Origin of the sequence: Streptomyces sp. SM11, from assembly GCF_002910905.1 — a bacterium.
GTDB lineage: Bacteria > Actinomycetota > Actinomycetes > Streptomycetales > Streptomycetaceae > Streptomyces.
The window spans coordinates 12,972-69,982 of the sequence record NZ_NEUE01000298.1; the positions used below are offsets into that span (position 1 = coordinate 12,972).

General features: G+C 70.9%; 46 protein-coding genes and 12 pseudogenes (1 of these 58 only partly in view). 37 read left to right on the forward strand and 21 right to left on the reverse strand.

What is annotated here, in order from left to right:
- Positions 1-24: 24 nt before the first annotated feature.
- Entirely contained in the window at positions 25-1,032 is a 1,008-nt protein-coding gene (locus B9S58_RS33200; RefSeq protein WP_103535609.1) for an iron-siderophore ABC transporter substrate-binding protein, read from the reverse strand.
- Positions 1,033-1,179: 147 nt separating this feature from the next.
- Here B9S58_RS33200 and B9S58_RS33205 point away from each other — a divergent pair, with 147 nt between their 5' ends.
- Positions 1,180-1,971: an ABC transporter ATP-binding protein gene (locus B9S58_RS33205; protein WP_103535610.1), complete on the forward strand. Its 792-nt coding sequence runs from the start codon at positions 1,180-1,182 to the stop codon at positions 1,969-1,971.
- Between the two features lie 99 nt (positions 1,972-2,070).
- On the opposite strand, the gene meaB is transcribed toward B9S58_RS33205, so the two are convergent.
- From meaB to B9S58_RS33220, 3 genes are read right to left on the reverse strand one after another with little or no spacing between them, the layout of a single operon-like run.
- A complete protein-coding gene (gene meaB, locus B9S58_RS33210) occupies positions 2,071-3,075 on the reverse strand; it encodes a methylmalonyl Co-A mutase-associated GTPase MeaB (protein WP_103535611.1) in 1,005 nt (334 codons plus the stop codon).
- Positions 3,076-3,086: 11 nt separating this feature from the next.
- Positions 3,087-5,312 (reverse strand): methylmalonyl-CoA mutase, encoded by a 2,226-nt coding sequence (gene scpA, locus B9S58_RS33215; protein ID WP_103535612.1) that lies wholly within the window; start codon positions 5,310-5,312, stop codon positions 3,087-3,089.
- Positions 5,312-7,183, reverse strand: a complete 1,872-nt coding sequence (locus tag B9S58_RS33220; RefSeq protein WP_103535613.1) for a methylmalonyl-CoA mutase subunit beta — start codon at positions 7,181-7,183, stop codon at positions 5,312-5,314. The genes scpA and B9S58_RS33220 overlap by 1 nt, the downstream gene beginning before the upstream one ends.
- A gap of 267 nt (positions 7,184-7,450) precedes the next feature.
- On the opposite strand from B9S58_RS33220, the gene B9S58_RS33225 reads away from it, so the two are divergent.
- Together B9S58_RS33225 and B9S58_RS33230 are read left to right on the forward strand one after the other, a co-directional pair.
- On the forward strand, positions 7,451-8,005 hold the full coding sequence (locus B9S58_RS33225; protein WP_103535614.1) for an SHOCT domain-containing protein: 555 nt from the start codon (positions 7,451-7,453) through the stop codon (positions 8,003-8,005).
- A gap of 112 nt (positions 8,006-8,117) precedes the next feature.
- Positions 8,118-8,915, forward strand: coding sequence for a tyrosine-protein phosphatase (locus tag B9S58_RS33230; RefSeq protein WP_103535615.1), 798 nt, complete (start codon positions 8,118-8,120; stop codon positions 8,913-8,915).
- Here B9S58_RS33230 and B9S58_RS33235 read toward each other — a convergent pair.
- Complete coding sequence (locus tag B9S58_RS33235) at positions 8,840-9,484, reverse strand: hypothetical protein (protein WP_181009542.1); 645 nt, start codon at positions 9,482-9,484, stop codon at positions 8,840-8,842. The two genes, B9S58_RS33230 and B9S58_RS33235, sit on opposite strands and share 76 nt — an antisense overlap.
- A 219-nt stretch (positions 9,485-9,703) precedes the next feature.
- Here B9S58_RS33235 and B9S58_RS33240 point away from each other — a divergent pair, with 219 nt between their 5' ends.
- Together B9S58_RS33240 and B9S58_RS33245 are read left to right on the forward strand one after the other, a co-directional pair.
- Positions 9,704-10,108 (forward strand): DUF1992 domain-containing protein, encoded by a 405-nt coding sequence (locus tag B9S58_RS33240; RefSeq protein WP_103535616.1) that lies wholly within the window; start codon positions 9,704-9,706, stop codon positions 10,106-10,108.
- Positions 10,109-10,136: 28 nt separating this feature from the next.
- Positions 10,137-10,634: a GNAT family N-acetyltransferase gene (locus B9S58_RS33245; RefSeq protein WP_103535617.1), complete on the forward strand. Its 498-nt coding sequence runs from the start codon at positions 10,137-10,139 to the stop codon at positions 10,632-10,634.
- An 84-nt stretch (positions 10,635-10,718) separates the two neighbouring features.
- On the opposite strand, the gene B9S58_RS33250 is transcribed toward B9S58_RS33245, so the two are convergent.
- Positions 10,719-11,099, reverse strand: coding sequence for a VOC family protein (locus B9S58_RS33250; RefSeq protein WP_103535618.1), 381 nt, complete (start codon positions 11,097-11,099; stop codon positions 10,719-10,721).
- A 207-nt stretch (positions 11,100-11,306) separates the two neighbouring features.
- Between B9S58_RS33250 and B9S58_RS33255 the strand changes: the two genes are divergently transcribed.
- Positions 11,307-11,849: a DUF6328 family protein gene (locus B9S58_RS33255; RefSeq protein WP_103535619.1), complete on the forward strand. Its 543-nt coding sequence runs from the start codon at positions 11,307-11,309 to the stop codon at positions 11,847-11,849.
- Positions 11,850-11,855: 6 nt separating this feature from the next.
- On the opposite strand, the gene B9S58_RS33260 is transcribed toward B9S58_RS33255, so the two are convergent.
- Both B9S58_RS33260 and B9S58_RS33270 read right to left on the reverse strand, forming a co-directional pair.
- Complete coding sequence (locus tag B9S58_RS33260; RefSeq protein ID WP_103535620.1) at positions 11,856-12,668, reverse strand: VOC family protein; 813 nt, start codon at positions 12,666-12,668, stop codon at positions 11,856-11,858.
- A gap of 407 nt (positions 12,669-13,075) precedes the next feature.
- Positions 13,076-13,417, reverse strand: coding sequence for a DUF6479 family protein (locus B9S58_RS33270; protein ID WP_103535622.1), 342 nt, complete (start codon positions 13,415-13,417; stop codon positions 13,076-13,078).
- A 52-nt stretch (positions 13,418-13,469) separates the two neighbouring features.
- Between B9S58_RS33270 and B9S58_RS37650 the strand changes: the two are divergent.
- The 9 genes and pseudogenes from B9S58_RS37650 to B9S58_RS33315 all read left to right on the forward strand — a co-directional run.
- Positions 13,470-14,214 (forward strand): annotated as a pseudogene (locus tag B9S58_RS37650) (LLM class flavin-dependent oxidoreductase); the annotation flags it as partial.
- 96 nt (positions 14,215-14,310) lie between these two features.
- Positions 14,311-14,700, forward strand: a complete 390-nt coding sequence (locus B9S58_RS33280) for a hypothetical protein (RefSeq protein WP_103535624.1) — start codon at positions 14,311-14,313, stop codon at positions 14,698-14,700.
- Between the two features lie 61 nt (positions 14,701-14,761).
- Complete coding sequence (locus B9S58_RS33285) at positions 14,762-15,313, forward strand: (2Fe-2S)-binding protein (RefSeq protein WP_103535625.1); 552 nt, start codon at positions 14,762-14,764, stop codon at positions 15,311-15,313.
- Complete coding sequence (locus B9S58_RS33290) at positions 15,310-16,311, forward strand: xanthine dehydrogenase family protein subunit M (protein WP_103535626.1); 1,002 nt, start codon at positions 15,310-15,312, stop codon at positions 16,309-16,311. The genes B9S58_RS33285 and B9S58_RS33290 overlap by 4 nt, the downstream gene beginning before the upstream one ends.
- Before the next feature lie 66 nt (positions 16,312-16,377).
- A complete protein-coding gene (locus B9S58_RS33295) occupies positions 16,378-18,477 on the forward strand; it encodes a xanthine dehydrogenase family protein molybdopterin-binding subunit (protein ID WP_103535627.1) in 2,100 nt (699 codons plus the stop codon).
- Between the two features lie 181 nt (positions 18,478-18,658).
- Positions 18,659-19,117: an ATP-binding protein gene (locus B9S58_RS33300; RefSeq protein ID WP_103535628.1), complete on the forward strand. Its 459-nt coding sequence runs from the start codon at positions 18,659-18,661 to the stop codon at positions 19,115-19,117.
- A gap of 160 nt (positions 19,118-19,277) precedes the next feature.
- Positions 19,278-20,690, forward strand: coding sequence for an NADP-dependent succinic semialdehyde dehydrogenase (locus B9S58_RS33305; protein ID WP_103535629.1), 1,413 nt, complete (start codon positions 19,278-19,280; stop codon positions 20,688-20,690).
- Positions 20,617-21,122 (forward strand): annotated as a pseudogene (locus B9S58_RS33310) (phosphoketolase); the annotation flags it as partial. The gene B9S58_RS33305 and the pseudogene B9S58_RS33310, both read left to right, overlap by 74 nt.
- Positions 21,123-21,252: 130 nt before the next feature.
- Positions 21,253-22,212: a D-2-hydroxyacid dehydrogenase family protein gene (locus B9S58_RS33315; protein ID WP_103535630.1), complete on the forward strand. Its 960-nt coding sequence runs from the start codon at positions 21,253-21,255 to the stop codon at positions 22,210-22,212.
- Positions 22,213-22,268: 56 nt separating this feature from the next.
- On the opposite strand, the gene B9S58_RS33320 is transcribed toward B9S58_RS33315, so the two are convergent.
- Positions 22,269-23,384, reverse strand: a complete 1,116-nt coding sequence (locus tag B9S58_RS33320; protein WP_103535631.1) for a chemotaxis protein — start codon at positions 23,382-23,384, stop codon at positions 22,269-22,271.
- A 119-nt stretch (positions 23,385-23,503) separates the two neighbouring features.
- Here B9S58_RS33320 and B9S58_RS33325 point away from each other — a divergent pair, with 119 nt between their 5' ends.
- From B9S58_RS33325 to glsA, 3 genes are read left to right on the forward strand one after another with little or no spacing between them, the layout of a single operon-like run.
- The gene (locus tag B9S58_RS33325) at positions 23,504-23,998 is read left to right on the forward strand and encodes a DUF1269 domain-containing protein (protein ID WP_103535632.1); all 495 of its coding nucleotides are present in this window, start codon (positions 23,504-23,506) and stop codon (positions 23,996-23,998) included.
- 58 nt (positions 23,999-24,056) lie between these two features.
- Positions 24,057-24,620 (forward strand): hypothetical protein, encoded by a 564-nt coding sequence (locus B9S58_RS33330; RefSeq protein ID WP_103535714.1) that lies wholly within the window; start codon positions 24,057-24,059, stop codon positions 24,618-24,620.
- 13 nt (positions 24,621-24,633) lie between these two features.
- On the forward strand, positions 24,634-25,983 hold the full coding sequence (glsA, locus tag B9S58_RS33335) for a glutaminase A (RefSeq protein WP_103535633.1): 1,350 nt from the start codon (positions 24,634-24,636) through the stop codon (positions 25,981-25,983).
- Between the two features lie 24 nt (positions 25,984-26,007).
- Here glsA and B9S58_RS33340 read toward each other — a convergent pair whose 3' ends face one another.
- Positions 26,008-26,820, reverse strand: coding sequence for an endonuclease I family protein (locus tag B9S58_RS33340; RefSeq protein WP_103535634.1), 813 nt, complete (start codon positions 26,818-26,820; stop codon positions 26,008-26,010).
- A gap of 265 nt (positions 26,821-27,085) precedes the next feature.
- Positions 27,086-27,303, reverse strand: a pseudogene (locus B9S58_RS39725) (GH25 family lysozyme); the annotation flags it as partial.
- A 158-nt stretch (positions 27,304-27,461) separates the two neighbouring features.
- Here B9S58_RS39725 and B9S58_RS33350 point away from each other — a divergent pair.
- From B9S58_RS33350 to B9S58_RS39735, 4 genes and pseudogenes are all read left to right on the forward strand, one after another.
- Positions 27,462-27,674, forward strand: coding sequence for a hypothetical protein (locus B9S58_RS33350; RefSeq protein ID WP_103535635.1), 213 nt, complete (start codon positions 27,462-27,464; stop codon positions 27,672-27,674).
- 126 nt (positions 27,675-27,800) lie between these two features.
- Entirely contained in the window at positions 27,801-28,955 is a 1,155-nt protein-coding gene (locus B9S58_RS33355) for a methyltransferase (protein ID WP_103535636.1), read from the forward strand.
- Positions 28,956-29,133: 178 nt separating this feature from the next.
- Positions 29,134-30,312, forward strand: coding sequence for an acyl-CoA dehydrogenase family protein (locus tag B9S58_RS33360; RefSeq protein ID WP_103535637.1), 1,179 nt, complete (start codon positions 29,134-29,136; stop codon positions 30,310-30,312).
- Positions 30,313-30,808: 496 nt separating this feature from the next.
- Positions 30,809-31,012: pseudogene (locus B9S58_RS39735) on the forward strand (rhodanese-like domain-containing protein); the annotation flags it as partial.
- Positions 31,013-31,218: 206 nt separating this feature from the next.
- On the opposite strand, the pseudogene B9S58_RS40355 reads toward B9S58_RS39735, so the two are convergent.
- Positions 31,219-31,665: pseudogene (locus B9S58_RS40355) on the reverse strand (universal stress protein); the annotation flags it as partial.
- 237 nt (positions 31,666-31,902) lie between these two features.
- Here B9S58_RS40355 and B9S58_RS33370 point away from each other — a divergent pair.
- Both B9S58_RS33370 and B9S58_RS33375 read left to right on the forward strand, forming a co-directional pair.
- Positions 31,903-32,599 (forward strand): annotated as a pseudogene (locus B9S58_RS33370) (universal stress protein).
- 106 nt (positions 32,600-32,705) lie between these two features.
- Positions 32,706-33,383, forward strand: a complete 678-nt coding sequence (locus tag B9S58_RS33375) for a pyridoxamine 5'-phosphate oxidase family protein (RefSeq protein ID WP_103535639.1) — start codon at positions 32,706-32,708, stop codon at positions 33,381-33,383.
- 90 nt (positions 33,384-33,473) lie between these two features.
- Here B9S58_RS33375 and B9S58_RS33380 read toward each other — a convergent pair whose 3' ends face one another.
- Entirely contained in the window at positions 33,474-34,352 is an 879-nt protein-coding gene (locus B9S58_RS33380) for a universal stress protein (protein WP_103535640.1), read from the reverse strand.
- 178 nt (positions 34,353-34,530) lie between these two features.
- Here B9S58_RS33380 and B9S58_RS33385 point away from each other — a divergent pair, with 178 nt between their 5' ends.
- The 5 genes and pseudogenes from B9S58_RS33385 (at position 34,531) to B9S58_RS33400 (ending at position 37,800) form a co-directional block, all read left to right on the forward strand.
- On the forward strand, positions 34,531-34,719 hold the full coding sequence (locus tag B9S58_RS33385; RefSeq protein WP_374935729.1) for a universal stress protein: 189 nt from the start codon (positions 34,531-34,533) through the stop codon (positions 34,717-34,719).
- A gap of 271 nt (positions 34,720-34,990) precedes the next feature.
- Positions 34,991-36,005: pseudogene (locus B9S58_RS39740) on the forward strand (PEP/pyruvate-binding domain-containing protein).
- A 117-nt stretch (positions 36,006-36,122) separates the two neighbouring features.
- A complete protein-coding gene (locus tag B9S58_RS39745; protein ID WP_374935730.1) occupies positions 36,123-36,740 on the forward strand; it encodes a putative PEP-binding protein in 618 nt (205 codons plus the stop codon).
- Positions 36,741-36,760: 20 nt separating this feature from the next.
- A complete protein-coding gene (locus tag B9S58_RS33395; RefSeq protein WP_308457941.1) occupies positions 36,761-37,249 on the forward strand; it encodes a flavodoxin domain-containing protein in 489 nt (162 codons plus the stop codon).
- Between the two features lie 158 nt (positions 37,250-37,407).
- A complete protein-coding gene (locus tag B9S58_RS33400) occupies positions 37,408-37,800 on the forward strand; it encodes a cation-transporting P-type ATPase (RefSeq protein WP_258045184.1) in 393 nt (130 codons plus the stop codon).
- On the opposite strand, the pseudogene B9S58_RS33405 reads toward B9S58_RS33400, so the two are convergent.
- The 3 genes and pseudogenes from B9S58_RS33405 to B9S58_RS33415 all read right to left on the reverse strand — a co-directional run.
- Positions 37,745-38,134, reverse strand: a pseudogene (locus B9S58_RS33405) (nicotinate phosphoribosyltransferase); the annotation flags it as partial. The gene B9S58_RS33400 and the pseudogene B9S58_RS33405 sit on opposite strands and share 56 nt — an antisense overlap.
- Positions 38,135-38,175: 41 nt before the next feature.
- Positions 38,176-38,825, reverse strand: a pseudogene (locus tag B9S58_RS33410) (CBS domain-containing protein).
- Positions 38,826-38,898: 73 nt separating this feature from the next.
- Entirely contained in the window at positions 38,899-40,326 is a 1,428-nt protein-coding gene (locus tag B9S58_RS33415) for an MBL fold metallo-hydrolase RNA specificity domain-containing protein (RefSeq protein ID WP_103535642.1), read from the reverse strand.
- Positions 40,327-40,502: 176 nt separating this feature from the next.
- Here B9S58_RS33415 and B9S58_RS33420 point away from each other — a divergent pair.
- From B9S58_RS33420 to B9S58_RS33430, 3 genes and pseudogenes are all read left to right on the forward strand, one after another.
- Positions 40,503-41,547, forward strand: a pseudogene (locus B9S58_RS33420) (alcohol dehydrogenase catalytic domain-containing protein).
- Complete coding sequence (locus tag B9S58_RS33425; protein WP_103535643.1) at positions 41,534-42,367, forward strand: HAD family phosphatase; 834 nt, start codon at positions 41,534-41,536, stop codon at positions 42,365-42,367. Before B9S58_RS33420 ends, B9S58_RS33425 begins: the two are co-directional and overlap by 14 nt.
- Positions 42,364-44,775, forward strand: a complete 2,412-nt coding sequence (locus tag B9S58_RS33430; protein ID WP_103535644.1) for a glycoside hydrolase family 65 protein — start codon at positions 42,364-42,366, stop codon at positions 44,773-44,775. The genes B9S58_RS33425 and B9S58_RS33430 overlap by 4 nt, the downstream gene beginning before the upstream one ends.
- Before the next feature lie 38 nt (positions 44,776-44,813).
- On the opposite strand, the gene B9S58_RS33435 is transcribed toward B9S58_RS33430, so the two are convergent.
- Positions 44,814-45,806 (reverse strand): Acg family FMN-binding oxidoreductase, encoded by a 993-nt coding sequence (locus B9S58_RS33435; RefSeq protein ID WP_103535645.1) that lies wholly within the window; start codon positions 45,804-45,806, stop codon positions 44,814-44,816.
- Positions 45,807-45,877: 71 nt separating this feature from the next.
- Positions 45,878-46,471 (reverse strand): CBS domain-containing protein, encoded by a 594-nt coding sequence (locus B9S58_RS33440; RefSeq protein WP_258045185.1) that lies wholly within the window; start codon positions 46,469-46,471, stop codon positions 45,878-45,880.
- 1,043 nt (positions 46,472-47,514) lie between these two features.
- Between B9S58_RS33440 and B9S58_RS40360 the strand changes: the two are divergent.
- A pseudogene (locus B9S58_RS40360) lies at positions 47,515-47,991 on the forward strand (histidine kinase); the annotation flags it as partial.
- 95 nt (positions 47,992-48,086) lie between these two features.
- Here B9S58_RS40360 and B9S58_RS33450 read toward each other — a convergent pair.
- Positions 48,087-48,779: a response regulator transcription factor gene (locus tag B9S58_RS33450; protein ID WP_103535647.1), complete on the reverse strand. Its 693-nt coding sequence runs from the start codon at positions 48,777-48,779 to the stop codon at positions 48,087-48,089.
- A 171-nt stretch (positions 48,780-48,950) separates the two neighbouring features.
- Positions 48,951-49,202: pseudogene (locus B9S58_RS33455) on the reverse strand (CBS domain-containing protein); the annotation flags it as partial.
- Positions 49,203-49,449: 247 nt separating this feature from the next.
- On the opposite strand from B9S58_RS33455, the gene B9S58_RS33460 reads away from it, so the two are divergent.
- The 3 genes from B9S58_RS33460 (at position 49,450) to B9S58_RS33470 (ending at position 54,588) form a co-directional block, all read left to right on the forward strand.
- Positions 49,450-50,076 carry a potassium channel family protein gene (locus B9S58_RS33460; RefSeq protein ID WP_258045186.1) on the forward strand — a complete coding sequence of 209 codons (627 nt, stop codon included), beginning with the start codon at positions 49,450-49,452 and terminating at the stop codon, positions 50,074-50,076.
- 430 nt (positions 50,077-50,506) lie between these two features.
- Positions 50,507-52,696 (forward strand): tetratricopeptide repeat-containing serine/threonine-protein kinase, encoded by a 2,190-nt coding sequence (locus B9S58_RS33465; RefSeq protein WP_103535649.1) that lies wholly within the window; start codon positions 50,507-50,509, stop codon positions 52,694-52,696.
- Positions 52,697-52,968: 272 nt separating this feature from the next.
- The gene (locus B9S58_RS33470) at positions 52,969-54,588 is read left to right on the forward strand and encodes an NAD(P)/FAD-dependent oxidoreductase (protein ID WP_181009543.1); all 1,620 of its coding nucleotides are present in this window, start codon (positions 52,969-52,971) and stop codon (positions 54,586-54,588) included.
- Between the two features lie 143 nt (positions 54,589-54,731).
- On the opposite strand, the gene B9S58_RS33475 is transcribed toward B9S58_RS33470, so the two are convergent.
- Entirely contained in the window at positions 54,732-56,669 is a 1,938-nt protein-coding gene (locus B9S58_RS33475) for a serine hydrolase (protein WP_258045187.1), read from the reverse strand.
- Between the two features lie 223 nt (positions 56,670-56,892).
- On the opposite strand from B9S58_RS33475, the gene B9S58_RS33480 reads away from it, so the two are divergent.
- Positions 56,893-57,011, forward strand: the 5' portion of a protein-coding gene (locus B9S58_RS33480) for a nitronate monooxygenase family protein (RefSeq protein ID WP_103535650.1). Its footprint extends 991 nt past the window's final position; 119 of the gene's 1,110 nt are visible here — the first part of the coding sequence; its start codon is at positions 56,893-56,895; the stop codon falls past the right edge of the window.

Below are 57,011 nucleotides of genomic sequence, written 5' to 3' on the forward strand. Positions count from 1 at the left end.
CACGCCGTGAAGGTCACCCGAGGGTCACTTGGCCGAGAGCGCCTTGATGTAGTCGTCCAGGACGACGTCGGCCGCGAGCGGGCCGCCGCGCGTGGACCACACCGAGCCGTCGACGGTCACCGTGTGGCCGTTCTTGACGGCGCCCAGCTCCTTGTAGGCGGGCTTGGACCGGACGTCCTTGAGCGCCTTCTCGCCGTCCGAGGTCAGCGTCGACAGGAACAGCCAGTCGCCGTCGATCTCATTGATCTTCTCCAGGCTCAGCGACGGTGTGTGGGCGTTGCCGTCCTTGTTCTGGGACTTGGGCCGCTTCAGCCCCATCTCCAGGGCGACGCCACTGGCGAACTGCTTGTTCTCCATCCAGCTCGGCCCGTCCGGGTTCCATCGGACGATCGAGACCTCGGCGCCCTTGTTCGCACCGAGCTTCTCCCCGGCGGCCTTGGCGGCGGCCTCGTGACCGGTGATGAACTTGTTGGCGTCGTCGAGCTTGTTGACGGCGTTGCCGATCCCGCGGAAGAACAGCTTCCAGTCGTCGGCCGGCGCCATCGTCACCAGCGTGGCCGGGGTGATCTCGCGGAGCTGCTTGAGCACCTGCTCGTCCTGCATGTCGCCGGCGAGGATCAGGTCGGGCTTCGCGGCGACGACCTTGTCCATGACCGGCTGCAGAAGGTTGCCCACGATGTCGATGCCCTCGACCTTGTCGGCGAGGTAGGCCGGGGGCTTGTCCAGGCCCTGCCCGTTGGTGATGCCGACCGGCTTGATGTCCAGCGCCAGCACCGCGTCCAGGTCCTCCTGGGTCAGGGTGACGATGCGCTTGGGCTCCGCCGGTATCTCCACGGCCTTTCCGGTGGCGTCCTTGACCGTGCGGGTCGCGGAGGAGGCGGTGTCCGCCTTGCCCGCCTTGTCCCCGGAGGGCTTGCCCGAGTCGGAGTCCGTGCCGCAGGCCGTCAGGAGGAGGGCGGCGGCCCCGAGCGTGGCGACGGCTCGCGCCGCTCTCCGGGTGGCGGTGCGGGCGGGGCGGCGGTGCAGGATCATCAAGGACTCCGGGTTCAACGGGACGTGAAACGGTGACAGCCGTAGCCACACGGGTGCGGTCATCAGCTGGCGTGCGAGCTAAGGTTAGCCTTACTTTAGCGGCATCGGGCAAGGTGATGCCCATGTCCTTCCGAAAGGCCGGTCCTCGTGGAAATCCGTGTCGAACAGCTCACCGCTGGATACACCGGCCAAACCGCCGTGGATCAGGTCGACCTCACGGTCCACTCCGGACAGGTCGTGGCGATCGTCGGCCCCAACGGCTGCGGTAAATCGACTCTCCTGCGTTCCATGGCCCGCCTCCACCAGCCGCGCTCCGGCACGGTGTTCGTCGGCGACGCCGACATCTGGCAGCTGCGCCAGCGCGACGCCGCCCACCGCGTCGCCCTGCTGCCCCAGGCCCCGCAGGCCCCCGAGGCGGTCACCGTGGCCGGACTCGTACGGTACGGACGCCACCCGCACCAGGGGCTGTTCCGTCAGTGGTCGCAGGAGGACGAGGAGGCCGTCACCCGCGCCCTGGAGGCCACCGGCACCGCGGCTCTGGCCGGCCGCCGCATCGACCAGCTCTCCGGCGGCCAGCGGCAGCGCTGCTGGCTTGCCATGGCCCTCGCCCAGGAGACCCCCGTCGTCCTGCTGGACGAACCCACCAGTGCCCTCGACATCGGTCACGCCGTGGAGGTCCTGGACCTGGTCCGCGAAGTCGCCGCGCAGGGCCGCACCATCGTCATGGTCGTCCACGACCTCGCCGCCGCCGCGCGGTACGCCGACACCCTGGTCGCCATGCGCGACGGGCGGATCATCGCCTCCGGGCCGCCCCGCGAGACCGTGGACGCCGCACTGGTCCAGGAGCTCTACGGCATCGAGGCGGAGATCCTCACCGCGACCTCGGACGGAGCGCCCGTCGTCGTGCCGACCGTGCGCACGCCCGCCGTCGGCGTCTGAGGCACCGCCACCCGCGCCGGTCCGCAGGCGCCCGAGAACGCCGAGGGGCCCCTCCGTCCGGGGGCCCTCGGTCCGTATCCGCCGCATGTGCCGACACGTTCAGGCGGACTCTCCCGTACTGCCTCCACGGAACACGCCGAGGATCCTCTCGGCGGCCAGCGTCGCCGTCAACGTGCCCTCCCGGACCCGCTGTTCGAGCTCCGGTGCGAGCTTCCGCACCGCCGGGTGGCTGTGCAGACTGTCCAGCAGCTCGTCGCGGACCATCGTCCACGTCCAGTCCACCTGCTGGTCCCGCCGCTTGGCCGCCAGCCGGCCCGTCGACTCCAGGACCGTACGGTGCTGCTCCAGTCGCTCCCAGAGCGTGTCGAGGCCGAGCGACTCGCGCGCGCTGCACGTGAGTACGGGGGGTGTCCAGGCCGCGTCCGCCGGATGCATGAGCCTGAGCGCACCCGCCAGTTCGCGGGCCGCCGAGCGGGCGTCGCGTTCGTGCGGGCCGTCGGCCTTGTTCACCGCGATGGCGTCCGCCAGCTCCAGGACGCCCTTCTTGATGCCTTGCAGCTGGTCGCCGGTACGGGCCAGGGTCAGCAGCAGGAACGTGTCGACCATGTTGGCCACCGCCGTCTCCGACTGCCCGACGCCCACCGTCTCCACCAGCACCACGTCGTACCCCGCCGCCTCCATCACCACGATGGACTCCCGGGTCGCCTTGGCCACCCCGCCGAGCGTCCCCGCCGTGGGGGAGGGGCGGACGAAGGCGGCCGGGTCCACCGCGAGGCGCTCCATCCGGGTCTTGTCGCCCAGGATGGATCCGCCCGTACGGGTGGAGGACGGGTCGACCGCCAGCACCGCCACGCGGTGCCCGAGCCCCGTGAGCATCGTGCCGAGCGCGTCGATGAACGTGGACTTGCCCACGCCCGGCACCCCGCTGATCCCGATCCGCCGGGCCGCCCCCGCGTGCGGCAGCAGCCGGCTCAGCAACTGCTGGGCCAACACCCGGTGTTCGGCCCTGGTCGACTCGACGAGCGTGATCGCGCGCGCCACGAACGCCCGCTTCCCGTCGAGTACTCCCCGCACATAACCATCGATGTCGATCTTCGCGGCCATCCGTCAGCGGCTCACAGCTCGTGGCCGAGCGCGGCGCCGAGCCGCGTCACGAGGTCGTGGGCCGCGTCCGGGATCACCGTCCCCGGCGGGAAGACCGAGGCGGCGCCCGCCTCGTGCAGGGCCTCGATGTCCTGCGGCGGAATCACCCCGCCCACCACGATCATGATGTCCTCGCGCCCCTCGGCGGCCAGCTCCTCGCGCAGCGCGGGCACCAGGGTCAGGTGCCCCGCCGCCAGCGAGGAGACGCCCACGATGTGCACGTCGGCCTCGACGGCCTGTCGCGCCACCTCGCCCGGCGTCTGGAACAGCGGGCCGACGTCCACGTCGAAGCCCAGGTCGGCGAAGGCCGTGGCGATCACCTTCTGGCCCCGGTCGTGGCCGTCCTGCCCCATCTTGGCGACCAGGATGCGCGGACGACGGCCCTCCGCCTCCTCGAACGCCTCGACCAGCGCGCGGGTGCGGTCCACCGAAGGGGAGTCCCCTGCCTCTTTGCGGTACACACCGGAGATCGTACGGATCTGCCCGGCGTGCCGCCCGTACACCTTCTCCAGCGCGTCCGAGATCTCCCCGACCGTGGCCATCGCCCGCGCCGCGTCGACCGCCAGCGCCAGCAGATTGCCCTCCAGTCCCGGGCCCGGGTCGCGCTCGGCCGCGGCCGTCAGCGCCCGCAGCGCCTCCTGGCACGCCGTCTCGTCGCGCTCCTCGCGCAGCCGGCGCAGCTTCTCGATCTGCTGGGTGCGCACCGAGGAGTTGTCGACCTTGAGCACATCGATCTTCTCGTCGGTCTCCACCCGGTACTTGTTCACCCCGATCACCGGCTGCCGCCCGGAGTCGATCCGCGCCTGCGTGCGCGCGGCGGCCTCCTCCACCCGGAGCTTGGGGATGCCCGCGTCGATGGCCTTCGCCATGCCGCCGGCCGCCTCGACCTCCTCGATGTGCTGCCAGGCCCGGTCCGCCAGGTCCCGCGTCAGCTTCTCCACGTACGCGCTGCCGCCCCACGGGTCGATGACCCGGCAGGTACCGGACTCCTGCTGGAGCAGGAGCTGCGTGTTACGGGCGATCCGCGCCGAGAAGTCGGTGGGCAGCGCCAGCGCCTCGTCCAGCGCGTTGGTGTGCAGCGACTGGGTGTGCCCCTGCGTCGCGGCCATCGCCTCCACACACGTACGCGTCACGTTGTTGAACACGTCCTGCGCGGTCAGCGACCAGCCCGATGTCTGCGAATGGGTGCGCAGGGACAGCGACTTGGGATTCTTCGGGTCGAACTGCTTGACCAGCCGCGCCCACAGGAGCCGGGCCGCCCGCAGCTTCGCGACCTCCATGAAGAAGTTCATGCCGATCGCCCAGAAGAACGACAGCCGGGGCGCGAACGCGTCGACGTCCAGCCCGGCTTCCTGACCTGCGCGCAGGTACTCCACGCCGTCGGCCAGCGTGTACGCCAGCTCCAGATCGGCCGTCGCCCCGGCCTCCTGGATGTGATACCCGGAGATCGAGATCGAGTTGTAGCGCGGCATCTTCTGCGAGGTGAACGCGAAGATGTCGGAGATGATCCGCATCGAGGGGGTCGGCGGATAGATGTAGGTGTTGCGGACCATGAACTCCTTCAGAATGTCGTTCTGAATGGTCCCGGCCAGCTTCTCGGGCGGTACGCCCTGTTCCTCGGCGGCCACGATGTACAGCGCCAGCACGGGGAGCACCGCGCCGTTCATCGTCATCGACACCGACATCCGGTCCAGCGGAATGCCGTCGAACAGCTGGCGCATGTCGTAGATCGAGTCGATCGCCACACCGGCCATGCCGACGTCGCCGGTCACCCGGGGGTGGTCGCTGTCGTACCCCCGGTGGGTCGGCAGGTCGAAGGCGACGGAGAGGCCCTTCTGCCCGGCCGCGAGGTTGCGCCGGTAGAAGGCGTTGGACTCCTCGGCCGTGGAGAACCCGGCGTACTGACGGATCGTCCAGGGCTGGTTGACGTACATCGTCGGGTAGGGCCCGCGCAGATACGGGGCGATGCCCGGGTACGAGTGCAGCGCGTCCAGGCCCTCCAGGTCCTCGCCGGTGTAGAGCGGCTTGACCGTGATGCCCTCGGGCGTCTCCCAGCGCGGGGCCTCGGCGCCGTCGGCCGCCTTGGTCACCGCCGCCCGCCACTCACCGGCGGAACCGGCGGGCGGTGCGGTGGACGTGAGCGGCACGTCGGAGAAGTCGGGAACGGAGGGTTTCTGTTCCGTGGGCGGTGTCGGCATCACGCCACTCCCATGCGGTCGAGTACGGAGGTGAGAACGGCGACCGCGTCGCAGCCCGCGAAGATGTAGCTGTCGACACCGGCGTACTCGCCGGGCCGGCCGGCGAGGAACACCTGCGCGGCCCCCGCCGACTTCAGCGCACCGGCCACCCGCTCCGCCTGCTCGGCGTACAGCGCGTCCGACGAGCACAGGGCGGCGACCGTCGCCCCGGAAGCGGTCAGCGCGTCGGCAGCCGTGGCCCCGCCCTCGATGGCCTCCGGCACCGGACCGTGCACCGCCTCGATCCCGCCCGCCCCGAAGAGGTTGACGGCGAACGAGACCCGCGCGGTGTGCGCGGCGGCGGGGCCGAGCGCGGCGATGAACACCTTCGGGCGGCTCCCGGTCGCCGCGAGGTGCGCGTCCGACCGGGCGCGCAGCGCCTCGAACGCCTCGTCGCGACGGACCCGGGGCAGACCGCCCGGAGCCCCGGCGTACGCGTCGGCCGCGGGCTCGCGCTCCACCGGACGCTCGCCGGGCAGCGGGAACTCGCTGACCCCGGTGATCGGCTCCTTGCGGTGGGCCAGCTTCGCACTGCGCGCCGCCCAGGTGGCGGTGAGCCGCTCCGCGACCAGCCCGGAGCGCAGGGCGGCGGGCAGCCCGCCCGCCCGTTCGGTCTCCTGGAAGAACGCCCAGGCGGCCGCGGCGAGTTCGTCCGTCAGCCGCTCCACATACCAGGAGCCGCCCGCCGGGTCGATGACCCGCGCCAGGTGCGACTCCTCCATGAGGATCGTCGAGGTGTTACGGGCGATACGCCGAGCGAACGCGTCCGGCAGGCCCAGCGCGTGATCGAACGGCAGCACGGTCACGGAGTCCGCGCCGCCGACGCCCGCACCGAGCGTGGCCAGCGTGGTGCGCAGCATGTTCACCCACGGGTCGCGGCGCGTCATCATCACCGGCGAGGTGACGGCGTGCTGCCGCTGGGCCCCGGCGGCGGGAGCACCGGAGGCCTCGGCGACCCGCGCCCAGAGCCGACGCGCCGCGCGCAGCTTGGCGATGGTCAGGAACTGGTCGGCGGTGGCCGCGTAACGGAACTCCAGCTGCCCGCAGGCCGCCTCCACGCTCATCCCGGCACCGGTCAGGGCCCGCAGGTAGGCGACGCCGGTCGCCAGGGAGAGCCCCAGCTCCTCGGCGGCCGAACCGCCCGCCTCGTGGTAGGGCAGCGCGTCCACGGCGACGGCCCGCAGCCCCGGGTACTCCGCGTCGCACCGCTGAGCCCAGCGCACGGCGGCGCCGAGGTCCGCACCGACGCCCGTCCGGGCCTGGTGGCCGAGCGGGTCGGCGCCCAGCGTGCCGTGCGCCTGGCTCCTGGCGACGCCGCGCTCCTCGTACAGCCGCAGCAGCTCCGTCGCCGCGGCGTCCAGGTCGGCCGGGGCGTCGAGGGCGATGGGCGCGAGGTCGAGATACACGCCGTCCAGCGCCCGGGCGAGCCCGTCGACGGGGACGCCCGCCGGACCGCCCACCGTGAGCCAGAGCGAGGTGACCCCGTTCTCCAGATCGCCGAGCACCGCCTCGTTCAGCCGGGCGGGGTCGCGCAGGGCGTGGCGTTGTCGCACGTCCCAGCCGCCGGCCGCGTTCCCTCCGGCCCTGCTGCCCCGGGTGAAGGGGGCGAAGCCGGGGAAACCGGTGTCCGGCGACTCGTCGTGCGCGGTGTAGAGGGGGCGGGTGGTGAGCCCGTCCTCCAGTGTGGTGGACAGCGCTTCCTCGGCGGCCGAGCCCGAGACTTCCTTGCCCGACTTGCGCAGAACGCCTTCGACGAGGCTCTGCCACTGGTCATGGGAGGGGTCGGGGAACGCGGCGGCCGGAGAGAGCCCGTCAGCAGGCTGGACCGTCATGCTCAGATGCTAGGCCAGTGCGCCGAACCAGCAGCAGGGGCACCTGCTGTGACCTTGCCCTCTCGGAGATGTACTTGATCCTTTACATACAGTCGCGTAACCGGCGTGAGGGACGGACCATGGCAACACGGCAGTCCTCGACATCGGGGTGAATCGGGACAGTGATGCATATTATGTGTGAAGTTTCCTGATCTCTTATGCCATACCTGGAATGCCGTATCCACCCCGGCGCCCCTGCGGCCGCCGGGATACGGAGAGGACGCGACCGTGGCCGTCGGACCTGTGGAGTACCTCGTCATCGCTTTCCCCGGCAGTCGCTTCACCGGGTCGGTCGCCCCCGCTCTCGCCGGCGCCGTGTCGTCCGGAGCCGTACGCGCCGGTGACCTGGCATTCGTCCGTCGGTCCGAGGGTGGCGTGCTCGCCTCCGTGGAGCTGCGGGAGCTGGACCCCGGGGGAGCGGTTCCCGCGGATGCGGCGGAGGGCGGGGCGGCGGCGGTACTGGGCGCGGAGGACGTCGACCGGCTCGACGGGAGCGTGCCGTCGGGCGATGTCGTGGCGATCGTCGTCCGGGAAGACCTGTGGACCACCCGGCTCGCCCGTACGGCCCGCGAGGCGGGCGGCACCTTCGTCGCGCACGAGCGCCTCGGCGCCGGCGGGGACGGTGGGCCCGGTGGGTCCGGTGGGTCCGGTGGGTCCGGTGGGGAAGATGCCGCGGGGGACGACATCATCACCCGGCTGGAGCGGCTCGCCGAACTGTGGAAGCGGGACGTCCTCACCGACGCCGAGTTCGTGGAGCAGAAGACGAAACTCCTGTCGGACTGATGTCCGGCCCGCGTCCCGGGGTGCCGCACGGCGTCCTCCCGTGGTGCTTTCCTTGCCGCATGCGACGTTGATCCTTATATGTGGAATTCATCGGGGAAAGAGGCAGTTCATCGTGCAGACCGCCCGGACCGTTCCGGCCACCACCGTTGTCAATCTGCGCGACCTGGGCGGCATCGCCCTGGGCCGTGACCGCCGGGTGCGGCAGGGCGTCCTGTTCCGCTCGGGTCAGCTGAGCGAGCTCACCCCGGAGAGCGACCGGGCCGTGTCCGCACTCGGCATCCGGACCGTCGTGGACCTGCGCACCGCCGACGAGCGCCAGTGGGCCCCGGACCGGCTGCCGGACCGGGCGAGGCTCTTCGTCGCCGATGTACTGGGCGACCACCCGGGCGTGGCGCCCGCCCGGCTGCGGTCCCTGCTCAACGACCCGGTCGAGGCGGAGCGGACGCTGGGGGGCGGCCGGGCCGAGGAACTGTTCGCCGAGACCTACCGGAAGATGGTCCTCTCGCCCGGCGCGGCGGCCGCCTACCGCGCCTTCCTGGAGACGGCGGCCGACCCCGGTGCGCGCCCGGTGCTCTTCCACTGCACGGCCGGCAAGGACCGTACCGGCTGGGCGGCAGCCGTACTGCTGATGATCCTGGGAGCGGCCCGCGCGACGGTGCGGTCGGACTTCCTCGCGGTCAATCCCGCTGTGCGGGCCGCATTCGCCCCGCACGTGGCGAAGTTCCTCGACGGCGGGGGAGACCCCGCGATCGCCGCGGCGATCATCGAGGTCCGCCCCCGCTACCTGGACGTGGCGCTCGACGCCATGGACGAGCGCTGGGGCGGCCTCGACGGCTATGTGCGCAACGGGTTGCGTGTGCCCGACGCCGCACTGGAGCGGCTGCGCGACGGCCTGGTCATCCGCGGCTGAAGCGACGGAAACGCGGCAAGGGGCCCGCTACAGGCGTACGAGGCGTTCCGTGAGGTCGCGGTAGCGCTGGAGAGCGATCCGCAGATCCTCGGTGCTCGTGTTCCCGCGTTCCCGCGTCGCGCGGTGTGCACCCGGCGGTAGCCGTCGACGGGCGCGGCGTGGTGGACGGAGAGCGAGTCCGTACGGTCCTCGAAGTCCTCGCCGGCCGGGAAGCCGCGCTCGCGCGACAGATTCGGCCTGCAGCGCGTCGGCTTCGGTGAGCGTCCGCTCCGGCGATTCGACTCCGGCGATTCGACGAGCAGTTCCTGGGAGCTCGCCCAGTGGGTGGCGCAGCCCGCGTGGGCCCCCTCGGTCAGCGGGTGCTCATCCAGGTGCCCGTGCCGCTTCACCCGACCGCCGAGCTCCTGCTCGGCCGCCGTGGTGCCACCGCCGTGCCGGGCGACCACGCGCTCGTACTCCGGTCCGAAGCGGCTGCGCAGTCCCCGGCCGCCGGCGAGGCGTCCACGAAGCGGGAAGTACGCGGCGATGGCCGCCACGGCGGCCACGGCGATGATGACCGCTGTTGTCATGGCTGCCGCCCCCGACGTTCATCGGCCGGTACGTGGCTCTGCTGTCGCAGCGGTCAACCCCTTTCGGTCCGGGCCCGGCGGTAATCGCCGGTCGGGGTAAACGAGTTCGTGTACTCTCGGCTCCCCGTTCGAGGCAGCCGCGCTGCGGCGGAAGGCTTCGCGCGACGCTCTGGGTAGGGTGAAGGAGTCGGATCGGCGGACAGGTCGGAGGGGCACGCGATGACGGAACGCAAACCACCGGGAGTGAGTTTCGAATCCTGGGTCGACCGGCAGATCCACGAGGCGGAACAGCGCGGCGACTTCTCCGCGCTCCCGGGCTTCGGCAAGCCGATCGCCGGCCTGGAACGCCCGTACGACGAGGCCTGGTGGATCAAGCAGAAGATGCAGCGGGAGGGCGTGTCGATGCTGCCGCCCGCGCTGGCCCTGCGCAAGGAGGCGGAAGACGTCCCCGGCGCGGTCTCCGCGGCCCGTACCGAGGCCGAGGTGCGGCGCATCCTGACCGAGGTGAACGAGAAGATCGAGCGGGCGATCCGGATGCCTCCCGAGGGCCCGCCGCTGCAGCTGAAGCCCTTCGACGTGGACGGGACCGTACGTCGCTGGCGCGAGGAACGCCGCCCGGCCTGAAGCTGCCGGCGTGCCGCATAATCGCCGTATGGAACCGGAGAGTGCAGGGCGGCGGCGCGGGCCCGCCGCACGGCGCGTCGACGTGGTGGTCCGCCGGGCCGCGGCGCGCGACGCCGGCCGTCTCACCCGGCTGGTCCGCACATCACGCGCCTACGAGGGCCCGTACGCACCGATGGTCGAGGGCTACCGGGTCGGGCCGGACTACATCGGGACGCACCGGGTCTTCGTCGCCGCGGACGGCGGTACGGGCCAGATCCTCGGTTTCTACGCACTGCTCCTCGACCCGCCGGAACTGGACCTGATGTTCGTCGCCGACTCCGCCCAGGGGCGCGGCATCGGCCGACTGCTCATCTCCCATCTGCGCGAGGAGGCCCGGAGCGCCGGCCTCACGGGCGTCCGGATTGTTTCCCACCCGCCCGCCGAGGGCTTCTACCGGAGCATCGGCGCCGAACCCGTCGGCACCGTCCGGGCCAACCCGCCGGCCGTGATGTGGGACCGCCCCGAGTTGCTGCTCCGCACCGGCTGAGGCGTGCTGTGCCGGGCACGACCGGAGCCCGGCCGCGGTGCGCGGCCGGGCCCCGGGGCAGGGGCGGGGTGCTGCCGGTGGTGATCAGCCGCCGTACGGGCGGGTGATCAGCTCCAGACCATGACCGCTCGGATCGGGGAAGTACACGCCCCGACCGCCGTCGTTGTGGTTGATCTCGCCGGGAAGCTTCTGATGGGGATCGGCGTAGAAGTCGATCTCCAGCTCCTGGATCTTCGCGAACGCGGTGTCGAACTCCGCCTCCGAGATGAGGAAGGCGTAGTGCTGCGGGGTGATCGAAGCGGCGGGAACCGTCGCGAAATCCAGCGTGACGCTGTTCGCGAGAACGACCGGAATGAACGGCCCCCACTCCTCTCCGACCGTCAGGCCCAGCAGATCCGCCAGAAATTCGGCGGACTCGCGGTTGTCCCGGCAATGGACGATGGTGTGGTTCAACTCGACTGGCACGGTGGAATGCCTCCAACGGGCATCTCACGGGCTGCCTCCACGCCTCACCCGGCCGGTGACCGACGCGCGACGCCCTGCGGTGATCATAGGCGGGCCGTGCGCACCGGTCCACGGTGTTACGACCGTTACGGCGGGGAGCCCGTGAGATCCGGCCATCGGCACGCCGGCACCCCCGCCCGGGGGCTCTCCAGGAGGAAGGGAGGCCACGTGACACCCAGCAGAGGCCGTCAGGAGACCCAGGAGGAGCGGGCGGACCGGCAGTGGGCCGAACTTCTCCAGGAGCTGCGCGTCGCACAGACCGGGGTGCAGATCCTCTTCGGCTTCCTGCTCGCGGTGGTCTTCCAGTCGCGGTTCGAGGACCTGGGGGACACCGACCGGACCATCTACGTCGTCACCGTCATGCTGGGCTCGGCGACCGCGGCGGCGCTCGTCGGACCCGTGTCGTACCACCGGATCCTCACCGGCCGCCGGATGAAGCCCGAGACGGTCATCTGGGCGTCCAGGATGACCGTTCTCGGCCTGGTGCTGCTCTTCTGCACGATGTGCTCGGCGCTCCTGCTGATCCTGCGCGTCGCCCTGCACAGCCAGCTGGCTCTGTGGCTGGTCGGCGCGATGGCCCTGTGGTTCCTGGCCTGCTGGTTCGTCTTCCCGGTGTGGGCCCTGGCCCGAGGACGTTCCGTCCGGCGCGAGGAGGCGGGCGGGGGCGGCGAGGAGGAGCCGCCCGCCCGGGGGAGGGACGACAAGCCTTAGAACCGGTCAGGCCGGGCTGCGCACATCGGTCACCGCGAACATCGCGCCGTCCGGATCCCGCAGCGTGACCTCGGTGCCCCCGAAGCCGGTGCGCTCCTCGACGAGGGCGCCGCCGTGCCGTCCGGCCGCGGAGACCGTCGCCGTGAGGTCCGTCACCGGGAACTGGACCTGCCAGTGCGGGCGCACCACCGGGTCGACCGCACTCTCCACGGCGCCGGAGCTGATCCGGGCCAGCGGATGTCCCTCGCACCGCACGATGACCTCGTCGCCCTCGTACGCCACATCGCAGCATCCCGGCCGCCCGCTCGCCCAGTCGAGTACCTCGCCGTAGAAGATTGCCGCGTCGAAGGCGTTCCGGGTCCGTAGCCGCAGCCAGGCGTGTGCGTGATCGGCCGGGGCCGGCGGTGAGGCGGAGGCTTCGGTGCGCTCCCAGAGGCCGAAGAACTCCCCGTCCCGGCCCGACGCCAGCACCCCGCGTCCCTTGCCGAGCGCCAGCGGGCCCACCGCCACGGTCCCGCTGCGCTCGCGGATGCGGGAGGCGGCCACGTCCGCGTCCTCCACCGCGAAGTACGGTGTCCAGGCCACCGCGACCTGGTATGCCGACGAGACGGCGAAGACACCGGCCACCGGAACCTCGTCGCGGTAGGCCACGGCGTAGTCGGACCCGAGCCGTCCGGGGCGGAACGACCAGCTCAGGACCTGTGTGTAGAACCGCTCGGCGGTCTCCAGGTTCCGGGTCATGAGGGTGACCCAGCACGGTGCGGCCGACCCCGTCAGCGGTGCCGTCGACGATGCCGTACGGGGGTCACTTCCGGTCATGGGTCCTGCCTTCCTCGGGGAGCGGCGTCCTGCCCGGCCGCTGCGGTCCAGCAACCAGCCTCGACCGGCCCGCCCGGTCCCGCAACGCGGGCCCGGGTCACAGACCTGCGCGCGACGGGGCGTTCGTGATGTGGAGGAAGATCCGGTCGGCCTGCGGCCACCGGTCGGCCATCGCCTCCCTGATGCGTATCGGGACCTCCTCGATCCGCTCGCTGTCGATGCCGGGGCGACGCCGAGGACGATCATCCCCGCCGGAGTGCGGCGGGGAGGAAGACCTCGTCAAGGCTGTCGGCGACCGAGTGGGCGGCCTCCGCCGACAGGGCGGGGGACCGTGAGTCGGTACGTCGGTCGGCGGCCTAGCCAGCCATCACGACCTCCTGAGCGGAGGGGCCGACGGAGCGGGGCGGTCAGCTGCTCGGCCGCTCCTCGTCGGGCGGCAGCGGCCCGTTGCCGTGGTCCTTCAGCTCGTACGGCGACAGGGCGTGGCCGTCCTCGGGGAACTGGTCGGAGGAATGCGGGTCGTGCCGCTCGACGTGGGTGCGCCGCTCGGGCTTCTCCGGCTGCTCATCGGGCCGCGGCGGCGGCGGCTCGGCGTCGTGCTTGCGCTTGCTGAGGATGAAGCCACCGATCAGCAGGGCGACGACCGCCAGCGCCGCGACACCGAGGAAGACCCCGAGGGCCCCTGCGCCGTCCGCGAGCGGTACCTCGGCGGACGCCTCGACGGCATTGACTGCATTCAGAACATCCATATAACCCGCATACCCCAGGAAGAGGTCATCAGTCAGGCATTCACATCAATTCATGTTTTATGGGTATCTCAGGGGAAACGCGTTTCGCACGGTGCGAAACGGCTACACGATGATGGCCGAGCGGACCGGACCGTGTGAGCTCGTCGGCGACGGGGTGGCGGCGGAAGAGGGCGGGTTCGGCTTCTCGGTCACCACCGACCACCGCGTCCCCCGGCCGGCGGAACAGGGGCACGCCCCCTACGCCTGGGCGGTGCCGGGCGCCGCGGGCGCAGGTCACCTCGCGCATTCGCGCATCGGCCTGACGACGTACGTGAACTGCCCGACCGTCCGCCACCACCCCACCGTCGTCGCCCGGAAGGCGGCGACGGTCCAGATCCTCGCCGAGGGCCGCTTCCGGCTCGGCCTCGGTTCCGGCGAGAACCTCGACGAGCACGTCGTCGGCGGTGGCCGTCCGGCCGTCCCCGTACGGCTGGAGACGCTGGAAGAATCCGTGCGGATCATCCGGCCGCTGCTGGAGGGCCGGCCCCCCTGGTGATCGCGACCGGGGCCGAGAGCTCTCTGCCGGAGGCCTTCGACCGGGGCCCGGCCACCTTCGCCCAGGCCACCGACCATGTCCGGCCCGGGGGCGTCGCCGCCGCGATCCCGTGCGGGCAGGACGTCGGCAGTTCGTCGACACGGTCCACGCCTGCACCGACGCGGGCTTCACCGAGATCGCCCCGGTCCAGGCGGGCGGGGAACATCAGCGCTCCTTCATCGCGTGGGCCGGAACAGCCCTCCTGCCCGCCCTCCGGGAGCTCCAGCCCCCCATCGGGCGCTTCCCGTGTCGCCGTCGGCCGGATACGGGGTCAGCCTGGAGTGGTCCCGAAGGCCGGCACCCAGCGGAAGGAACCACGGTGAACAGCACCCCCGAACAGAACGGCGAGGACCACCCGGCGGGCCGGGAGGTGGTGGTCTCGCTCAGCCGCTGCGACACCCAGGACGCGCGGACCGTGTTCGACGTGCTCGCCACCGCCTTCGCCTCGGACCACCCGATGGGCGAGACCCCCACGCCGGCCGCCGGCCCCCGCCCGACCGTCTGGGTCACCACCGTCGACGTATCCGAACCGAGGGCCGACGCCGCCCCCGCCCGCCTCACCGCACCGGTCACGGTGGACGCCCAGGGCGGCTACTGGGCCGTCGACCGGCTACGGACCCACCTCACCGGCGCCTTCGCGGTGAGCGTCGTCGGTACGGCCGCCGGGGACCAGGAGCAGGAGGTCAGGCTGCGGCTTGAGAGCCGCTGACGGCCCGGACGAGAACACGAGCGGGGTGACCCCGCCCCGCGGCGAAGCGAAAGGCGCACGCATGGACTCCCTCGCTCTCGGAGCGGACCTCGAACCGGAACCGGTCGTCGACGCGCACTCCGCCGTGACGCTGTACGTCAACGGCGAGGCGACGACGCTGACCGTCGACCACCGCACCACGGTCCTGGAGACGCTGCGGGAGAGCTTCGGCCTCACCGGGGCCAAGAAGGGCTGCGACCACGGCCAGTGCGGAGCCTGCACGGTCCTCGTCGACGGGCGGCGGGTCAACAGCTGTCTGCTGCTCGCCGTCGCCCAGAACGGCGCTACGATCACGACCGTGGAAGGGCTCGCCGACGGCGAGAGCCTGCACCCGGTACAGCGGGCGTTCGTCGAGCGGGACGCCCTCCAGTGCGGCTTCTGCACCCCGGGCCAGATCTGCTCGGCCGTGGGCATGCTCCGCGAGGCCGCCGACGGCCATCCCTCGCACGCCACCGAACCGGACAGCCCCGTCGTGCTCGACGCCGACGAGATCCGGGAACGGATGAGCGGCAACCTGTGCCGGTGCGGGGCCTACCCCCGGATCGTCGAAGCCATCGAGGACGTGATCGAGTGAAGCCGTTCGGTTATGTGCGCCCCGCCTCCACCGACGAGGCCGTCCGGCTCTGCGCGGCCGGATCCGGCGCCCGCTTCCTGGGCGGCGGCACCAATCTCGTGGACCTGATGAAGCTCGGTGTGGAGACGCCCCGGGTCCTCATCGACGTCGCCGGGCTGCCGCTGGACCGGGTGACCCGGACGGCCGACGGCGGCCTGAGCATCGGCGCCACCGTGCGCAACAGCGACCTCGCCGCCCACCCCGACGTGACGGAGAGCTACCCCGCGCTGTCCCGGGCGCTGCTGGCCGGGGCCTCCGGCCAGCTCCGCAACACCGCCACCACCGGCGGCAACCTGCTCCAGCGCACCCGGTGCCGCTACTTCCAGGACGTCTCCAAACCCTGCAACAAGAGACTCCCCGGGTCCGGCTGCCCCGCCCGCGAAGGGACCCACCGCGACCTCGCGATCCTCGGGCACTCGCCGGAGTGCGTGGCCACCAACCCGTCCGACATGGCCGTGGCCCTCGCCGCGCTCGACGCGACCGTGGTGCTCCTGGGGCCCGAGGGCGAACGGATCGTCCCCGTCACCGAATTCCACCGCCTGCCGGGGGAGAACCCCGACCAGGACACCGTGATCAGACCCGGCGAGCTGATCACCGAAGTGGTGCTTCCGCCGCCGGTGCCCGGGACGGCCTCCCGCTACCGCAAGGCCCGCGACCGCGCCTCGTTCGCCTTCGCGCTGGTCTCCGTCGCCGCCACGCTCCGGGTGGACGCCGGCCGCGTCGAGCACGCCACGCTCGCGTTCGGTGGTGTCGCCCACCGGCCGTGGCGCGCCCGCAGGGCCGAGGCAGAGCTGCGCGGCGCCCCCGCCACGCCCGCCGTATTCCAGCACGCCCTGATCGCCGAACTGGCCGAGGCCCAGCCGCTGCGCGACAACGCGTTCAAGGTGGACCTCGCCCGCCGGCTAGCCGTCGACGTGCTCGGCGAACTCACCGCCCGGCAACCCGCCCGGACCGGCTGAACCGCCCGGACCGGCTGAACCCGCCCCGCGCCCGCCAGCACCACCGACCCCCGAGGACCCACCGCCATGACCACCCGAGCCCCGCAGTTCCCCGGTGCGCCCGTCGTCCGCAGAGAGGCCCGGGACAAGGTCACCGGCACCGCCCGCTACGCGGCCGACCGCGTGCCGGCCGGCTGTCTGTACGCCTGGACCGTCCCGGCCACCGTCGCGGCCGGACGTGTCACCGCCGTACGGGCCGTCGACGCCCTCGCCGTACCCGGCGTCCATTCCGTCCTCACCCACGACAACGCGCCCGGACTCCAGGAGCCCGACGACCCGATCCTCGCCGTGCTCCAGGACGACCGGGTCCCGCACCACGGCTGGCCGATCGCCCTCGTGATCGCGGAGTCCCTGGAAGCGGCCCGGACGGGAGCCGGGGAACTCCACGTCGAGTACGAACGGGACGCGCACGACGTCACCCTCACCGACGACCACCCCGGCCTCTACACGCCCGAGGAGGCCAACGGCGGCTTCCCCGCCGTCCGGGTGCGCGGCGACGTGGAACGCGCCCTGGCCGGGGCGAGCGTCCAGGTCGACGCGACGTACCGGATGGGCGCGCTGCACAACCACCCCATGGAGCCGCACGGCGCCACCGCCGTGTGGGCCGACGGACACCTCACCGTCCACGACTCCAGCCAGGGCTCCACCAAGGTGCGCGACAGCCTCGCCCAGGCGCTCGGCCTGGATCCGGACCGGATCACCGTGGTCTCCGAGCACGTCGGCGGCGGCTTCGGCTCGAAGGGCACCACCCGCCCCCAGGCGGTCCTGGCCGCGATGGCCGCCCGGCACACCGGGCGGCCGGTGAAACTGGTGTTCCCCCGGGCCCAGCTGGCGGAGGTCGTCGGCCACCGGGCCCCCACCATCCAGCGGGTCCGGCTCGGCGCGGACCTGGACGGGGTGCTCACCGCGGTCAGCCACGAGGCCGTCACCCAGACCTCCACCGTGAAGGAGTTCGTCGAGCAGGCCGCCGTGCCCACCCGCACCATGTACGCCTCGCCGCACAGCCGGACCACGCACCGGGTGGCCGCCCTCGACGTCCCGAGCCCTTCCTGGATGCGCGCCCCGGGGGAGGCCTCGGGGATGTACGCCCTGGAGTCCGCCATGGACGAGCTGGCCTCCGCGCTCGGCCTGGACCCCGTGGAGCTGCGGCTGCGCAACGAACCGGAGACCGAACCAGACAGCGGCCGCCCCTTCAGCAGCCGAGGCCTCGCCGCCTGTCTGCGCGACGGTGCGGCGCGGTTCGGCTGGCACGACCGCGACCCCCGGCCCGCCGCCCGCCAGGAAGGGCGCCGGCTCATCGGTACGGGCGTGGCCTCCGCGACGTACCCCGTGCTCGTCTCCCGGTCCACCGCGAGCGCCCACGCCGCACCGGACGGCGCCCTGCGCATCGCGGTCAACGCCACCGACATCGGCACCGGGGCCCGCACCGTGCTGGCCCAGATCGCCGCCGACGCGCTCGGCGTCGCCCCCGCGGCCGTACACGTCGACATCGGCAGCACCGACCTGCCCACCGCCCCGCTGGCCGGCGGCTCCTCCGGCACCGCCTCCTGGGGCTGGGCCGTGCACAAGGCCGCCGCCGACCTGGCCGCCCGCCTCGCCGAGCACACCGGACCGCTGCCCGCCGGCGGAATCACCACCACCGCCGACACCGAGCAGGAGACCGGCGAGGAGTCCCCGTACGCCCGGCACGCCTTCGGCGCCCACTTCGCCGAGACGGCCGTCGACGCCGTCACCGGCGAGGTGCGCGTCCGCCGGCTGCTCGGCGTGTACGCCGCCGGGCGGATCCTCAACGCGCGCACCGCACGCTCCCAGTTCACCGGTGGCATGGTGATGGGCATCGGCATGGCCCTCACCGAGGGCTGTGGCCTCGACCCGGCCTTCGGCGACTTCACCGCCAAGGACCTCGCCTCGTACCACGTGCCCGTCTGCGCGGACACGGCCGACATCCAGGCGCACTGGATCGAGGAGGACGACCGCCACCTCAATCCGATGGGCTCCAAGGGCATCGGCGAGATCGGGATCGTCGGCACCGCCGCCGCCATCGGGAACGCGGTCCGCCACGCCACTGGCGCCCGGCTGCGTGAACTGCCCCTCACCCCGGACACCTTGCTGCCCTACCTGCTCTGACCGGACACCGCCCTCACCAGCACGGACGGCCCACCTGTTGCACGTCCGGCGTACTCGGCGCACCCTGATGAGTGACCCAGAAGTGATCAGAGCTCACGCTTCGTGTTCGGGGTTCGTTCGTACGACGGGGTGAAGTACGACGGGGTGAAGCACGTGGGCCTCGTGGTGAGGAGCCTCGACGATGACCGTTCCACTCGACCGGCACTACTCGGTCGAACTGCAGGTGTCGGCAGAGCGCGTTCCCCAGCTGCGGCGGATCGTCGCCGCACATCTTCGTCACTGGAGTCTCGACCTGCACGTCCGGCCGGTGTGCCGGGCCCTGGACGAGCTTCTGACCAACGTCCACCGGCATGTCGGCGACGGCAACAGCTGCGTCCTCGAACTCCGCTGGACCGGACGGCACGTGACCGTTTCCGTCGCGGACGACAGTGCCCGGATGCCCAGGCTGCTGCCGGCCGGCGGCGGGCTGAGCCGGGTCATGGCCCTGAGCGACAGCTGGGGCACCTGCCGGACCACCGACGGCAAAGTGGTCTGGTTCACCCGCTACGCCGAGGCGCTGCGGCCCGCGGGACTGCTCCCGTACGCCCCGCTGCCCGGCGTCCGCACCGCCCGCCGCACCCCCCTCGCGGTGCTCGTGTAACCGCCCCGAAAGGCGGCCCGCACACCCGGCCGACGCGGAACGTGCCCCTCCGGCACGCATGATCCGCGTCGGCCGGGTACGTGCGGGGAGGGGAGGGCCGCGTTGCGCGGACCGGTGCGGCGCGGCACGGTCGGAGTACCGATGCAAGGAGGCCACTGCCATGCCCATCGCGACGGTCAACCCCGCGAACGGCGAACTGATCAGGTCTTTCGACGCCCTCGACGAGGAGGAGACCGAACGCAGGATCACCGCCGCCGCGGAGACCTTCCGCCAGTACCGCACCACCCCGTTCGAGCAACGCGCGGCCTGGCTGAACCGGGCCGCCGACCTCCTCGACGAGGACCGCGACACCATCGCCCGTACGATGACCGTCGAGATGGGCAAGCCCGTCACGGCGGCCCGCGTGGAGGCGGCCAAGTGCGCGAAGGCGATGCGCTGGTACGCCGCCCACGCCGAGGGCCTGATCGCCGACGAACACCCGGACCCCGACGACGTGAAGGACTCCGGCGCCTCCCGCGCGCTGGTCCGCTACCGTCCGCTCGGCGTGGTCCTCGCCGTGATGCCGTGGAACTTCCCGCTCTGGCAGGTGGTGCGCTTCGCCGCCCCCGCGCTGATGGCGGGCAACGTCGGTCTCCTCAAGCACGCGTCGAACGTCCCGCAGACCGCCCTCTACCTGGAGGACCTCTTCCACCGCGCGGGATTTCCGGCGGGCTGCTTCCGCACGCTGCTGATCGGCTCGGGCGCCGTCGAGGCGGTCCTGCGCGACCCACGCGTCGTCGCGGCCACCCTCACCGGCAGCGAACCGGCGGGGCGCTCCGTCGCCGCCACCGCCGGTGACGAGGTGAAGAAGACGGTGCTGGAACTCGGCGGCAGCGATCCCTACCTCGTCCTGCCCTCGGCGGACGTGGAGAAGGCCGCGGCCACCGCCGTCACCGCACGCGTCCAGAACAACGGCCAGTCCTGCATCGCCGCCAAGCGCTTCATCGTGCACGCCGACGTCTACGACACGTTCGCCGAGCACTTCACCGCGGGCATGCGCGCCCTGACCGTCGGCGACCCGCTGGAGGAGGCCACCGACATCGGTCCCCTCTCCACCGAACAGGGCCGTACCGACCTGGAGGAACTCGTCGACGACGCCGTCGAACGGGGCGCGGAGGCGCTGTGCGGCGGCCGCCGCCCCGACAAGCTCGGCGGCGGCCTGGAGAACGGCTGGTTCTACGAGCCCACCGTGCTCGCAGGCATCACCTCCGCCATGCGCGTCCACCGCGAGGAGACGTTCGGGCCGGTCGCCACCCTCTACCGGATCGCCGACCTCGACGAGGCGATCCACCTGGCCAACGACACCCCCTTCGGCCTCAGCTCCAACGTCTGGACCCGCGACCCGGGCGAACAGGAACGCTGCGCCCGCGACCTGGAGGCCGGCGGGGTCTTCTTCAACGGCATGACCGCCTCGCACCCCGCGCTGCCCTTCGGCGGGATCAAGCGCTCCGGTTACGGCCGTGAGCTCGCCGGCCACGGCATCCGCGAGTTCTGCAACGCCACCACGCTCTGGTACGGCCCCGAGGCGTCCTGAAAACGGTGCCGCCCGTACGCCGTCACCCGACGAGGAGACCTGCCCCGGGAGCGCAACCCGTACCTCCTCCGCTCCCTCCGACGAGGAGCTCGCCGCGCTCGACGCCCACCGGCGCGCGGCCGACCACCTCGGCGTCGGCCAGATCCAGCTGATGGACAACCCCCTGCTGACCCGGCCGCTCGACCCCGCGGACATCAAGCCCCGGCTGCTCGGCCACTGGGGCGCCTCGCCGGGCCTCGACCTCGTCCACACCCACCTCAACCGGGTGATCAGGGCCCGCGACCTGAGCGCCCTGTGCGTCTGGGGCCCCGGCCACGGCGGACCCGCCGTCTCGCCAACTCCTGGCTGGAGGGCAGCTACACCGAGACCTGTCCGGACGCCGGACGGGACGTCCACGGCACGGGACGGCTCTTCGAACAGTTCTCGTCACCTGCCGTAGGCCGTGGACCGGAAGTGCGGCGGCTGACGGTGTCGTCCACCGGCCACTGCCCACCCCCCCTGCCCCCGGACCGGCCGATGCGCGATCATGGGCGGTGACCCGAGACCCACCGGAGAGGCCGCCATGAAGCTGCGCTGTGCCGTGGTCGATGACTTCCAGTCCGTGGCCGCCACCGTCGTCGACTGGTCGCCCCTCACCGCCGACGTCGAGGTCGTGTCGTTCAGCGAGCACCTCGCCACCGAGGACGAAGCGGCCGCCGCCCTGGCAGGCTTCGACATCGTGGTGACCCTGCGCGAGAGGACGCCCTTCCCGGCTGAGCTGTTCGCCCGGCTGCCCCGCCTGCGGCTGCTGATCGCCTCCGGCATGCGCAACTCCGTCATCGACTTCGACGCCGCGCAGCGGCACGGCGTCGTGGTCTGCGGCACCGCCAGCTCCTCCACCCCGCCCGTCGAGCTCACCTGGGCGCTGCTGCTGGGCCTGGCGCGCGGGATCGTCCCCGAGGCGGAGGCCCTGCGCACGGGCGGGCCCTGGCAGTCCACCCTCGGTGCCGATCTGCACGGCCGGCGGCTCGGTCTGCTGGGGCTGGGGAAGATCGGCGCCCGGGTGGCGCGGGTGGGCCTGGCGTTCGGCATGGACGTCCTGGCCTGGAGCCAGAACCTCACGAAGGAACGTACCGACGAGGTCGGGGCGGCCCTGGCAGCCTCCAAGGAAGAACTGCTGGCCACCAGCGACTTCGTCTCCGTGCACCTGGCGCTCGGCGAGCGGACCCGGGGCCTGGTCGGCGCGGCAGAACTCGCCCGGATGCGCCCGACCGCGTACCTGATCAACACCTCCAGGGCAGCCATCGTCGACACGGACGCCCTGCTCGCCGCGTTGAACGCCGGGGCGATCGCCGGGGCCGCGACCGATGTGTTCGACATCGAGCCGCTCCCGGCCGGCCACCCGGTGCGTACGGCCCCGCGCCTGCTGGCCACCCCGCACCTGGGCTATGTGTCGCGCGCCAACTACGAGACCTACTACGGCCAGGCCGTGGAGAACATCAGGGCGTTCCTCGACGGGCAGCCGGTCCGCCGCCTGGGCTGACGGCGGACCAGGCGTCCCGGGGGAGCCCCTCCCGGCACCCCGGTCAGGGGCTCCCGTCAGTAGCGCAGCGCCGCCGCGATCCGGCCGTGGTCCGCCAGCGAACCGTCCTCGACGAACGCCACGTCGGCGCCGCTGTCCAGCGCCGCTTCGACCAGTTCGTCGACGATGTCCTCACGGACCGTGCCGTCGGCGCTCTGCGTACGCCCCTCGGGCACCGGCTCCAGGTGCTCGTCGGTCACCTGCACGGCCGCCTGGAAGTGTTCCTCCACCGCGACCAGACCCGCCCTGCCCTCCCGGACGGCGGCCCACACCTCGTCGAGACCCCCGGCGAAGGAGTGCGCGCTCCGGGCGTGGTCCAGCCGGGTCTCCACCTCCGCTGCCGCCAGGCGCGCCCCCTCGTCGAGGGCGGGCCGCAGCTCCCTGAGTACTTCGGCGGGCGGCAGATCGGCCGGCGCTCCCTTGGCGACCCGGCCGAGGGCGGACCCGGAGCCCGCCCCGACCTCGTCCAGCAGAGCGAGAGCAGGGGCCAGGCCCATCAGGTAGAGCGGCCGCGGATCAGCGGCGAGCACGGCGCGCAGCTTCTCGTCGACCGTACGGAAGAAGTTCCGGGTCTCCTCGTCGGTGAAGGTGCTCGGGGTGTCCCCGATCCGCTCCTCGCGCTGCGGGTTGGGCGGCTCCTTCGGCGCGGTCAGCGGGAAGCCGTCCGCCTCCTCCGGCCGGATGCCGTCGCCCGTGCCGAGCCACAGCGTGGCGTGGTCGGCGGCGACGGTCAGCGCCCGGAACGGGCGTGTCTGAGCCTTGGCCGCGACGAGGTTGCGGGTGAGGAAGGTGTCGCTGAGCACCACCCGTTCGGGTGCGGTGCGCGGAAGCTGCCAGATCCAGTACGCGTCGGTGGTGGCCAGGAGCACCAGGGAGTCCATCGCCCGGCGCGGGTCCACCTCGCCCGCCGCCCGCTCCAGCTGGGCCTGGAGGGCGGCCCGGACCTCGCGACTGACCTGCGGGTCGGCGTCGAGGCGGTGTCCGGCCTCGGCCACCAGGTTCCGCAGGCGGACCGGGTCCTGGGCGTTGTCGGGGGCCTTGCGGTGGGTCGGCATGGTCAGGGACAGGGCCGGATAGGGCCGGGTCGCCCGCAGCTCCCGCAACAGGTCGGCGGTCAGGGCGTCCGTATCCATCGTTCCCTCCCAGGGCTCGAACCCGCTCCCGTATGAAGCGGATGCTTCGACGAGTCAATTCATACCGTTTGATCCTAATATGGGCGAGTTGTTGCTCCTGGAGTGCGGGAGGTTGCGCGATGTCCACGCTCACGGTCTGGAAGTTCCGGACGGCCGACGGTGCGGAGAGTGTCGAGGAGGCGCTGAAATCCCTTCAGAAGGAAGGGCTGATCAAGATTCTCGACGCGGCGGTGGTGAGCTGGCCCGCCGACCGGGCCAAGCCGCGCACGAAACAGCTGCTCAATCTCGTCGGCGCCGGGGCCCTCAGCGGCACCTTCTGGGGCATGCTCTTCGGCCTGATCTTCCTCATGCCGCTGCTGGGCGCGGCCATCGGGGCGGCCGCCGGGGCGCTCGGCGGGAAGCTCGCGGACGTCGGCATCGACGACGACTTCATCGCCGAGGTCAAGGAGAAGGTGACGCCCGGAACCTCGGCGCTGTTCCTGCTGACCATGAATGAGGTGCCTGAGCGGATCGGCGCGCAGCTGCCCGGCGACGGCGCCGAACTCCTCCACAGCAATCTCGACACCGCGCGCGAGGCGAAGCTTCGCGACGTCTTCGGTGACGAGACGGCGTGACCCGCGCACACCCCCTTTCCTCACCCGGATCCACTCTCTTGGATTGGACGGACCGTCCGTGAAAGCGAACCTCCCCGCGCGCCGGGCGCGCGGCCGCCGCGCCGCCCGAACCCTGGCCCCCCTCGCGCCGGCAGCCCTGCTGTTCGCCTCCACGGCGGCCTGCGACTCCGACACCAGTAGCGAAGGCACCGACCGGGGCGTCCACACCCTCACGCCCGAACCGGAGGAATCGCCGTCCGAGGCCGCGAGCCCGCGCACCCAGGAGAGCTTCGCGGCCTCGGTGTCCGCCGAGTCCGAACGCGTACGGCAGGAGGCGGCCGAGCGGCTGGACGAGGTCGAGGGCCGGGGCAACGCGGTCGGCGACGTCTCGGTCAACGGACTGCCGCTCACCGCGTCCGAGGAGGTCCGCAGCGCACTCGTCCGGGTCACCAACCCCACGGACCAGGCCGCGTTCTACGCCGTGAAGGTGGAGTTCGTCGACGCCGAGGACAAGGTTCTCGACACCGTCGTCGTCGGCGTCGAGGAGGCACCGCCGGACCGTACGGTCACCGCCCAGGCCAACAGCCGCAAGGCCGCCGGGGTGAAGACCTTCCCCCGGGTCGCCCAGGCCGAGCGCGGCTGAGCGGGCGGCGTCCATGAGTGCCGCCGACGCGGTGACCGACTCGCTCCAGACCCTGCGCGCCCAGTTCGTCGACGTACGGGAGGGGAAACCGGCCGACTACATCCCCCAGCTGGCCCTCGCCGACCCCGACGCCTTCGGGCTCGCGCTGGTCAGCATGGACGGCCACCGCTACGGCGCGGGCGAGGCCGAGGTCCCCTTCACCCTCCAGTCCGTCTCCAAACCGTTCATCTACGCCCTGGCACTCTCCCTCCTCGGCCTCGACGAGGTGAGCCGCTGGGTGGGCGCCGAGCCGAGCGGCGAGGCGTTCAACGCCATCAGCCTCGAACCCGGTACGGGCAGGCCCGCCAACGCCATGGTCAATGCCGGCGCGATCGTCACCACCGCCCTGATCCCCGACGCTCCGGACGAACCCGCCTTCGACCGGATCCTGCACTGCCTCGGCCATTTCGCCGGACGCGAACTCGACGTCGACGAAGAGGTGTTCAGCTCCGAATCGGTGACCGGGGACCGCAACCGGGCGCTGGCGTACCTGATCCGCTCCACCGGCACCATGCCCGTCGACCCGGTCCTGGCGGTCGACCGGTACTTCCGCCAGTGCGCGATCCGCGTCACCGCCGTCGACCTCGCCACGATGGCCGCGACGCTCGCCTACGGCGGCGTGAACCCGGTCACCGGCGAGCGGGTCGTCGCCGCCGAGGTCGCCGCCCAGGTCCTCGCCGTCATGGCGACCTGCGGCATGTACGACGGCTCCGGCGACTGGCTGCTGCGCGTCGGGCTGCCCGCCAAGAGCGGGGTGTCCGGCGGCCTCATCGCGGTAGGTCCCGCCCGCTTCGGGGTCGCCACGTACAGCCCGCCGCTGGACACCACCGGCGGTTCGGTGCGCGGTCACGCCGCGCTGGAGACGATGTCGAAACGCTACGGGCTCCACCTCATGCTCAACCCCGCGCTGCCGGGCTCCACCGTCAGCCTCGTCACGACCGCGGACGATCTGCCGTCGGCGCCCTCGACCGAGCACGAGCGAGTCCTCCACGAAAAGGTCGGCGTCGTCGTCGCCCAGGGGTCCATCGACTTCACGGCCGCCGAACGGGTGCTGTACGCCCTGGACGAGTCCGGGCCGGACGGCGGCTCGGTGGTGCTCGACCTGCACGACGTCACGTCCATCGACTCGGTGGCCCTGGCCATGCTGCACACCGGGCTCGCCCGGCTGGCCAGCGACGGGCGGCGCGCGGCGGTCGTCGATCCGCGCGATCTGCTGGGCCCGCCCGATCTCGTACGGGAGCGGACCGGCCAGGACCTGCCGCGCTACGCCACCCGTGAGAGTGCCGTCGAAGGCTGCGCGCGGGCCCTGGCCGGGGAGGGCTGAGCAGGACTGCCGGGTGGGCCGGGTCTACCAGATGGACCCGACCCACTCGGGGTGGTCTATGAACGGGTTCCGGTTGTGCTGGAACTGCTCGAATATGACGTTGTTGCGGCGCTTCTCGAAGCTGTCCGGCGGGTCCTCCTGGCTCCACTGCTTCAGGACGGACAGCTTGCCCATCTTCGGCGCGGACCCGTTGTTCACCTGGTCGTTGGGTTCGAGATCGGCGAAGGCGTCGTTGCCCTCGTAGCGCACCGCCATGTAGAGGATCATGCGGGCGACGTCGCCCTTGACCGCGTCGCGCGGCTCGAAGGAGTCGCCGTCGGTGAAGTTGCCGGGCGCGTTGCCCAGTTCGCTTCCGCCGTTGTCGAAGTCCTTGTTGCCGCGCGTGGAGTTGATCCGGACGTCGGTGGGGCGCAGATGATGGACGTCGGTGCCCGGACCCGTTGCGGTGCCGAAGCCGCCGTGCGACTTGGCCCAGACGTGCTCCCGGTTCCACTGGCCCGAGTTGCCACCGTTGTCGTTCTTGGACTGGGAGCGCCCGGTGTACAGCAGGACGACGTTGGAGGAGTCGGCGGGATCCTCGTCGGTGGCCTTGAGGGCGCCCCAGACCTGGCGGTAGGAGAGCTTGGTCTGGTCGCTGATGATCGTGTGCAGGGCGGTTTTGAGCTCGGCTCCGGTCTTGCCGAGCGCGTCCCGGTAGTACGTGTCGTCGAGGGCGGTGGCGGTGTGTCGGTCGGGCGAGTCGTCCGCGGGGGCCGCGGCGGCGGTGCCGCCGAGCACGGTGACGGCTGCTGCCGCGGCGAGCAGTGGACGCGCGTAGAACGAGTGACTACGGGACATGTGGGGTGTCCTCTCCGAAACGCGGGCGCCGCGACGAGGACCCTGGGTGGGAGTGCCCCTGCGGCGGCCGTGCGGTAGGTGGTCAGCCGGGAGCCTTCCACACGCACCGTGCCCCACGGGTGAACACTGTGCATCTATCATGTGCAGGTCAAGAATCGGGTGGTGGGAACCCGCCGGGAACGGCCGTCCGCCGCGGCGGCGCAAGGCCTCCGGAGTGGACGGAGTGGTGCTGTCCGGTGCTGTCCGGCGCTACCCGGCGGCCCGGACGCGTCAGGAGGTACGTCACCTGATCCGCCACGTCCCCCGGCCGGAGGAAGTGATGGAAGCCGACGACGCACTCGGCGCCCCGGGCCCGTTACACCTGGGCGTCCGGACGCGGATTGACATGGGTGCGGCCTTCGGCGGACTCGATCAGGACGAGAAGCCGAGTCCGTCCGTGTCGCGGGAGGGCTGACAGGCGCTGACGTCGACGTGGTGGAGCATGGGCACCACCTCGCGGAATGGGGCAACGACCTCCCTCTCCTGCCCACTCCCCAGGCCGGCCGAGGGTGGACTCACCCTCCCGGGCGGGCGGGCGCGCGCTCCTCGGATGCGGCGGGGGCCGCGGGGGGCGAGAATTGCCGCAAGGACGAGGAGGCGGCATGAGCGAAGAGCCCGAATCCGTATCCGCGGCTGTGTCCGGGCCGGGGGGCATTACGCCCGACCGGCTCCTGCACACGGGCGCGAGCGACCGGCCGAGCGCGGAGGACCTGGTGCTGGCCTCCGGGCGGGACCTGACGCCGAAGACCCTGGAATGGGCGCGGCGCAAGCTGGCCGCCGAGGGGCGGTCGGCCATCGACAAACAACTGCCCTGACCGCCCGGCGGGGCCGCGGGAACACCCGGCGGGCGGTGCCTGGAGCCGTACGCCGAGGTGAAGGCGGCCGAGGAGCCGGGGAGCGTGTGGGGCGCCCCCGGTTCCCTCGGTTAGCCTGAGTGACATATGAACCGTTTGACGACCTCACAGGGCGCTTTCGAGCTCGCCCGTTTCCCCGAGCACCCGCGCGATCCCTTCCGGGCGTGGGACGCCGCCGACGAATACCTGCTCCGGCAGCTGACTGACCCCGAGACGGGTCCGGTCGACCTCTCGGGTACGGTCGCCGTCGTGGGGGACCGGTGGGGAGCGCTCGCCACCGCGCTGGCCGAGCACCGGCCCGTCCAGATCAGCGACTCCTACCTGGCCCGGCGCGCCACCCTCGCCAACCTCGACCGGAACGGCATCGACCAGAGCGCGGTCCGGCTCCTGTCCTCGCGCGACACCCCGCCGGACCGGATCGACGTCCTGATCGTCCGGGTGCCCAAGTCCCTGGCGTTCCTGGAGGACCAGCTCCACCGGATCGCCCCCGCCGTCCACGCCGGCACGGTGGTCATCGGCACCGGCATGGTCAAGGAGATCCACACCTCCACGCTCAAGCTCTTCGAGCGCATCATCGGCCCGACCCGCACCTCCCTCGCGGTGCGCAAGGCGCGGCTCATCTTCTGCACGCCGGACCCCGGGCTGCCGCGTACGCCGAGCCCGTGGCCGTACCGCTACGAGCTGCCCGCCGACGTGGGCCCCGTCTCGGGCCTGTCCACCGTCAACCACGCGGGGATCTTCTGCGCCGAGCGCCTCGACATCGGCACCCGTTTCTTCCTGAAGCACCTGCCCACCCGCGGCGGTGCCGTCCGGGTCGTCGACCTGGGCTGCGGCAACGGCGTCCTCGGGCTATCCGCCGCCATCGCCAACCCCGACGCGCACGTCACCTTCGTCGACGAGTCCTACGGGGCGGTCGCCTCCGCCGAGGAGACCTTCCGGGCCGGTGCGCCGGGCGGCGCGAAGGCCGATTTCCTGGTTGGCGACGGTCTCGGCGACCTCGATCCGGGCAGCGTGGACCTGGTGCTGAACAACCCGCCGTTCCACTCGCACCTCGCCACCACCGACGCGACCGCCCGCACGATGTTCGCCGGGGCGCGGACCGCCCTGCGCCAGGGCGGCGAGCTCTGGGTCGTGGGCAACCGGCACCTCTCGTACCACGTCCACCTGCGGCGGATCTTCGGGAACTGCACCACGGTCGCGGGCGACGCGAAGTTCGTGGTCCTGCGCGCCGTCAAGCGCTGACCGGGAGCGGCGCACCCGGCGTTGCTTGCCGTGCGCCGCCCACCGGGCCGGTTGCCGGGCCGCTCCCCGGTCCGAGCGCAACTGCCGGACGCCCTCCGGCCCTTCCGGATTCTTGCAACACGTTCTACTGTGTGCGCCGCCGCACACGGACGACGCCGAGCGAGACTCTGGAGGGGCCGTGCACCTCGAATACACGCCTGAGCAGCAGCGGCTGCGTACCGAACTGCGCACCTACTTCGCGGCCCTGGTGCCCGACAACGCCTACGCCCGCTACGCGGAGCCCGCCGCCCAGAAGCTCTTCTACCGCGATACGGTCCGCAGTCTCGGCGCCGACGGCTGGCTGGGGGTCGGCTGGCCGAAGGAGTACGGCGGCCGGGGACTGACCCCGATGGAACAGTTCATCTTCTTCGACGAGGCCGCCCAGGCCGGCGTACCGCTGCCGCTGATGGCCCTGAACACCGTCGGGCCCACGATCATGCGGTTCGGCACCGACGAGCAGAAGGCCCACTTCCTCCCCGGAATCCTGGCCGGGGAGATCGACTTCGCGATCGGCTACAGCGAACCGGACGCGGGCACCGACCTCGCCGCCCTCAAGACGCGGGCCGTGCGCGACGGGGACGAGTACGTCGTCGACGGGCAGAAGATCTGGACCACCAACGGCGACACCGCCGACTGGGTCTGGCTCGCCGTGCGCACCGACCCCGACGCCCCGCCGCACCAGGGCATCACCATGCTCCTGGTCCCCACGAGCGACCCGGGCTACTCCTGCACCCTGATCAACACCCTCGCCTCGCACGACACGACCGCCAGCTACTACGAGAACATCCGCGTCCCGGTGTCCCGCCGCGTCGGCGAGGAGAACAAGGGCTGGCGGCTCATCACCAACCAGCTCAACCACGAACGCGTCACCCTCGCCGCCCACGGCACGATGGCGGTCCGCGCTCTGCACAACGTCCAGCGCTGGGCCGCCGACACCAAGCTCACCGACGGCCGAAGGGTCATCGACCTCGGCTGGGTCCGTGCCCTGCTCGCCCGCACCCACACCCGCCTGGACGTGATGAAACTGCTCAACTGGCAGATGGTCGCAGCCCTCCACGACGGCACCCTCACCCCCCAGGACGCCTCGGCGGTCAAGGTCTACGGCTCCGAGGCCCGCCGGGACGCCTACGCCTGGCTGATGGAGATCGTCGGCTCCGCGGGCGCGCTGAAGGAGGGCTCGGCCGGCGCGGTGCTCCACGGCGAACTGGAACGCGGCTACCGCTCGGCCGTGATCTTCACCTTCGGCGGCGGCAACAACGAGATCCAGCGGGAGATCATCTCGTGGATCGGGCTGGGGATGCCGCGCGTGCGGCGGTGATGTCGTGTGTGACGAGGCTTTTTGGTTGGCACTGAAGCGGGATAGTTGGCGCTGAGCTGTTTCGAACCTGACGGCGGTGTCCGTCACTTGTGTCCTGTCGCAGTGAGGTTGTCGGATTCTCACGGCTTCTCGTTCGTGCTGTCGGATTCTCACCGCGTCGCGCGCTGAGCGAAGACGTTTGCCCCGTACGTGGGGTTTGATCTCATTTTCCTGGTCCGGTTCTCGCTGTACCTGTCACGGTCGTTCTCGGCAGGTACGCGGAGTCGGGGATGGCGATGGATCTGGGGCTGATCGATGTCGAGTGGGCTGAGGGCGAGGGCTGCGGGCTGCGGAAGCCCGTGATGGAGGCGGTGTCCCGGGTCCGGTTCGAGTCGGTGCTCCCGGTGCGACAGTTCACGTCGTACCGCGGGCGGCGGCATTTCACGGGCTGGTACTGGGCGGCAACGACGCAGTCGCTGGTGGGGTTCGAGTCGTGGCTGGAGCGGGACCGGGCCATGTGTTCCTTCACCGTGGAAGTGGACAGCGCCTGTCCGTCGACGAGGCCCGGCCCCGTACGGCAGGGAGCTGCCCCGAAGCCGTTCTGTTGGATGTCCGGGAAGAGGTCGAGTGGCGAACCGGCCACGCTCCCGGCGCGGTGCACGCACCGCTCACCGACCTGGCCGCAGGTGCGGCGATTCCGGTGGCAGCGCAGGGACGGCCGTCCAACTGAACGTGCACCCTCGGGTCGTACGCCGCCCCGTATCCCACGAGCGGAGGCAGAGCCCAAGCACTCAGGAAGCGAATGCCGCAGCCGCGCTGCTCCGCTTCGTCGAAGGCGAAGCGGAGCAATGCCTCACAGGGTTGGCGTACGTCGACGCCCACCACCAGGTCGCCGTACGAGGCGTCGTCCTTGGCCCGAACCGACACAGTCGGGCAGTTCGTGGCGCCTATGAGCGCCATGCTCACGGAGCCGAGGACGAAGCCCATGACCGGCCCGAGCGCACGGGAGCCGAGGACGATCATGTCCGAGTCCGCAGCGGACTCGGACAGCACGTCGATTGGTCTGCCGTCCACTGAACGGATGCTGATGTCCAGGGCGGGAAATGTCCTACGGAGCTCTTCGGCTGTCTGGGCGAGGAGATGCTGTGCAGAACAGCGGCTTCGACTGTCCAGTGCGCGGAAGACGTGTCCAAGAGCCGACGGCTCCTGGACATGAATGAGTCGAAGAGGGACAGCACGTAGGCCGGCCTCCCGGGCGGCCCAGTATGCGGCCACGCTGCTCTGCGGGGATCCGCCGAAACCCGCGACCACCGAACCGATCATGCCGCTTGCCTGCGGCCCGCCCGGATTCAGGGGAAAGCCCGTCCTTGTCATGTTGGCTCAGTCCCGTCTGCCGAGGAGTGACGACCCTTCTCTCAGCATCGACGTGGATGCCTTGGCCGAGGAGGGGCCATGCGGCCCTGTCCGGTACCGATCAGCCCACAGCACACCCAGCCCCGTACCGCTCCTGGGTCGGTCGGCGAGAGGTGGGGACCGACCGGCCCTGGCCCGGCATTGTGCCCGGTGCCAGCCTGGGAGCAGTCAATCCTTCGCAGAAGGGTGGTGGGCATGATGCAAGCGCCGCTGGTTGTAGGGGGCGACGGCTCTGAATCCAGTCTTCAAGCAGTGGACTGGGCCGCTGACGAGGCCGCGCGTCATGCGACCCCGCTGAGGCTGGTGTACGCCTCGCTCTGGGAGCGGTACGAGGCAGGTGGCGTCCGTGTTGCTGGGTTCGGTGAGCCTCGTCGTGGCGGCCCGCAGCGTGTGTCCCGTGGTCGTGGTACGTGGGGATGACATAGCGCTCGCCTCCCGACACCAACGCATCCTCCTGGGGGTGGGCCGCAGGGACGTCGGGGCTCCTGCGGTGCGCTTCGCCTTCCGTGAGGCAGCCGTTCGCGGCTGCGCCCTCAGCGCTCTCAGCGCCTGGCGCCAACCGGCCCCGAGGCCCGCCGAGCACCCGCTCATCACGGGCGATCCGGCACACTCGGCGGAAGAGCGTGCCGCCGCGCTTCTCGACAAGGCCCTCGAAGGACCGGCCCGGGAGTACCCGGATGTCCGGGTGAGCAGGGCCACCGTGGAGGGGGCGGCTGCCAAGATTCTGGTCGAGCGGTCGGCCGCTGCTGACCTGCTGGTTGTCGGAGCACGAGGCCAGGGGAGCCATATCGGCCTTGAGCTCGGGAGGGTGGCCCACCGAGCGCTGCACCACGCCGCGTGCCCTGTCGTCGTCGTGCCCCAGCGCCTCACCGATGCCGCGACGACCGACGTCTGAGTCCCGACACCGGGACAGCCTCCGCGCTGCGTCTGCTCCCGGTTCTGGCTAGCGTGAGCCGCAGGACCCGCCCCGGCGGGAGAAGTCGAGGAGCAAGGAGCCAGCGATGTCCTCAGCACCGCCTCCGGCCAAAGGCGACATGGGCCGACGCATCGCGGCACGCCGCCTGCAGCTCGGACTGTCCCGGCAGGACGTAGCGCTGCGGGCAGGAGCCGCGCCCGGCTACATCGAGTATGTCGAGGAACAGCCCGCCACACCGGGCATCGGCTTCCTGCTCCGGCTGGCCGACGCGCTGGAGACCACGGTTCAGGAACTGTCCGGAAGTACGGGCGACCTGCCGCCCGGCTTCGGCCGCGGAGCCCGTAGGGCCCGGATGGTCGAACTCGACGAGGCAATGTGCTGGACGCTGCTGGGAGACCACGGCGTAGGGCGGGTTGCCCTGACGATGGAGGACGGACCGGTCGTGCTGCCGGTCAACTACCAGGTGCTGGACGGCGAAGTCATGTTCAGTACGGGGGGTGCTTCCCCACTCGCCGCTGCCGCCGACGCGGAGATTGCCTTCGAGGCCGACCATATCGATGACGCCTTCAGTAAGGGCTGGAGCGTGTTGATCGTCGGAACCGTGCGTTCGGTGTCGAACGAAGAGGCCGCCCAGCGGCTCAGGGAAACGGCGTACTCGACTCCCTGGGCAGGTGAGGAGCGTGAGCACGTCATGCTCCTCGGGCCCCGACGAGTCACTGGGCGGAAGATTCTTGTTCCCGATGCCCCGGGCGACGCCGACTGATGCGGCCCTTGCGGGCCTGGTGCTGCGCCCTTCAGTGGGGAGGGCGCGGCACCAGGCCCGCAGCTACGAAGGCGCTGGCTGCGGCTGACGTCACTCGAAGGGGACTACGGCGACCGGTGCGGAGCTGTGGTGAATCACAGCGTGGGTGACGTGGCCGACATGGGGCCCCAAAGGTCTGCTGCTGCGCCGACCTACAACGACGAGATCGGCTCCTCGGGACGCCTGGACGAGCTCGCTGGCCGGCGGAGCCATGACTGCCGTCTCCGAGACGTCGACCTGGGGGAATTCGGCCCGCCAGGGGCGCAGCATTTCGGTGAGTGCTTGGGCGGCGTGCTGACCGAGGCCACTGCCGACGTCCGGGTCGAGGACCGCCGCATACGTGTAGGTTGCCAGCAGTGACCAGCTGTGTACGACCTGCAGTGGCGTGCTTCTGCGGGCCGCTTGTTCGAAGGCGAAGGCGAGGAGCGGGTCGCAGGGGTGGGAAACATCAAGGCCCAGGACGATCCCGGGTAGGCCGTCCGAGGGTCCTTCGGACGGGGCGGCGGCGTCGGTCTCCTGCGGACGCACGAGAACCACCGGGCTCCGCGTTCTGGCTACGACGCCCAGTGACACCGAACCGATGAGGAAGCCGAGAAGTCTGCCGATTTCCCGTGACCCGAGAGCGGTGACCTCGGCTTCGTTCGCGGCGCGCGTCAACTCGTCGACGGCCCGGCCCTGAACCAGATCCGTGGTCACCTCCAGACCGGGGTGATCCCGGCGGGCCCTGTCTGCGGTGTCCCGCAGGAGAGCTTCGTACCGTTCGACGAGCGACTCTGTGAAGGTCTGCGGGATCTCCGGGGTGACCGGCCACTCCTCCACGTGCACGAGGTGCCACCGGGTACCGCGCAGTGCGGCCTCACGCGCGGCCCAATGGGCTGCCGCGATACCTTCGGGCGACTCGTCCAAACCGACCGTGACGTGACGCGTCATGACAACGCCTCCTCGGCGTGCGGGGCCCCTGGGCGGAACCCTGCAGCCAGCGTCCCGCCGTGACGCGGGCGAGGGGAGGGCCGACAGGTCTCGATCAGGACCGAATGGCCCATGCCGACCGCGCGCTGCGGTGGAACCGTAACGTGTGAATGCCTCTGGACCATCCCGAGGAGGAGCCATGACCAGCCCCACTCCCGACCCTGTCGAACTCGGTGGCGTCGTTGTCGGCGTGGACGCGTCGGCCCCGGCCCGCACGGCAGCGCTGTGGGCTGCGGAGGAAGCGGATCGTCGCGGTCGGCCGCTCCATGTCGTCCATGCCGCTGACACCGATCGCCGAATGCTCTACGCGGGTGTGGAAGCCAAGTGACTGTGCACTGTGGGGCAGGCTCGGAGTTCGCGCACGCCCCCTTCGGACGCCCTTGCCTCGCTGACCGCTTGAACCTACGGAGACCGTCATAGCATCTCGGCGACACGTCATTCCGTTCACGGAGCTCGGCCGTCAGGACATCGAGAGCGTAGGCGGGAAGAACGCCTCGATCGGTGAGCTGACCGCACACCTCGGCGCCGCAGGCGTGCGTATCCCGCCGTGATTCGCCACGACTGCCCAGGCGTACGAGGAACTACTGGCCGCGCACGGCTTGCATACCTCCATCGAGGATCAGATCGCGCGTTTGCACGACGGAGCCCCGCTGGAGGAAGTCGGTCGGGCCATCCGCGCGCTGATACTGCGCGAACCGCTGCCGACATCGCTCCCGGGCGAAATCGTCAGCGCTTACGAGGATCTCGCTCGCCGCACGGGTGGCGAGGATCCCTCCGTCGCCGTGCGCAGCAGCGCCAGCGCCGAGGATCTGCCCGAGGCCAGCTTCGCCGGTCAGCAGGATACGTACCTCAATGTGCGGACCTGAACAGTTGCTCGAATCCTGCCATCGCTGTTTCGCCTCGCTGTTCACCGACCGGGCCATCGACTACCGGGAACGCATGGGCTTCGACCACCTGTCCGTCGCGCTGTCGGTGGGTGTGCAGGTCATGGTCCGCGCGGACCGTGCCGGCGCAGGGGTGATCTTCACCCTGGACCCCGAGACCGGATTCCCCGACGTGATCGTGATCAGCGCGGCATGGGGACTCGGCGAGACCGTGGTGAGTGGACAGGTGGACCCCGACGAGTACACCGTCTTCAAGCCCAGCCTCAAGGACTCCTCCCTGAACCCGTTGATCGATATGCGGGTGGGCGCCAAACAGCGCAAGACCGTGTACGCGGGGACAGGACTCACCCGCACCGTGGACACATCCCCGGGCGAACGCGTACGTCGGGTGCTCGGCGACGACGACGTCCGCACCCTCGCCGGATGGGCCAGAGCTGTCGAGGAGCACTACGGCTGCCCGATGGACCTGGACGGTGTCCTGTGCGGAAGGAGATCGCGGACGCGTCTACGGCGGTCTGCTCCCCTACGAGGAGCGCGAGACCGATCTCTCGACCGTCCCGAAGACGCGTACGCGCATCATGCTCAATCTTGCCGATCCGTCCGCCGCCCTGCGGCGGTGGCGCCTGCCGGCCGACGGCGTAGGGCTCGCCCGGCTGGAGTTCATCGTCGCCCATCAGGTGAAGGCCCACCCCATGGCGCTGCTTCACCCGGAGAAGCTCGACGCGGATGACCGCCGCGGCATCGAGCGACTCACCGAGGGATACCAGGACCGGGGGAGTATTTCGTCGACCGGCTTTCCCAAGGTATCGCCCGGATTGCCGCGTCACGCTGGCCCGACCCCGTGGTGGTGCGTACCAGCGACTTCAAGACCAACGAGTACGCGCGGCTGCTCGGGGGCCGCACCTTCGAGCCCGACGAGGCGAACCCGATGATCGGCTGGCGAGGCGCCAGCCGCTACTACAGCGATGGATTCGCCTTGGAATGCCGTGCCCTTCGCCGGGTCCGCGACGAGATGGGTCTCACCAACGTCGTCGTCATGATTCCGTTCTGCCGGACGCCCGGCGAGGCCGACCTGGTGCTCGATGTGATGGGCGCGCAGGGCCTCAGGCGCGGGCAGAACGGGCTGAAGATCTACGTCATGGCCGAGATACCCTCCAACATCATCCTTGTCCGGGAGTTCAGTGAACGGTTCGACGGCTTCTCCATCGGAAGCAACGACCTGACCCAGCTGACGCTCGGCACTCGCAGCATCCACCGGCTGGTGGCCGGAGCTCATGAGGCTGGACGCACCGTCGGTCTGTGCGGTCAGCGGCCCAGTGACGATCCCGCCTTCACCGAGTTCCTCGTGAGGTCCGGCATCGACTCGATCTCTGTGGCCCCGGACAGCTTCGCTGCGGTGAAGGAACATGTGGCGCGCGCCGAGGGCCTTCGGAGAGATGGGGATGTCCACCCAGGAACAAGGTGAATGACATGCACAACACATGTGTGCTGATCGCCTACGGAAGCAAGCACGGAGCGACACAGGGAATCGCTGAGGAGTTGGGAGAGGCGCTTCGCTCCGACGGATTCGACGCGATGGTGATGCCCGCCGACCGTGTCGACGACGTGAGCGGCTATGACGCCGTGATTCTCGGTGGCGCTGTCTACGCAGGACGCTGGCACGTCGAGGCCCGCCGGTGCGCCCGACGTCATGCGGGGCAGCTGAGGCAGCGGCCCGTCTATCTCTTCAGCAGCGGTCCGGTCGACGATTCGGCCGAACGGCGGGATATCGCGCCGATACGTGGCGTTGCCCGCTGGATGCAGCGTCTCGACGCACGGGAGCACATCACGTTCGGCGGAGCTCTCACGGCGGAGACTCCGGGCCGGATCGCCCACAGTCTGGTCCGACACGGGAAGGGCGGTGACTTCCGCAACCCGGAACGCATCCGCCAATGGGCCCACCACATCGCAGCCCAACTCGCCACTTCCTCCTGACCGGTCGAGTGAGCCAGGGCTGTCGCGAGCACGCAGGAGGGCGGCATGGTGAAGGACAACGACCATGAGCGGCCCGTCGACGAGCGCTGCTCCGTGGTCCGCGCCACCCCCGCGCACCCCCGCAGCGCGTCCGGTGAGATTGCGCCCCGGGACCGGCGATGACTGAGGAACCGCCGACCGAAGGCAAGGGCAACGCCTTCCCGACGCCGGGCGAGACATTCGATCCCAGCGAGCCGGTTCCCCGACTGCGCCGCGAGCTCGCCACCGGGCCCGAAGGGCTCTCCGCGCGAGGGGTATCCTGTCGCCTCGCTGTCCACGGCCCCAGCGAAGTGCGGTCGAAGGCCCATTCCTCCTTCCTTCGCGAGCTGTCCGCACAGCTCGCCCACCCCTTGGCTCTCCTGCTCTGGGCCGCCGCGGCCCTGGCCTTCGTGGCCGGACTGGCGGTGCTCGGCTGGGCGATCCTCGCCGTGATCGCGGTCAACGCCACCTTCGCCAGACCAGCGACAAGAGGTACGTCTCCACCAACTGGGCCTGGGGCAGCGGGGCAGTGACCTCCAGCAAGGGCTCTCCGGCGAAGACCAGCCGCCCCTCGGGGACAGCACGGACCTGGCCGTCGAAAGCCGGCCCCCGCAGCGGTGCGAGGTCCTCGGGAGGCAGGCGCAGTACCTGGGCGAACTCGTCCGTGTCCGACTTCTCGCCCCGGAACCCGGAGAGGTAGTCGAGCGCCGGTTCGAGTCCCGCCGTGACGAGAAAGCCCCGTCCGGGGGGAAGATTCCTAGCGAAGAGGCTGAACGTGGCTGGTGCCCGCATGCCTTCACGCACATAGGACAATGCCATCGTGACCTCGTACAGATCCGTGCTGGTCACCTGGGATACTTCGAGCATGCGCCGCAGACCAGGGTCACGCATGGCGGCGTGGGATGCCCTCAACCGGCTTCGGCAGCGGTCAGCTCGCACTGTACGTCGACCACTCCTTCGACAGCCCGTGCCAGACGAGTTGCCACCGGGAGCAGGCCTGATTCCCTGACCACATCCGACATCGTCACGACGCCCGCATCGACCTGAACGGTCACCTTCTCCCGCGACACGGGGAAGAGCCGGGCGACCACCTGCTCCCGTACCTCCCCGGCGAGCTCGTCGTCAGACCTGAGGAAGACTTGGAGCAGGTCCGACCTGCTGACGATGCCTTTGAGGATGCCCCCTCGACGACCGGCAGGCGCTTCACTCCGCGGGTGGCCATCAGTCGGGCGGCCTGCGGCAGTGGCGCGTCCGGGCCGATGGTCAGGGCCGGCCGCGTCATCAGGTCCTCGGCGGACAAGGAGCCTGCCTTGGCCGTCGCGTCCAGACGGCGCATCTGTTCCACGAGACCGGGACGCCGCTCGTGGAACTCCTCCTTCGGCAGCAGGTCGGCCTCCGACACCACTCCCACGACATGGCCCTCCCCTTCGATGACCGGGAGAGCACTGACGGACCACCGTGACATGGCAGTCACGATGTCCTTGAACGACGCCTTCGGCGCGACTGCGACGACCTTCCTTGTCATGACGTCGGCCACGGTGTAGGGGTGTGGAGTCATGATCCTCTCCTCAACGCCGGCGAGCAGGTCCGTGGTGTGAGTTGGTGAGGCTGGGGCCGGTCATCGGATTCGGTCATCGGACCAGCACGGCTTCTCCCGAGCGTGGGACGACGGCGGTCCAGCCGAGCTCGTCGGAGATGCGGGTGCGCAGCGTCGCAGCCGCCGACGGCTCGCCGTGCACCACGTACGTCGTGTGCGGGGGCGGGGAGCCGCGCAGCCAGTCGAGGATCTGACTCCCGTCGGCGTGCGCCGAGATGTGTGGAACATCGGCGACCTCAGCGCGGACGGGGATGTACTCGCCGAACATCTTGAGTGCAGGGGCGCCGTCCACGAGGTCTCTGGCGCGTGTTCCGGCCGCGACGAAGCCTACGACGACGACGGTGTTGCGCGGGTCGGGCAGCAGTCGGCGCAGGTGGTGCAGGACCCGGCCGCCGGTGGCCATCCCGGCTGAGGAGACGATGACGCACGGCCCGTGCGTACTGTTGATCGCGATGGACTCCTGGACCGTCCGGGCCGCCAGGAACGGGTCGGGACTCAGAGCTCCCGCACCCTGGCCCAGAATGTCCGGCCTGAGCTCCGGTGACCGGTCGCGCACCGCTTGCCGGTAGACGTCCAGGGCTGCGAGGGCCATCGGGCTGTCCACGTACACAGGTACCGACGCGGGCAGGACGCCGGCGGCGCGCAGCTCGACCAGTTCGTGGAGGACGACTTCGGTCCGGTCGATGGCGAAGGCGGGGACGACGACGGTGCCGCCTCGCGCGAGGGTTCGTCCGATGGTGGAGGCGAAGGCGGCGCGGCTCTCGGCAGGGGCGTGGCGGCGGTCGCCGTAGGTGCTCTCGACCAGGAGTACGTTGGCACCGGAGAATGGCTCTGGGGGAAGCAGCAGCGGGTGACCCGGGCGACCCAGATCGCCGGACATGGCCAACGTGTGACCGTCCTCCAGGGTGAGACGGGCCCAGGCGGAGCCAAGGATGTGGCCCGCGCGGTGCAGTGTCAGCCGGGTGCCCGCCATGATCTCGACCTCGCTGCCGACCGGCACGGTATCGAAGAAGCTCAGCGTCTTCTCCACGTCGGCGTCGTCGTGCAGCGGCTTGGCGGGGCGGTGCTTGGACCAGCCGTGGGCGTTCGCGTGCTGGGCCGATTCCATCTGGAGCCGTGCGCTGTCCCGCAGGACGATCTCGGCGAGCCGAGCCGTGTCGGAGCTCATGATGATCGGGCCGCGAAACCCCTGCCGGACGAGGCGGGGGAGATACCCGCAGTGATCCAGGTGTGCGTGGGTGACCACGACGGCGTGGAGGTCGGCGGGGGGACGGGCGAACTTCTCCCAGTTGCGGCGCCGCAGATCGGCGAAACCCTGGAAGAGCCCACAGTCCACGAGAATGCGGGTGCGGTCGCTCTCGACCAGGAACTTGCTGCCGGTCACGGTGCCCGTGGCGCCGAGGAACGTGAGCAGAGCCGCACGGGAGGCTGGAATGACGGGCGGCGGTGTCGGCCGGGACATGAAGTACCCCCTTGCCGTCGATGCGGGCGCACTCCCACTTTCCCACTGGTCCCCCTGAACAGCAGGGGACCGCCGGGGGCCCTCATGGGGACCGACCGGCCCATGCGGACCACTGGTCCGTGGAGTCAGTCTGGTAGCGAATCTCGCGGAGTTACGCACAGGAAGAAGGCCATGTCATGAAGGCGCTCGTCTTCCAGGAGCCAGGCCGCACCACGTGGCGGGACGTCCCCGACCCGGGTATCGAGGACGCTTCCGATGTCATTCCGCGCGTTGACACGGTCACCATCTGTGGCACGGATCTGCACATAGTGGAGGGTGACGTGCCCGATGTGACCCCCGGGGCGGGTACTGGGCCACGAGGCGGTGGGCACGGTGGTGGAGGTCGGCGGGGACGTCCGCACCGTACGGCCGGGGGACCGGGTGCTGGTCTCCTGCATCTCGGCCTGCGGGAGGTGCCGCTTCTGCCGGGAGGCCCGCTACGGACAGTGCCGGGGCGGAGGTGGCTGGGTGCTCGGGCACACCATCGACGGAACCCAGGCGGAATACGTCCGCGTGCCCTTCGCCGACCTCTCCGTCTATCCGCTGCCCAATGCCGTCGACAGTGTCGACGCCGTCCTTCTGGCGGACATCTTTCCGACCGCCTACGAGGTCGGTGTCCGCAACGGCGGGGTGAGCCCGGGTGACACCGTCGTCGTGGTCGGCGCAGGGCCGATCGGTCTGGCCGCCGTCGCCACCTCCCGCCTCTACTCGCCGGAGCGGGTCATTGCCGTCGACCTCGCCGACGCCCGGCTGGACGCGGCCCGGTCTCTCGGTGCCGAAGCCACCGTCCGTGCCGACGAGGAGCCGCAGCAACTTGTCGCAGATCTGACGGACGGTCTGGGTGCCGACGTGGTCATGGAAGCGGTCGGCGTACCGGAGACCTTCGAGACGTGCACCCGGATGGTCCGGCCCGGTGGGAGGGTCGCCAACATCGGCGTGCACGGCAAACCGGCCACTCTCCACCTCGAAGATCTCTGGATCAAGGACGTCACCATCACCACGGGCCTGGTGGACACCTCGTCGACCCCCATGCTGCTGCGGATGCTGGCGAACGGAAGACTACTGTCGGCCGATTTGGTAACACACCGGATCGAACCGGGGCAGATGGAGGAGGCGTACGACGTGTTCTTCAGGGCTACGGACACCGGAGCCCTGAAGGTCGCACTCCATGCCCCGCGGTGACCCACCGGTTCCTACCTCGTCGGCATCTCCCTCCGAGCAGACGGGCGCGGGGACCGGAGCCGGTGTCGCGCCCGGCACACAGGGCGTCGTCTTCGACACCGACGGAGTTCTGCTCGATTCCGCGTCCCTTCACGCCGCTGCCTGGAAAGTCGCGTTCGACCGCTGCATCGGGAAGCTGAGGCCCGGCGACCCGCGACAGCCTCCCTTCGACGCGAACGCGGAGTACCGACGCCTCGTGGACGGCAAAGCACGGCTCGACGGAGCCCGCGCTTTCCTGAAGGACCGTGGCATTGTGCTGCCACTGGGCGCACCCGACGACCAGCCCGGCTGCACCAGCATCTGGGCGGTCGCCGCTGACAAGGAGCAGGCCTTCACTCACATGCTCTCGACCCGGGCCGTTCCCGTGTTCGACGATGTGGCTCCCGCACTGCGATCCCTTCGCGCCACGGGAATTCGGTGCGCCGCGGCCTCCGCGTCACGCCATGCCGGTGCCCTGCTGGAAGCGGCAGGAATTCTCGGCCTCTTCGACACCGTGGTCGATGGCAGGGACGTGGCACGGCTCAGGCTTCCCGGCAAACCGAACCCCGCGCTGTTCCTGGAGGCCGCTTCCCAGCTGGGACTGCGCCCGGCCGAAGCCGCGGTGGTCGAGGACGCGGAAGCCGGGGTGGCCGCGGCCCGTCGTGGAGGCTTCGGGCTCGTCGTCGGACTGGACCGGACACCGAGTGCCGACAGGGATGCCGCGCTGCACAGCATGGGGGCGGATCTTGTGCTGCGCGACCTTGCCGCTCTCGTCGACGAGCTACGGGTGGAAAGCCCATGAACGACGCCTGGAGCTGGAACTACTCCGCCTACGATCCGCACACGGAACGGCTGGTCGAAACCCTGTGCACCGTCGGCAACGGCAGGTTCGCCACGCGAGGCAGCACTCCGGAATGCGTGGCGGACGACGCGCACTACCCGGGCACCTACCTGGCCGGCTGCTACGACCGCCTCTCATCCACCGTCGCCGGGAGAATGGTCGAGAACGAAGACCTGGTCAACCTCCCGAACTGGACGCTGCTGCGCTACCGCTGCCTGCCCGAAGACGGACCGCCCGGGGAGTGGCTCACGCCTGACTCCGCCGAACTGAGATGCTCCACCACACATCTGGACCTGCGAGCCGGAGTCCTCACCCGACGCCTGCTCTACCGAGACGGTGCGGGACGCGGTCTGCACGTCACCCACGAGCGGTTCGTCCATATGGGAGTTCCCTGGCTCGCCGCTCAACGCAGCGCGTTCAGAGCCTACGGCTGGAGCGGTCGACTCGAGATCGAGTCGATTCTCGACGGCACTGTCACCAATGCCGGAGTGGAACGCTACGGAGACCTCGACGGGCAGCACCTCACCGAGCAACGCAAAGGAGCGGAGCCCGGGGGAGTCGCCTGGCTCACCTGCCGGACCGGCCAGTCGGCGGTCCACCTCGCTCTCGCCCTCCGCACCACCTCCAGCCCGGCACGACCTGCCGAGTACGTTCACGCCGCTCGGGCTGTCGTGCAGCGGTTCGTTCTCCCGGTTTCGCCCGGTAAATCGGTGACGGTCACCAAGACGGTCGCCCTGCACACATCACTCGACCGCCCCGCCGGTGCCCCGCTCGCCGCAGCCCTGGAGAGCCTCGCCCACGCTCCGCTCTTCAGCCGACTGCTCCGCTCGCACAGGTCTGCCTGGCAACACATGTGGAGCCAGGCTGAGCTGCACGTCCCCGGGGAGAGCGGGCACGTACTGCGCCTGCACCTGTTCCATCTGCTGCAGACCCTGTCGCCGCATACGGCTGAGCTCGACGTCGGGGTGCCGGCCCGTGGGCTGCACGGAGAGGCGTACCGGGGCCATGTGTTTTGGGACGAACTGTTCGTACTGCCGTATCTCACCCTCCACTTCCCCGAAGTGGCCCGCGCGATGCTGATGTACCGGCATCGGCGACTGCCCGCAGCCCGGGCAGCTGCCCGGCGTACCGGGGCGCGTGGTGCCATGTACCCGTGGCAGAGTGCCGGTTCCGGTCGCGAAGAGACCCAGGCGATGCACCTCAATCCCGCTTCCGGCCGGTGGCTGCCGGACCACTCCCACCTTCAGCACCACGTGGGATCCGCGGTGGCACTCAATGCCTGGCGGTACGCGCAGGCAGCGGGCGATCCGGGGTTCCTCCACGCGGCCGGGGCGGACATCCTGCTGGAGGTAGCCCGGTACTGGGCGAGCGCGGCGGCCTTCGACCCCGGCCGGGGCCGGTACCGGCTGCTGGGGGTCGTCGGTCCCGACGAATACCACGACGCGTATCCGGGCGCGGACCGGCCGGGCATCGACGACAACGCCTACACCAACGCGATGGCCGCATGGGTCCTGACTCGGGCTCTGGAGGTCTTCGACGCACTGCCCGATGCCCGGCGCGAGGAGCTCGCGGAGCGACTGGCGATCGACACGGAGGAGCACGCGCGTTGGGACGACGTCTCCCGCTGCTTGTACGTGCCCTTTCACCACGGCGTGCTGAGCCAGGTCGAGGGCTACGGGGATCTCGAGGAACTCGACTGGGAGCGCTATCGGCGCCGCTATCCCGACATCCGGAGACTGGACGGGATCCTGGAGGCGGAGGGCGACTCGGTCAACAACTACCAAGCGTCCAAGCAAGCCGACGCGCTCATGCTCGGCCATCTCTTCCGGCCCGCCGAGCTGACCGCTCTCTTCGGCCGCCTCGGCTACCGGATCGACGACGAGATCTGGACCAGGACAGTCGGCTACTACCTTCCCCGCACCAGTCACGGATCGACACTCAGTAGCCTGGTGCACGGCTGGGTCCTCGCGCGTCAGAAGGGCCCGGAGGCCTGGAAGTACGTGGAGGAAGCACTCCTCAGCGATGTGGCCGACGTCCAGGGCGGCACGACCGGCGAGGGCATCCACCTGGGCGCCATGGCGGGAACACTTGATCTGGTCGAGAGAGGCATCACCGGGCTGGAACCCTGCGAGGAGGGTTTGCGTATCGACCCCGTGGCACTCAGAGAGATACCTCGCTTCTCCTTCACTCTGTGCTTCCGGGGCCACAGCGGGGTGCGTCTCCGGCTGCTCCCGGGACGCATCGGCATCACTGTGCCGCCCTCGCCGCAGGGAGCTCTTGTGGTACTGCTTCCGGAGGGCAGAAGGGTGGCTGTGCTGCCGGGCAGGGAGCACTGGTTTCATCTGCCATCGCAGGAATCCGCGAAGTGAGCGGACAGCCGCAAGACCAGCGGGGCTGGGTGCCGGTGTCAGGCGATGTCCAGGACCTCCGTGACCGGTCGTCTCGGCGTGGCCGGGCCCGACGGCCCGTACCCGAACCGAAGGATTATCTGTACGAAGCCCATTTTCGAGTTCGGGTCACGTGCGAGGTGTCGAAGCTCGGGCCATTCCAGCGGCTGCGAGATCACGGAGGCCGCGAGTCCGTCGAGAGTGGCCTGAAGGAGCACGCGCTCCATGGCCTGTCCCGCCCTGAGCCAGTCCACGGCAAGGTCTGCCTCCGTCCCCAGCAAGGCGATCTGCGGCCGCTCCTCGAAGGTGGCGGACGCCCGGTCCCGTGAGCCCAGGGGCACGTCGAAGTCCCGCACAGGGGCCGTCACTCCGTGCTGGCGCGGGCCGAAAGCGTACGAGGGGACACCCTCGGTGTCCGGGCCCTCCCCGGCCTTGCCCGTGCGGGTCCAGGTGACGATTTCCGCCCTCATGGCGTCGTTGGCGGATTCGTAGAGCTCCGCGTCGTGCACCAGGTCCAGGACTGCGTCGGCGTGCCAGGCTCCGGGAACGATCAGCCGTGCCCCTTCCAGGAGCGCGGCCGCGCTCAACTCGTCCAAGATCTCGGGTGGGACCGCCTCGTCGGCGAACGGATAGCGGCTGGTGTGCCGGAGCCGCACGGCAAAGTGTAGGTCGTCCAGTTGATGGTCAACGGTCCCGGAATCCTCCAGGATGACGTCAGCGAGACGCCATGGGTCGCGGTGGTCGGGCAGCAGCTGGGCAACGGTGTTCCAGCCACGATGTGCCGCGGCCACCCGCAGATTCAGCAGCGCCGCCCCGCATCCGATATGCAGGCCACGGTCCTCCGGGTCGCCGACGGGCAGCGCACGGTCCGGATCGCCGTACAGCGAGAGAAGGCGCGTTCCGGAGCGGTGGACGAACTTCCAGGGTTGCGCGTTGTGCATGGACGGCGCGGTCACGGCCTCCTGGACGAGTGAAGGGACGACGGAGGTGATCCGTTGTTCGATCGTCAGCATGGTCTTCCTGTCTCCTGTCGGTCATCGCCCTCATGCGCAATTGCCCTGACAAGCTGGCGTCGGAGCGCATTTCAGGTGGGCCAGGAAGCAGCGTCCGGCTTCCGCGGCGAAGACGTGTCGTCGGGTTGTACGGAGATGCGGTTCACGACGGCGACGACTCCTTCTGTTCGGGAGGTGAGTGCGAGGGCGGTACGGATCAGGTCCTGATGCGGCAGCCGGCCGGCCAGGACGACAACACCGTCGAGCACGTGGACCTGGACGGCATCAGCCTGAACGCGCAGAACACCGCTGAGTACGTCGTCCCGGATCCGGAGCTCCACCTCGGCGTCAGGACGGAGAAAGAAGCCCAGGAGGTCACGTCTGGTCACCATGCCGACCAAGCGTTCCTCGTCGTCGACGACGGGGAGCCGCTCGCAGCCACGACGGGTCATGAGCCGGGCTGCTTCTGTCACCGTCTGCTCCGCGTAGACGGTGACAGCCGGTGACGACATCATTTTGCCGACCGTGGACGCATGCTTGCTGAGCAGGTCACTCGCCGAAACGATCCTCACGACGTGATCGTCCTCGCCCATCACCGGAACGCCGCTGATGGAGTGCCGGGCGAGCAGCCCAGCCACTTCCGCCGATGGCGTCGCGCAATCGACCGTGACCACTTCGTCCGTCATCAGGTCACCTACCCGGAGATGCCGCATCCTGCTGCGCCTCCACTTCTCCCCACGGTGCGGAGCGCTTCCGGTATCACCTTCGGACACCACCCGCACCAAGGGCAGGGGCCGAACGGTCCCGTCCAGAGGCCGATCGGATCCACCTGCATGCCCCCTCCGCCCGGGGCAACTACGGGTATGGGCCCTTTGGGCCCCGGCTTGCACCCTGCGGCCCCTTTCGAGAAGAAGACCGAGTGGCAACCTGGAACAGCGCCACCGTATGCGGTGCGCAGAGCACCCTCCGGCGAGGCTCCGGGCGGCGCCCATCGCCGGGGAGACGAGCATCGGAGCACGCTATGAACAGCGCAGAGATCCGTCAGGAGATCGTGGTGGGTGTCGACCCTCGTGGTGGCTGGCACCCGGCCGTCGCCTGGGTGCCGACGAGGCTCGCCTCCGTGGACTTCACCTTCGCCTGGCCTTCTCAGTCCCTCCCCGGCACGACACCCAGCACGTCGGCGACACCCCGCACCACCGGAGACTTCAGCAGGACGGCCGACGAACACTGGAGGCCGCGATCTCGTGGGCACATGCGCGACGGCCTGAAACCGGGCTCATCGGCACGGACGGGGAGATGACCGGCTCGATGGCTCTCGGCGAGAAGGCCGAGTTCCATCGGGGCGTGGTCCTCGCGAGCAGTCGGGGCACGCTTGCCGCAGTAGCGCTCGCTGAAGACGGCCTGGTCACGGTAGCGGATGTCAGCAGCGACCCACGGGTGCAGGTGCAGCGCGAGCGGTGGGGGGGTGGGGGGCGGACCCGCAGTGGCTGTCACGCTGGGGACCAAGGAACGGCTGAGCGGAGTCATGATCCTCGCGCGTGCCCGGGACAGGGCGGCGTTCGTGAGCGCGGAGATCACTGCGTTGCCCGGATTCGCCGGGCAGGCAGCCCTGGCGCTCGAACTGGCCGACCACCGTAGCGACTCCGAGCGGATGAGCCTGCTGGCCGATCGTGAGCGGATCGCCCGAGATCTGCACGACTTGGCCATTCAACGGCTGTTCGCCACCGGAATGACGCTGCAGAGCGCCCGTCCCTTGGTGGAACACCCGGAAGCGGCCGAGCGGCTGGGCCGTGCCATTGATGATCTGGACACCACCATCAAGATCATCCGTGCCACCATTTTCGGCCTCAGGGAGCACGAGACACCGGGCCAGGGATCGAAACTCCGTTTCCGAGTAGTCCAGGCGGTGGACGCTGCCACGCCCGCGCTCGGGTTCACGCCCGCCCTCCGTATGGAGGGGCTGATCGACACCGATGTCCCCCGGGTGGTGGCCGATCACGCGGTCGCGGTTGTCAGCGAAGCTCTCAGCAATGTCGCCCGACACGCACGGGCCCGCCGGGCCGAGGTCTCGGTCATCGCCGCCGACGGCGTTCTCACTGTGACGACGAGCGATGACGGGGTCGGTCTGCGTGCGCCCGAAAGCGGTAGGCGCGGCGGTATTCGCAACCTCACAGAACGGGCCGAGCGGCTGGGAGGCACTCTGTCCCTCCGCGCGAAGCCGCATCCGCGGAGAGGCACAGTGCTGGAATGGCGGGTACCTGTTGCCCAGGCCGCACCTGACCGACTTCGAAGTGAGAGCACTCACTGCTCGCGCTGCCGATGCTCCCGGACCTCGGCCGCGATGACAGCCGCCTGCACCCGGCGCTCGACCCCGAGCTTCCCGAGCAGGCGGGAGATATGGTTCTTGACTGTCTTCTCCGACAGATAGAGCCGCTTGGCGATCTGCCGGTTGGTCAGTCCCTCGCCGATGAGATCGAGAACGGAACGCTCGCGCTCGGAGAGGACCGCGAGCCTCTCGTCCTCCGGCGGCGAATCGGCCTCGGCCTCGCGCAGGGACCGCATGAGCCTGGCCGTGGTCGACGGGTCGAGCATCGACCGACCCGATGCCACGGTACGTACGGCCGACACCAGGTCCGAACCGTTGATCTGCTTGAGCACGTATCCGGCCGCGCCCGCCATGATGGCGTCGAGAAGGGCGTCCTCGTCGTCGAACGAGGTGAGTATCAGGCAAGCGAGGTCGGGCATGCGTGACCGCAGTTCCCGGCAGACAGTGATGCCGTTCCCGTCGGGCAGCCTGACGTCGAGCACCGCTACGTCGGGTCGCAGCGCCGGCCCGCGAGCCAGGGCTTGATCTGCCGTCGATGCCTCGCCGACGACGACGAGATCCTGTTCGGCCTCCAGCAGGTCCCGTATTCCGCGGCGAACGACCTCGTGGTCGTCCAGCAGGAAAACGCGCGTCGCGGAGGTGTCGGTGGTAGCCGATGTATCGCCCATCTGCGGTCCTTGCTATCGGATGCGTCTGCTGCGCCCCTCCTGGGCATTGTCCCAGGAGGGGCGGTCCCGGTGCATGTGGTGGACCGGCCCTTCGGGTCACACAACCGAGCGGGGAATGCGGCTACCCAAGATCCATTCGCACGTCCACCACTCCTTCGACCGCCCGAACGGCACCGCAGCAGCCTTGAAAGCTTCGTCGAGTTGCGCGGCGGCAGGCGGACCACCCTCGCGAAACGCTTCCTTGGGAAGTAGATCGGCCTCCGAGACCACTCCGACAACACGCCCTTCGCCCGCGAGCACCGGCAGCGCACTGACCTTCGATTCCGCCATGAGCTTCGCCACCTGTCGGTACGAGGCGTGGCTGCCGACTGCGACGGGGGTGTGGGACAAGAGGTCACTGACTGTGTGCGGGGTGACAGACACGATGACCTCCTCTTGTTCACTTTTCAGTCTCTTCTGCCCTACACCAGTCGGCTGCGGCCTCGCTTTGATTTCGGGGACGAGGGCGCTTGCGTTTCTCCGAAACATCGCGTGGGGGGTACGTCGACTTTCGGGGTCGCCCCTGGGGCCGGATCACCCGTCAGGGGTGATCCTGTGCTGTCGGCGAGGCAGGGAGGCGGGATTCGGGAACATTCGCCTATCGGGCGCGGACGAGACGAAGAGATATGAGATGAGCGAAGAGACCTCCGAAGGCAGCCGGGGCGGCACCTCGTCGGGGCCGATCCCCGATGGTGCGCATTGTTCTCGCAGAGGGGCAGCGGCAGTAGCGGTTGCGCGTGCTGTGTCCGTCGCTGTTGGGCTTGTCACCGCCTACTACCTGCTGCCTCTGGACAAGCGACTCACGGCTGGTACGGCGGTGCTGTTGGTGTCCGGCCTGCTCGTCGTCCTGCTGGTCTTCTGTTGGGAGGTGCGAGCTATCACGCGTTCTCCTATTCCGCGTTTGAGAGCCGTCGAGGGTCTGGCTGCGACGCTGGTGCTATTCCTGGTCCTCTTCGCCGTCTCCTACTACCTGCTGGAGCGCTCCGAGCCCGGATCGTTCAGCGAGGCGCTGAACAGGACGGACGCGCTGTACTTCACCCTGACTACCTTCGCCACTGTCGGCTTCGGCGACATCACGGCACGCTCCCAGACGGGACGGGTGCTTACGATGGCGCAGATGGCAGGGGGACTGCTGCTCGTCGGTGTCGCCGCCCGGGTGCTGGCGAGCGCCGTGCAGGCGGGGCTGAACCGCCAGCACCGGGAGCCGATGGATCCGGCTCGCGCCAAAACTGTGCCAGGGGGAAATCCGGAGGCCTGACCGCGACGGTACCCGTGGCTTCAACCGCGGCTCGAGGCGGAGGCGCCGCATCCGGCGGCATCTGGATCTTCGCAGGCGGCTTCGCTGACCTGGACAACGGCTCCGTCCGGCAGATGCGGTCGTTCCGCGGCCGACCGCCTGTGCGGGTCATACCCCCTAGGGGTATTCCGGGTGGAACGTCGAGTGTGCCGCCATACGGTCCATGAGCTGCTCGGCCACCGTGAACCGGCCCCGATCGGGGCCGGACCCGCCCTGCCGGAAACACCCCACCCCGGCGTACCATCGATCGCGGTCCCGGTCCGTACGTGTACCGACACCGCCCCCGTGCACCGCAGAGCCGGAGGTACCCGCGGATGGACCGGCAGCCATACTGGACGGGCCGGGGAGGGCGCAGCACCAGCAGCGGGACAACGGGGGCGGGAAGCGGCAGATGGCGGACACCAGGCTGATCCAGAGCCGGTACCGGCTGCTCGAACTGATCGGGCGCGGCGGCATGGGCGAGGTGTGGCGCGCCCGCGACGAGTCGCTGGGCCGTCAGGTCGCCGTGAAATGCCTCAAACCCGTGGGCCCCCAGCACGACCGGGCGTTCACCCGCGTCCTGCGCGAACGGTTCCGGCGCGAGGCACGGGTGGCCGCCTCGCTCCAGCACCGGGGCGTCACCGTCGTACACGACTTCGGTGAGCACGAGGGTGTGCTGTACCTCGTCATGGAGCTGCTCGACGGGCGCAACCTGAGCCAGCTCCTGGCGGAGAACCAGCAGCACCCGCTGCCCGTCGAGCATGTCGTCGACATCGCGGAACAGGTCGCCGACGCCCTCGGCTACACCCACCGGCAGGGCATCGTCCACCGCGACCTCAAGCCCGCCAACATCATGCGGCTGACCGACGGCACGGTGAAGATCTGCGACTTCGGCATAGCGCGCCTCGGCCACGACATCGGCATGACCTCCCGGCTCACCACCACCGGCCTCGCCATGGGCACCCCGCACTACATGTCGCCCGAGCAGATCAGCGGCAAGGAGGTCGACCACCGCAGCGACCTCTACTCACTGGGCTGCGTCCTGTACGAAATCGCCACCGGCGTACCGCCGTTCGACCAGGAGGACGCCTGGGCCGTGCTCGTCGGGCACCGCGACACCCCGCCGGAACCGCTGCGCACCCACCGTGCCGACCTGCCCGGATTCTTCGACCGGGTCGTCCTCGACCTGCTTGCCAAGGCCCCCGAGGAGCGGCCCGTGGACGCCGGCGACCTGCGCCGCCGCATCGTCCTCGGCCGGACCGGGGAACAGCCCGCGCTCGGACCGGGACCGCTCGCGCACTCCGTGGCAGGTCGGCCACCGGCGCCGCGCGGGATCGCCCTGCCCGCCTGGACCCGCTCCATGACCGCAGGTCACCGGGCGACCGGCCCCGTCGCCGAACGGCCTGACCCCGCCGCCGGACTGACGGGGCAGTGGACCACGGCGACCGTCACCGCCGCCGCTCCGCACTCCCACACCTTCGTCTCCGTGTCGGCCGGGCCCCCCGCCCCGGACCTCCTCGCCACGCTGGAGGGCCGCCACAGCGCGGGCATCGACCTCGGCCGCCTGGGCCGCTGGGAGGAGGCGGGGGAGGTGCACCGCGAGGTCGCCGCGCAGCGCGGCCGGCTGCTCGGCCCGGACCACCCCGACACCCTCGCCAGCCGCTACGAGATCGGCCTCACCCTCAGCCGTACGGGCCGGGCCGAGGAAGGGCTGCACGAGTTCACCCGGGTCGCCGAGGGCCGCGAAAGCGCCCTGGGCGCCGACCATCCACTGACGCTCGCCGCCCGCCAGGCGACCGCGCACGCCCTGGGCCGCCTCGGCCAGCACGCCGAGGCCCACCAGGTGTACGAGGCGGTGCTCGCCGTCCGCGAACGCGTCGTGGGCCCGGACCACCCCGACACCCTGCGCTGCCGCCACAACCTGGCGTTCAACCTCAGCCGGCTGGGGCGGCCCGAGGAAGCCCGGCAGCTGGCCCAGGGGGTCGCCGACGCCCGCGCCCGGCTGCTCGGCCCGGCGCACCCCGACACCCTCGCTACCCGCTACGAAGTGGCGTACACCCTGGGCAGGCTGGGCCGCTGGGCCGAGGCGCTGGAGGCTTACCAGGACGTCGCCCGGGCCCGTGCGAGCACCCTCGGCGCCGACCACCCCGACACCTTCGCCGCCCGCTACGAGGCCGGCATCAGCCTCGGCCGGCTCGGCCGTGACGCGGAGGCCCTGGAGCTGTACCGGTCCCTGGTCGCCGACCGCACCCGGACCGCGGGAGCGGCCGACCCCGAGACGCTGCGCGCCCGGCACGGCCTCGGGGTCAACCTGGGGCGGACGGGCCGCTGGGAGGAGGCGCTCGCGGAGGCGCGCGACGTCTGCGCGCTCCGGGAACGCACCCTGGGACCCGATCACCCGGACACGGTGATCAGCCGCCGGGAGGTCGCCGCGGGGCTCGGCTGGCTCGGCCGATGGAGCGAGGCGTTGGTGGCGTACCAGCAGGTCGCCGAGGCGCGCGGCCGGGTGCTGGGCCCCGACCACCCCCAGACGCTGGCGGCCCGCGACGACGAGGCGCACTGCCTGGAGCGGCTCGGACGGCCGGCGGACGCCGGACGCTGATCCACGCGGAATCGCCGGACGCTCTCCGGCCGGCCCACCGCGCGGAACACGACCGGCGGCGTTCCGCGCGACGAGGACCCCTGGTTCGTCGGGCCACCGCGCGTGAACTCGGTGTGTCGCCGCGCAGATCAGCCCAAGCGCCCGTGAGTCCGCGCCGTGAGTCCGCGCCGTGAGTCCGCGTCGCCCGTGCGCCCGATCCCGCCCCGCCCGTGCGCCCCGCGTCCGTCCCGCCGCCTCTGGCCGGGACGGACGGCGGCGTGTTACGAAGGTCCATGCCCGCACCCCAGTCTCCCGCCTCCCCGACACCCGCAGGACAGCCCGCCGCCCGGGAGTCCCCCGGCCCCGGCACGCCCGCCCGGGACCACTACGACGCCGTGATCGTCGGCGGTGGCCACAACGGCCTGGTCGCCGCCGCCTACCTGGCGCGCGCCGGACAGTCGGTCCTCGTCCTGGAACGTCTCGGCGCCACCGGGGGAGCGGCGATCTCGACCCGCCCCTTCGCCGGGGTCGACGCCCGGCTCTCGCGCTACTCGTATCTGGTGTCCCTGCTGCCGGACAGGATCGTCCGGGATCTCGGCCTCGACTTCGCCGTGCGCAAGCGGACCGTCTCCTCCTACACCCCCGCCGTACGCGGCGGACGCCCCACCGGACTGCTCGTCGCCGGCGGCCGCACCCGGGAGTCCTTCGCCGCACTGACCGGGAGCGAGCGCGAGTACGCGGCCTGGCAGCGGTTCTACGCCAGGACGCAGCGGGTCGCCGAGCGCGTCTTCCCGACCCTCACCGAGCCGCTGCCGGGCCGGGACGCGCTGCGCGAACGGATCGACGACCCCGACGCCTGGCGGATGCTGTTCGAGGAACCGCTCGGAGTGGCCGTCGAGGAGAACTTCACCGACGACCTGGTGCGAGGAGTCGTCCTCACCGACGCCCTGATCGGCACCTTCGCCGACGCCCACGACACCTCGCTCCTCCAGAACCGGTGCTTCCTCTACCACGTGATCGGCGGCGGCACCGGCGACTGGGACGTCCCCGTCGGCGGCATGGGCGCGCTCACCGACGCGCTGGCCGCCGCCGCCCGTGCGGCGGGCGCCGAGATCCGCGTTCGGCACGAGGCGACCCGGATCGAGACCGACGGCGAGGCCGCCGAGGTCACCGTCCGCACCCCGGACGGCGAACACGTCGTCGCCGCCCGCCGGGTGCTCGTCAACGCCTCTCCGCAGGCCCTCGCCGCCCTGCTCGGCGACACCCCGCCGCCGCTCGCCGAGGGCGCGCAGCTCAAGGTGAACATGCTGCTCACCCGGCTGCCGAAGCTCCGCGACCGGTCCGTCGACCCCCGGCAGGCCTTCGCCGGCACCTTCCACATCGCCGAGGGGTACGGGCAGCTCGCCGACGCCTACCGGGACGCGGCGGCGGGCAGGCTGCCCGCCGCCCCGCCGTCCGAGATCTACTGCCACTCGCTGACCGACCCCTCGATCCTCGGCCCCGACCTCGCCGCGCGCGGCTACCAGACCCTCACCCTCTTCGGCCTGCACGCCCCGGCCCGGCTGTTCGCCGCCGACAACGACGCCGCCCGCGCGGCGCTGCTGAAGGCGACCCTGGCCGAACTGGACGCGCACCTGGAGGAGCCGGTCACCGACTGTCTGGCCCTCGACGAGAGGGGCGAGCCCTGCACCGAGGCCAAGACCCCGCTCGACCTGGAGCGCGATCTGCGGCTGCCCGGCGGCCACATCTTCCACCGCGACCTCTCCTTCCCGTACGCGGACGAGGGCACCGGGCGCTGGGGCGTGGAGACCGCGCACGCCAACGTGCTGCTCTGCGGGGCGGGCGCGGTGCGCGGCGGCGGCGTCAGCGGGGTCCCCGGCCACAACGCGGCGATGGCGGCGCTGGGGCGGTGACCAGGACCGGTCCGATGGTCCGGGCCGCCGAGGACCGACCCCGGCGGCCCGCACCGCCCATGCCGAGGCACCGCCTGTGCCGCCCGCGCCGCCCGGCGTTCCGGGGCTCCGGTGTCCGGGCGACACGGGCGGTCCAGCGCCGGTCAGTCCGCCGACGGCCTCCAGCCCGTCGCCTCGATCCGGCCGGCGTCCCGGGGCCGTTCCGCGTCGAAGACCGTGCGGACGCCGTCGCGGATCCGCAGGCCGTCCACGTACGCGCCGCGTCCCACGTACAGCCGGTCGGTGGCGTAGCGCCAGCGCAGGCGGACGTCCCGGCCGCGCCAGGCCGTCAGGTCCGCCTCCAGCCGGTGCCAGACGCGCCCCGACCAGCCGGTCGCCGAGCCCGTCGGGTGCGGCCGCGGGTCCGGGCGGTGGCGGCCGGGGCCCTGCGCGAGCGTGGTGAACGGCACCGGCTGCCAGTCACCACCTGTCGACGCCTCCAGGAAGAGGTTGTCGGCGGCCGGCTCGGTGTCCCACCACAACGCGCACTCCAGGCGGGCCCGCGCGGAGTTCAGACGCAGGGCGGGCAGGGTGAGGGTGGCGGTGGACGCGCTCGCCATCCCGGAGAACCAGGCCGTGCGCCCCCGCTCGGGACGGACCGGAACGGCCCGTGCCAGCTGGTTGGCGGCCGCCACCCGGGGCGCACTGCCCGAGCGCCAACTCCGTACGGGGTGGACGGAGTTGCCCAGCACGATGAGGAAGGTGTCGGTCGACGGGTCGAGCACCAGGCTGGTCCCGGTGAATCCGGTGTGCCCAGCACTGCGCGGAGTCGCCATCGCCCCCATGTACCAGTGCTGGTGGAGCTCGAAGCCGAGGCCGTGCTCGTCGCCCGGGAACGCGGTGTTGAAGTCGGTGAACAGGAGGTCGACCGAGTCCTCGGACAGGATGCGGGAGCGGCCGTAGACCCCGCCGTTGAGGAGCGTCCGGGCGAGCACCGCGAGATCCCAGGCGCAGGAGAACACCCCGGCGTGGCCCGCCACCCCGTCCAGGCCGAACGCGTTCTCGTCGTGCACCTCGCCCCAGACCAGCCCGCGCTCAAGACCGGACCAGGGCGGCCGGGCGTCCTCGGTGGCCGCGATCTTCGGCTTCCAGGAGCCGGGCGGGTTGTAGCGGGTGCGGTGCATCCCGAGCGGGGCGGTGATCTCGTCGTGGAGCAGGGCGTCCAGCGAGCGCCCGGTGACCTTCTCCAGGATCAGTTGCAGCGAGATCAGGTTGAGGTCGGAGTAGAGATACGCGCTGCCCGAGGTGCTCACCGGGACCTCGTCCCACAGCAGCCGGAGCTTGCCCTCCCGGGTCGGCTCCTCGTACAGCGGGATCCATGCCCGGAAACCCGAGGTGTGCGTGAGCAGTTGACGGACCGTGATGCCTTGTTTGCCGCCGCCCGCGAAGTCCGGGAGGTACGAGGCGACCGCCGTCTCCAGCTCCAGCTCGCCGCGCTCGATCTGCTGGACGGCCAGGAGCGACGTGAACAGCTTGGAGATCGAGGCCAGGTCGAAGACGGTGTCCTCGGCCATCGTGATCTGCTGCTCCGGCGGGAACTCCACTCCGGTGTCGGTCTTCTCGTCGTACGCGGAATAGCGCACCGCCTTGCCGATCGGCCGGTGCAGAGCCACCGTCCCGCCCCGCCCGGCGAGCAGCACGGCGCCCGCGTACCAGGGGTGCTCGGGGGAGTCGGCGAGGTAGGCCTCGGCGTCCCGTACGAGCTGGTCCAGCGGCCCCTGGAGCAGTCCGGCGCGCGCGGCGCTCCCGCGCCGCAGCGTGGGCCGGTGTGCCCCTGGTCCCATGTCCGCTCCCGTGTCCGCTGCTCTGTCGGGCACCCCCGTGCCCGGCCCGCTCCGGGCGGCCGCGCCCGCGAGCGGGACCGGCGTCAGCGCGAGCGCACCGCCCAGCGCCAGTATCCCGCCGCCCAGCCGCCGCCGGGCGATGCCGCTCCCGGCCACGCGGGCGCCGATCGCGGAGTCGCGGCTCGGGGTCCGCTCCCCGCCTCCCCGCGCGCTCCGGCCGTCCGCCGCCCGTCCGTTCCCCTGCGTGTCCTCGGTCATCCGCAACTCCTTCCCGCGCCCGGCGTCCGGCCCCGGGCCGTAGCCGCGTTCCGGCGCCCGCGCGAAAGTAACTTCCGAAATCTCGCCGAGCAGTGAAAGTTCCTGCCGCCGCAGAGGTTACTGTCACCCCCGCGCCCCTGTGGGCGTCCCGGCCCGCAAAGAATATGACACTGCATCAGAAAAGCTCTTCCCTCGGTCGCCCGGCTGCGGCATCCTGCCGCCCATGGAGACGGAGCTGAGCCAGCAACTGGGAATCGAGCACGCCATCTTCGGCTTCACGCCGTTCCCCGAGGTCGCCGCAGCCATCACCAGAGCCGGCGGCTTCGGCGTGCTCGGGGCGGT

Coding starts and splice junctions, on each gene's coding strand:
- B9S58_RS33325 (WP_103535632.1), top strand. CDS start 23,504: ATGTCCACGCTCACGGTCTGGAAGTTCCGGACGGCCGACGGTGCGGAG.
- B9S58_RS33245 (WP_103535617.1), top strand. CDS start 10,137: ATGGAACCGGAGAGTGCAGGGCGGCGGCGCGGGCCCGCCGCACGGCGC.
- meaB (WP_103535611.1), bottom strand. CDS start 3,075: ATGGCCGCGAAGATCGACATCGATGGTTATGTGCGGGGAGTACTCGAC.
- B9S58_RS33375 (WP_103535639.1), top strand. CDS start 32,706: ATGTCCTCAGCACCGCCTCCGGCCAAAGGCGACATGGGCCGACGCATC.
- B9S58_RS33400 (WP_258045184.1), top strand. CDS start 37,408: ATGACTGAGGAACCGCCGACCGAAGGCAAGGGCAACGCCTTCCCGACG.
- B9S58_RS33380 (WP_103535640.1), bottom strand. CDS start 34,352: ATGACGCGTCACGTCACGGTCGGTTTGGACGAGTCGCCCGAAGGTATC.
- B9S58_RS33200 (WP_103535609.1), bottom strand. CDS start 1,032: ATGATCCTGCACCGCCGCCCCGCCCGCACCGCCACCCGGAGAGCGGCG.
- B9S58_RS33415 (WP_103535642.1), bottom strand. CDS start 40,326: ATGTCCCGGCCGACACCGCCGCCCGTCATTCCAGCCTCCCGTGCGGCT.
- B9S58_RS33440 (WP_258045185.1), bottom strand. CDS start 46,471: ATGACGGACGAAGTGGTCACGGTCGATTGCGCGACGCCATCGGCGGAA.
- B9S58_RS33465 (WP_103535649.1), top strand. CDS start 50,507: ATGGCGGACACCAGGCTGATCCAGAGCCGGTACCGGCTGCTCGAACTG.
- B9S58_RS33300 (WP_103535628.1), top strand. CDS start 18,659: ATGACCGTTCCACTCGACCGGCACTACTCGGTCGAACTGCAGGTGTCG.
- B9S58_RS33460 (WP_258045186.1), top strand. CDS start 49,450: ATGAGCGAAGAGACCTCCGAAGGCAGCCGGGGCGGCACCTCGTCGGGG.
- B9S58_RS33270 (WP_103535622.1), bottom strand. CDS start 13,417: ATGGATGTTCTGAATGCAGTCAATGCCGTCGAGGCGTCCGCCGAGGTA.
- B9S58_RS33425 (WP_103535643.1), top strand. CDS start 41,534: ATGCCCCGCGGTGACCCACCGGTTCCTACCTCGTCGGCATCTCCCTCC.
- B9S58_RS33315 (WP_103535630.1), top strand. CDS start 21,253: ATGAAGCTGCGCTGTGCCGTGGTCGATGACTTCCAGTCCGTGGCCGCC.
- B9S58_RS33220 (WP_103535613.1), bottom strand. CDS start 7,183: ATGACGGTCCAGCCTGCTGACGGGCTCTCTCCGGCCGCCGCGTTCCCC.
- B9S58_RS33350 (WP_103535635.1), top strand. CDS start 27,462: ATGAGCGAAGAGCCCGAATCCGTATCCGCGGCTGTGTCCGGGCCGGGG.
- B9S58_RS33320 (WP_103535631.1), bottom strand. CDS start 23,384: ATGGATACGGACGCCCTGACCGCCGACCTGTTGCGGGAGCTGCGGGCG.
- B9S58_RS33235 (WP_181009542.1), bottom strand. CDS start 9,484: ATGACAACAGCGGTCATCATCGCCGTGGCCGCCGTGGCGGCCATCGCC.
- B9S58_RS33470 (WP_181009543.1), top strand. CDS start 52,969: ATGCCCGCACCCCAGTCTCCCGCCTCCCCGACACCCGCAGGACAGCCC.
- B9S58_RS33240 (WP_103535616.1), top strand. CDS start 9,704: ATGACGGAACGCAAACCACCGGGAGTGAGTTTCGAATCCTGGGTCGAC.
- B9S58_RS33430 (WP_103535644.1), top strand. CDS start 42,364: ATGAACGACGCCTGGAGCTGGAACTACTCCGCCTACGATCCGCACACG.
- B9S58_RS33260 (WP_103535620.1), bottom strand. CDS start 12,668: ATGACCGGAAGTGACCCCCGTACGGCATCGTCGACGGCACCGCTGACG.
- B9S58_RS33295 (WP_103535627.1), top strand. CDS start 16,378: ATGACCACCCGAGCCCCGCAGTTCCCCGGTGCGCCCGTCGTCCGCAGA.
- glsA (WP_103535633.1), top strand. CDS start 24,634: ATGAGTGCCGCCGACGCGGTGACCGACTCGCTCCAGACCCTGCGCGCC.
- B9S58_RS33340 (WP_103535634.1), bottom strand. CDS start 26,820: ATGTCCCGTAGTCACTCGTTCTACGCGCGTCCACTGCTCGCCGCGGCA.
- B9S58_RS33475 (WP_258045187.1), bottom strand. CDS start 56,669: ATGACCGAGGACACGCAGGGGAACGGACGGGCGGCGGACGGCCGGAGC.
- B9S58_RS33305 (WP_103535629.1), top strand. CDS start 19,278: ATGCCCATCGCGACGGTCAACCCCGCGAACGGCGAACTGATCAGGTCT.
- B9S58_RS33285 (WP_103535625.1), top strand. CDS start 14,762: ATGGACTCCCTCGCTCTCGGAGCGGACCTCGAACCGGAACCGGTCGTC.
- B9S58_RS33450 (WP_103535647.1), bottom strand. CDS start 48,779: ATGGGCGATACATCGGCTACCACCGACACCTCCGCGACGCGCGTTTTC.
- scpA (WP_103535612.1), bottom strand. CDS start 5,312: ATGCCGACACCGCCCACGGAACAGAAACCCTCCGTTCCCGACTTCTCC.
- B9S58_RS33435 (WP_103535645.1), bottom strand. CDS start 45,806: ATGCTGACGATCGAACAACGGATCACCTCCGTCGTCCCTTCACTCGTC.
- B9S58_RS33355 (WP_103535636.1), top strand. CDS start 27,801: ATGAACCGTTTGACGACCTCACAGGGCGCTTTCGAGCTCGCCCGTTTC.
- B9S58_RS33385 (WP_374935729.1), top strand. CDS start 34,531: ATGACCAGCCCCACTCCCGACCCTGTCGAACTCGGTGGCGTCGTTGTC.